Origin of the sequence: Janthinobacterium agaricidamnosum NBRC 102515 = DSM 9628 (assembly GCF_000723165.1) — a bacterium.
GTDB lineage: Bacteria > Pseudomonadota > Gammaproteobacteria > Burkholderiales > Burkholderiaceae_D > Janthinobacterium > Janthinobacterium agaricidamnosum.
On the sequence record NZ_HG322949.1, the window covers coordinates 1,859,732 to 1,914,884 of the forward strand.

Sequence of the window (55,153 nt, forward strand, 5' to 3'; positions counted from 1 at the left end):
GCGTATTTCGCCAGCCATCCGGGACAAACCGGCAGCGTCACGCAGCAGGCGCTGATCGCCGCCAAGGTACTGCCATCCTGGTCGCCGCTGGCCGGCGCCGCGGCGCCGCTGTGGAATAATTACCGCACGCCGGATGGCATCCTGTACATCTACGCCGGCGCTGCGCTGCCGCACAACATCACGGCGGAGCTGCTGGCGCTGTCGAACAACTCGGTGCTGGTAGGCGGCTTCGGCTCCGGCACGTCATCGTTTGCACCGGCGCTGGGAGGGATGACGACCATCGCACGACCGCCGGTGACGATCCCGCAAGGCAGCCCGGTGTGGCTGGCCATACTCAACTGAATGGAATCTCGCATGTTATCCAAGCAAGGCGGCATGAGCCTGATCGAAGTGCTGGGCGCGCTGGCCATCAGCGCGATACTGCTGTCCGGCCTGACGGCGCTGGTCGACAGCTCGCTGGCCGACACCAAGGCCGACCAGGCGGGCGCCTACCAGGCCGCGATCGGCGCGGCGGCGGCGCACTACCTGGCCGATAATTACGGCGTGCTGGCCATTTCCGCCAATATAGGCGTCACCAAGCCAGTGACGCTGACTGCGCTGAAGAACGCCGGCGAAATTTCACCGTTGCAGGCGGCCGCCAATGTCTATGGCCAGACGCCGTGCCTGCTGGTACGCGCCCGCAATGCGTCGCCCACCAATCCGGCCATCGTGCTCGATGCGCTGGTGGTGACCGAGGGCGGCCAGGCCATCGGCGACGCCAGCATCGCCTATGTCGCGGCGCAAGCGGGCAAAGGCGGCGGTTACATCAATAGCCTGAACTCCGCCGTGGCGCAGGGTTCCGGCGGCGCGTGGTCGTTGAGCGCCGCCACCACGCCGACGCTGAACCAGTTCAACAGCGTCAGTTGCAGCGGCCAGCCGGCCAACGCCGGCCACCTGGTCACCGCGCTGCTGTCCAACGGCGCCGGCCAAAGCTCGCAGGACTTTTTGTACCGTAACAAGGTGCCGGGCATGGATGTGCTGAACCAGATGCAGACGCCGATCGGCATGGCCAATGGCGCGGCGGTCGATCCGGGCACCGCCTGCGGCAGCGTGGCGGCGATCGCCACCGACAAGACCAACGGCAGCCTGCTGTATTGCAACAAGATCTCAGGCACCTGGCAAGGCTCCGGTTCTTCGTGGAAGGCGCCGGTCGATACCTATGCCAGCCTGCCCGCCGGCGATGCGGTCGGCGACGTGCGCATGGTCAAGAACATCAGCCGCGCGTTTACCGTCGACCCGTCGGGCAAATGGGTGGCGCTGGCGGTCGACCAGAACGGCGACATGAATGTGCCGGGCAAGCTTGCCGTCGGAGGGGATGCCAATATCCGTGGCGATGCCAATATTCATGGCAATGCCACTATCGATGCAAACGCCACTGTCGGCGGTGGCGCCACGGTAGGCGCTAGTGTCATCGCCGGTGGCGCTGGTACTTTCGGCGGCGCCGTCAGCGGCCAAAGCGTGGAGGCCAAGGACTGGATTGTCGGCCAGACCGTGCAGGTATGGAAAGAAGGCAAAGAGGGCGATGTGTGTCATATCTTCACTGCGGATCCGAAGATCATCCTCAATCGTATCGGCACCATCGTACTGGAGAGCCGTTCGCCCATGCCGGGACATACCCCGACCGCACTGATTTGCTCTGGCGTACCCGGTAACGCCCGTCTGGTACGGCTGGTGTCCTGACGATGAGGATGAATGTTTTCAAGCTTATGCCGAGGCTGGCGCGCCGCGTCAGCCCGGCCCGCATCGCGTGCCTGTTGCTGGCCATGCTGCCGATGACGCAGGCGCGCGCCTGCTGGGAAGACGCCGCCAGGCTGTACGGCGTCAACCCGGAGCTGCTGTACGCGGTCGCCAAGACCGAATCGCAGCTTAATCCGCGCGCGGTGCACCGCAATGCGAACGGCACGCGCGATATCGGCCTGATGCAGATTAACAGCACCTGGCTGCCGGTGCTGCATAAATACGGCATCGACGAACAGCAGTTGCTCGACGCCTGCACCAGCATCTATGTCGGCGCGTGGATCATGGCCGACAATATGCGGCGCATGGGCAATTCGTGGCAGGCGGTCGGCGCGTACAACGCCGCCAATCCGGTATTGCGCGCAAGTTATGCGTTGAAAGTCTATAAAAACCTGCCGTCCACCGCGCTGGGCACGCCCGCCGCCCAATAAATCTGATCGATGCCATTGCGCCGCCCGCTTCACCGCCGGGCGGCGTTGTCGTTGACCTTGTTGTAATGCGCGTGCATTTCAGGCATATCAAAACATGAAATAATTATGACAAAAAATCATACTTACTTATAAAAAATAATTACTTTTAACATAATCATCGGCAGCATAAGATGGCTTGTCATTTTGTCCAACGATCAATTATGTGAGGTAATGTATGAGCGTCACGCGTCGCCATTTCCTGATGAAGCTGGCCGCCACCAGCGGCTACACCGCCGCCTGTGCGGCGATGACCACGCTGGGCCTGGGCGCCGCCGGCGTCGCTGCCGGCGCCGAGGCCGCGCCGCTGCGGCTGGCGCCCGGTTCCGGCAAGGGCCAGCGGGTGCTGGTGCTGGGCGCCGGCATCGCCGGACTGGTGGCGGCCTGGGAATTGCGCAAGGCCGGCTACCAGGTGCAAGTGATCGAGGCGCGCCAGCGGGTCGGCGGGCGCAACTGGACCATCCGCGACGGCAGCCGCATCGAATACACCGACGGCACGGTGCAAACCGCCGATTTCGAGCCGGGCCAGTATTTCAACGCCGGTCCGGCGCGCCTGCCGAGCCATCATCGAACCATCCTTGGCTATTGCCGCGAATTCGGCGTGGCGCTGGAAGCCGAAGTCAATACCAGCCGCAGCGCCTATTTCTTGCCGGATGCGGCCAAGGGCAAACCGGCGATCCAGTTGCGGCGCGCCGTCAACGATGCGCGCGGGCGCCTGTCCGAATTGCTGGCCAAGGCTGCCGACGGCGGCGCGCTGGACCGTGAATTGAGCCTGGACGACCGCAAGCGGCTGCTGGAATTCCTCAAGGTATATGGCGACCTGACCCCGGAACTGGCCTTCAAGGGCACCGAGCGTTCCGGCTACACGGTGTTTCCCGGCGCCGCCGAACAAGTCGGGACGCGTCCCGATCCGCTGTCGCTGGACGACTTGCTGGACCCGGACTTGTGGACCGCGCTGGTGTTCGACGAATTGCTGATCTTCCAGCCGACCATGCTGCAGCCGGTCGGCGGCATGGACCGGATTCCGGCCGCCTTCCAGCAGCGCCTGAAGAAAGAGATACGCCTGAACACCGAGGTCAAGGCAATTCACAATGGCGAGCAGGGCGTCACGGTGACGGTGCAAGACCGGGCCACCGGCAAGCAGCAAAGCCTGTCCGCCGATTACGCCATCGCGACCTTTCCATTGCCGGTGCTGGCCAGGGTCGACGCCAATTTTTCGCCGGCGGTGCGCGACGCGATCGCCTCGGTCGAGTACGACACGGCCAGCAAGATCGCGTGGCAAGCGCCGCGCTTCTGGGAAACCGACAGCAATATCTATGGCGGCATTTCAGTGGTCAAGCATGTCACGGGACTGGTCTGGTACCCGAGCGGCGGTTTCCATCAGACTAACGGCACGCTGATCGGCTGCTACAACATCAGCCAGGCTGCGCGCGATTTCACGGCGCAGCCGCTGGCGGCGCAATTCGCGTCGTCGCGCGATGTCATCGACCGCTTGCATCCGGGGCGTGGGGCCAGCCTGCGGCGGCCGGTCAGCGTGGCCTGGCACAAGGTGCCGTACAGCCTCGGTTCGTGGGTGCACTGGGGCAGGCCGGACGCGCAGCAGTACGTGCTGCTGAACCAGCCCGACGGCCGGGTGCATTTCGCCGGCGAATACCTGAGCCAGATCGGCGCCTGGCAAGAGGGCGCCGCCTTGTCCGCGCATCACGCGGTGGCGGCCATCGCCGCCCGCGTCGCCGCCGCTTCCGCCAGCTGATCACTTAGAGCCTATCCCAGTAGATGAATACGCCCTCTTCTGGCGCCCCTCAGTAGCGGGGACTGCGTTGCTCGTCGTCGCGTGGCTCGCCACGCTTGCTCCTCACGCCTGGTCCGCGCTGCTGATGCGCTGCCAGCAGAAGACGCTCACTACTGGGATAGGCTCTTATCACCGATCACTTCATAAAGAGAGCACACCATGAACAAATTCGGCCATTTCATTCTCGGCGCCATCCTCATCACCTCCAGCCTCGTCACGTCCGGCGGCGCCATGGCGCAAGACATCAAGCGCACGCCTGTCCCGAATTCCAGCTTCCCGATTTCGGTGGCGGTCAGCGTGCCGGCCGCCGCCGAGACGGTGTATTTCAGCGGCGCGCTGCCCGACGTGGCCAATCCGGCCGCGCCCAAAGAGACCATCGAAGCCTATGGCGACACCCGGACCCAGACCCTGTCGGTGCTGCGCCGGCTGCAGGCGGCGCTGGCCGCCGAAGGCCTGGGTTTTGCCGACGTGGTGCAACTGCGGGTATTCCTGGTCGGTGAACCGAAACTGGACGGCAAGCTCGATTTCAATGGCTTGAACGCGGCGTATTCGCAATTCTTCGGCACGGCGGCGCAACCGGCCAAGCCGGCCCGCACCGCGCTGCAAGTGGTGGCGCTGCCGCTGCCGGGCGCGCTGGTTGAAATCGACCTGGTGGCGGCCCGTATCAAACGTTAAGAACTTTTCCCTTTCCCCTGTAGACGCGATGGAGCAAGCCAGCATGAATACAGTACCATTCGTACCATTCGTACCATTCGTACCATTCGTACCATTTTGTATCACACCGCGCGCCTTGCCGCTGGCCTTGTCGCTGGCCTGTGCTTCGAGTTCCGCCTGGGCCGCAGCTGCGCCCGCCGCCGAACCTGGCGCGGCCGGGCTGGAAGCGGGCGTGGTGGTGGTCACCGGCACGCGCGACACGCGCCGTTCCGCCGATGAAAGCCTGAGCCCGATCGACGTGTTGAGCGCCAAGGATTTGCAGCGCACCGGCCAGACCGACCTGCGCGACGCGCTGGTGCGCCTGCTGCCGTCGGTGAACCGGCTGGCGCAGGCGGGCGACGCGGCCAACCTGACCAGCGCATTGACCTTGCGCGGCCTGAGCCCGAACCATGTGCTGCTGCTGATTAACGGCAAGCGGCGCCACACCTCGGCCAACATCACCGCCGATCCCGGCGCGCAGCAGGGCGCCACGCCGGTCGACCTGGACTTGATCCCGGTCAGCGCGGTCGATCACGTGGAAGTGCTGCGCGACGGCGCGGCGGCCCAGTATGGTTCCGACGCGATCGCCGGCGTCATCAACGTGATCCTGAAATCGTCGAGCCAGGGCGGCAACCTGGCGCTCAACAGCGGCCGTTATTATTTGCGCGACGGCTTCACGCTGGGCGCCGCCGCCGACATCGGACTGGCGCTGGGCGAGGAGGGTTTTTTGCACCTGAGCGCGGAAAGCAAGCGCCATGAACACAGCATCCGCAGCGGCCCGGACAACCGCACCAACAGCTATGCCAATCCAGTCTTGGGCGACCCGCAAACCCAGCGCCAGTCGGTCGGCCTGAACGCCGCTTATCCGCTGGGCGGCAGCGTCGAACTGTACGCCTTCGGCAGCGCCGCGCACCGCAGCGGCGGCAGCTACCAGAATTACCGCTTGCCGGGCAAGCTGCCGCAAGTGCATCCGAACGGTTTCAGCCCGGTCGAGACCAGCAATGAAAACGACGCGTCGCTGACGGCCGGCGTGCGCGGCGAACAACTGGCCGGCTGGCGCTGGGATGCCAGCGCCACCCATGGCATCGACAACGTCAAGATCGGCATGACCGATTCCGCCAATACCGATTTATATGCGGCCACCGGCAGCACGCCGACCAGTTTCCACCTGGCGCAATACCAGAATACCCAGTCGGGCGCCAACCTGGACCTGGCGCGGCCGTTCGATACGGGTCTGCTGCCGGCGCCGTTGACGGTGGCGCTGGGCGCCGAATACCGGCGCGAAACCTATGCAGTCGGCGCCGGCGACGCCGCGTCGTCGTTCGGCAGCGGTTCGCAAGCGCTGCCGGGCTTGTCGGCGGTCAGCGCCGGCCGCCATGCGCGCAATATCTCGGCCGCCTATACCGACTTATCGACCAGGTTCAACCGCCAATGGGAAGCCGACCTGGCGGCGCGCTACGAGCGCTACAGCGACGCCGGCAACAGCGCCAACGCCAAATTGTCGGCGCGCTACCAGGCCAGTCCCGGCCTTGCGCTGCGGGCCACCGCCAGCAGCGGTTTCCGCGCGCCGTCGCTGGCGCAGGAATACTACACCAGCCTGGCCGTGTCGCCGACCACCGCCGGCGGCCAGCTGGCGGTCAATTCCGACGCCGCGCGCAGCCTCGGCGCGCTGCCGTTAAAACCGGAAAAATCGCGCAGTATCAATCTCGGCATCGTGGCCCAGCCGGCCGATAAGCTGAACCTGACCATCGACGCCTACCGCATCGATATCCGCGACCGCATCATCCAGGGCGGCACCTACAGCGGCGCGGCGGCGGTCAATGCGCTGAGCGCCGCCGGTATCAGCCTGCCAAGCGGCCTGGCGTCGGTCAGCGCCAGTTATTTCGCCAACGGCGTCGATACCCGCACCCAGGGCGTCGATCTGGTGGCTTCGTATCAAACCATCCTCGATCAAACCATCCTCGATCAAACCATCCTCGGCGCGTCCGGCCGCATCGACTGGGACCTGGCCGCCAATATCAACAATACGACCATCACGCATACCGCCAGCGACAGCAACGGCAGGCCGCTGCTGAACGCCCAGCAAGCCGGCTACCTGACCACGGCCACGCCGAAGAGCAAGCTGATCGCCGGCGGCGCGTGGACGCTGGGACCGTGGGGCGTCAGCCTGCACGCGACGCGCTACGGCAAGACCGCCACCGAGGCGACTTTTTATACCGGGCCGTTCATCTATTCGACATCGGTGTTCAACCATATCGAGAATGCGCCGCGCACCGTGACCGACCTGGAAGTGCGTTATGCGGCCAGCGACAAGCTGCAAATCGCGGCCGGCGCCAACAATCTGTTCAGCGTCTACCCGAGCACGGTGCCGGTCGAAAGCCGCTACCTGGGCGTGTATGTGTACGACACGGCCGCGTCGCAGGCCGGCATCAATGGCGGATATTATTATGTGCGCGCCAACTACAAGTTTTGAACATGAAGCGGGCGGCGGGGGTAAGATGACGTTTTTCGCGACATTCACATTGGCACTTCATGAAGATAGATGACATCAGCGCCTTCGTCGCCGTGGTGCGCAATCACTCGGTCAGCGCCGCCGCCGACGCGTTGCGGCTGACCCAGTCGGCCATCACGCGGCGGGTGCAGAACTTCGAGCAGGAGCTGGGCGTGGAGCTGCTCGACCGCAGCGTCAAGCCGCCGCGCCCGAATGCGATGGGCCGGCAAGTGTTCGAGCAATGCAGCAAGGTGCTGCTGGAAGTCGACCGTTTGCGCGACCTGGTGCAAAACGACCAGGCGCCGACCGGCGTGTTCCGCATCGGCGTGATCCAGACCGTCGGCGACATGGTGCTGCTCGATACCTTGCAACGGCTGAACGCCGCATTTCCCGGCCTGCATACGGAAGTGGCGTCCGGCTGGGGCGCGCAATTGCTGGAACGGGTCGAAAACGCCGAGATCGACGCGGCGGTGGCGCTGTTCCCTGCCACCAAGGTGCTGCCGGAAGGCTTGAGCGGGCGCGCGCTGGGCCGGCTGGAACTGGTGGTGGTGGCGAAGAAGGGCAGCATGCCGCGGCGCAGCTACAAATTGCGCGAGCTGTACGACATCGGCTGGGTGCTCAACCCCGACGGCTGCGGTTTCCGCGCCGGCCTGGCGCGCGTGCTGGTCCAGCAGGGCTTGTCGTTCAAGGTCAACCTGGAAACCTTCGGCACCGATCTGCAACTGGGGCTGGTGGCCAGCGGCACCGGCCTGGGCCTGATGCCGCGGCCGATCCTGGAACGCAGCCGCCACCTGGCGCAGCTCGATATCGTCCCTGTCAGCGACTTCAAGCCGCTGCTCGATATCTGGCTGATCCAGTCGCTGCTGCCCGGCCCGGTGCAGCACGCGATCGACTTTGTCGCCAGCGCGGTGCAGCAGGCGTTCGCCGCGCCCGCAGCCTCTGTCCGCGCCGCCTGAATCCTTCCTCCACCAGCCCGCAGCAGGCTGGTTTTGTATCTTCCCGCCTCGCAAGATTATTCTTAAAAATCATATATCAATAGAATAAACAATTAGTTTCGTCATAATCATTTGCTCCCTATACTGAATTCATCGTACTTCAGACAGGGAACCGCGGATGTCAGTCTCCTCGCTAGCCAATCAAATCAATCCTGCCGCCACAGCGGCCAGGAGCGTGCCCAACAAGCGGCAAGCGCTGCTGTCGGCGGTGCTCAGGCGCACCGTCAGTCCGCTGCTGCTGTTGCTGGCCTGGGAACTGGCGTCGCGCAGCGGCGTGCTGCCGGAACGGGTGCTGGCGGCGCCGTCGCAAATCCTGGCGACCATGGGCGAATTGATCTGGTCCGGCGAAATCGGCGGCAATGTGCTGGTGTCGCTGCGCCGGGTGGTGATCGGGCTGGCCGTGTCGCTGTCGCTCGGCACCGGACTGGCGCTGGTGGCCGGCCTGTCGCGGCGCGGCGAAGTGGCGGTCGATTCGCCGATGCAGATGGCGCGCACGCTGCCTTTCCTCGGCCTGGTGCCGCTGTTCATCCTGTGGTTCGGCATCGGCGAATTCACCAAGATCGCGCTAATCGCCTTCGCCACCACCTTCCCGATGTATCTGACGCTGTACAGCGGCATTCGCGGCATCGACGCCAAGCTGGTCGAGGCGGCGCGGCTGTTCGGCCTGAGCTACCCGCAACTGATCGTCCACGTGATTTTGCCCGGCGCGTTGCCGTCGTTCCTGGTCGGCCTGCGCTATTCGCTGGGCGTCAGCTGGCTGTCGCTGGTGGCGGTGGAGCAGATCAACGCCACCGCCGGTCTCGGCTACCTGATCAACAACGCCCGCGACTTCATGCGCACCGACGTCATCGTGGTGTGCCTGCTGGTGTACAGCGTGCTGGGCCTGGTGACCGACCTGCTGGTGCGCACCATCGAACATTATGCGCTGGCCTGGCGTCCATCTTTCATCAAGGATTGAGCATGCAAACCACCTCATTGAACTTGCCGGGCGCGCTGCAGCGCAGCGGGCATGCGGCGCCGCCGGCGCCCAGCCTGGTGCCGCCGGGCAGCGCGGTCAAGGGACGCCAGCTCAGCAAGCGCTTCGGCGACAACCTGATCCTCGACCAGTTGAACCTCGATATCCGCGCCGGCGAATTCGTCGCGCTGCTGGGCCGCAGCGGTTCCGGCAAGACCACCTTGCTGCGCGCCTTGGCCGGGCTGGACCAGATCAGTTCCGGCACGCTGGACGTGCCGCAGGCGCGCGCCGCCGTGTTTCAGGAGCCGCGCCTGATGCCGTGGAAGCGCGCCTGGCGCAACGTCACGCTGGGCCTGAAGATCGACCAGCCGCGCGAACGGGCCCGCCAGGCCTTGACCGAAGTCGGGCTGGCGCACCGCGAAAACGCCTGGCCGGCCACCTTGTCCGGCGGCGAGGCGCAGCGCGTGGCGCTGGCCCGCGCGCTGGTGCGGGAGCCGCAATTGCTGCTGCTCGACGAACCGTTCGCCGCGCTCGACGCCCTGACCCGCATCCGCATGCACCAGCTGATCCTGGCGCTGTGGCGCCAGCACCGGCCGTCGGTGCTGCTGGTGACCCACGACGTCGACGAGGCGATCCTGCTGGCCGACCGGGTGCTGGTGCTGGACCGGGGCCGCATCGCCGCCGACATCGCGATCACCCAGCCGCGTCCGCGCAGCGCCGAACGGCCGCAATTCCAGCAAGTGCGGGCCCGGCTGCTGGAATTGCTGGGGGTCGAACTGGAAGCGCCGGAAGCGCCGTCGATTGACACAGCCGCCGCGCCAGCGCCGTTGGCGACGCCCTTCAACTTCAGTAACTTTTCGATCTGAGCGCCATGTCCTCTTCCGTCTTGCGGCTAGCCACCGCCACCGCCGCCGCGCACCAGCTGGACAGCCCCGAATTCGCCGCCTTGCTGGACCAGTTGACGCTGGAATTCGCCGCCGGCGCCGCGCAGCACGACCGCGACGCCAGCTTCCCGCACCAGAATTTCGAGCGCCTGCATCAACTGGGTTTACTCGGGCTGACCGTGCCGCGCGCGCAGGGCGGGCTGGGCGCCAGCCTGGCGCAAACCGCCCGCGTGATCGCGGCGGTGGCGCGCGGCGAACCGTCGACCGCGCTGGTGCTGACGATGCAGTATCTGCACCATGCGTCGGCCAGACACGCGGCGCGCTGGCCGCGCCACTTGCGCGAACTGGTGGTGCAAGAGACGCTGCGCGACGGCGCGCTGATCAATGCGCTGCGGGTCGAACCGGACCTCGGCACGCCGGCCCGCGGCGGCTTGCCGGCCACCACCGCGCACCGTACGCCTGACGGCTGGCGCATCAGCGGCCGCAAGGTGTATTCGACCGGCATCCCGCGCCTGACCTGGCTGGCCGTGTGGGCGCGCAGCGACGATGCCGAACCGCTGGTCGGCAGCTGGCTGGTGCGGCGCGATACGCCCGGCATCAGCGTGGTCGAAAGCTGGGACCACCTGGGCATGCGCGCCACCGGCAGTCACGACGTGATCTTCGACGAGGTGCTGGTACCGCTGGAGCATGCGGTGGAAGTGGCGCCGGCCGGCGCGACGCAGGAACTGGACGCCGAATTGCTGTGCTGGATGTCGGTGCTGCTGGCGTCGATCTACGACGCGGTGGCGCGCGCCGGCCGCGACTGGCTGGCCAACTGGCTGCAGGAACGGGTGCCGGCCAACCTGGGCGCGCCGCTGGCCAGCCTGCCGCGTTTCCAGGAAGCGCTGGGCCTGATCGACACCTGGCTGTTCTCGAACCGTACGCTGATCGACGCCGCCGCCGCCGGCCGCATTGCCGCCGCCGACAGCTTCCGCATCAAATACCTGGTCACCAGCCAGGCTATCCAGGTAGTCGAAAAAGCCATCGAATTGAGCGGCAATCCCGGCCTGTCGAACGCCAATCCGCTGCAGCGCCATTACCGCGACGTGCTGTGCAGCCGCATCCATACGCCGCAAAACGACACCATCCTGATCAACAGCGGGCGCGCCGCGTTCGCCGCGCTGGCCGCCCAGAAAACCGCCGCATCATCCCGTGCCGGCGCGACCGGCCCTTTATCTGCCTCTACCTCCACCACCACTGACAAGGAAGCATCATGAGCATCGAATTCATCGGCTTTAGCGCCACCCAGGAAGTGTCCGAAACCGTACTGGCCAAGGGGCCGGTGGTCGACAAGAGTTATCTGGGCGCGGTCGCCCGCGCCCACGAATACGCCGGTTTCGACCGCGTGCTGGTGGCGCACGGCAGCGGCTCGGTCGACGGTTTCCAGGTCGCCTCGTATATCGCCTCGCAAACCGAGAAGCTCGGCATCCTGCTGGCGCACCGTCCCGGCTTTGTCGCGCCGACGCTGGCGGCGCGCCAGCTGGCGACGCTGGACCATTTCAGCGATGGCCGGCTGGCGGTGCACATCATCAGCGGCGGCGACGACACCGAACAGCAGCGCGACGGCGATTTCCTCGACCACGACCAGCGCTACAGCCGCAGCGACGAATTCCTCGATGTCGTGAAACAGACCTGGAGCAGCAGCGGCCCGTTCGATCATCAAGGGCGGCATTACCAGATCAAGGGCCAGAACGCCGGCGTGCGTCCGTTGCGCGGCCAGCATGTGCCGGTGTATTTCGGCGGTTCGTCGGACGCCGCCATCGAGGTGGCCGGCAAGCATGCCGACGTCTACGCGCTGTGGGGCGAGTCGCTGGCCCAGGTGGCGGAAATCATCGCCAAGGTGCGCGCGGCGGCCGCGAAATACGACCGGGCCGACAAGATCCGCTTCAGCCTGTCGCTGCGGCCGGTGCTGGCCGAGACCGAGGAACTGGCGTGGGCCAAGGCCGATGCGATCCTGGCCAAGGCCAGCGCCAGCGTCAAGCACAACGCGTATTTCAGCGGCCGCCCGCAACAGCCGCAAAACACCGGCTCGCAACGCTTGCTGGCCACCGCCGCCGAAGGCAAGGTGGTCGATGAACGGCTGTGGACCGGCATCGCCGCGCTGACCAGGGCGGCCGGCAATTCGACCGGCCTGGTCGGCACGCCGGAACAGGTGCGCGACGCGCTGCTGAAATACTGGGAACTGGGCGTGACCACCTTCCTGATCCGTGGCTTCGACCCGATCCAGGACGCGCTGCAATACGGCCGCGAACTGATCCCGCTGGTGCGCGCGGCGATTGCCGAACGCAGCGCCAATGTGCAAGCGCCGGACGCCACGCGTCTGGCCGCCTGAAGGGACGCCAGCCATGAGTAACAGTCATCAGGCGCCGACCATCGCCAGCCAGTTCGCACCGAACATCAATGCGCTGCTGGCGGCGCAGGCCGGCTTGCAGGTGCTGGACCTGGCCCCGGGGCCGCTGACCGCATTGCCCGACGCCGACGTGCTGTTCGTGCTGCCGGCGCCGAAAGGGCAAACCTTGCTGCAAACGCCGGCGCCGTTGCAGTGGCCGTCGCGGGTGCGCTGGGTGCAACTGGCGTCGGTCGGCATCGATTATTACCCGCCATGGCTGTTCCAGGGGCCGGTGGTGACGTCGGCGCGCGGCACCGCCTCCGATGCGATCGCCGAATACGTGCTGGCGGCGATTTTCAGCGCCGCCAAGAAGATCCCGCAAATCTGGCTGGACCAGAACAGCCAGTGGCAGCGCCCCTTGCTCGGCCTGTTGAAGGGCAGCACGCTGGGCCTGTACGGTTTCGGCTCGATCGGCCAGGCGCTGGCGCAGCGCGCGCTGGCGCTGGGCATCAAGGTCATCGCGCTGCGCCGTTCCGATACGCCGTTCGAGGTTGCCGGCGTCGAGGCGGTGGCCGACCTGGCCGAATTGCTGTCGCGCTCCGACCACCTGGTGCTGGCCGCGCCGTCCACCAGCGCCACCCGCCATGTGATCAACCGCGCGGCGCTGGCCCACGCCAAGCCTGGCCTGCACCTGATCAATGTCGCGCGCGGCAACCTGATCGACCATGCTGCGCTGCACGAGGCGCTCGACGCCTGGCAAGTGTCGCTGGCCACGCTGGACGTCACCGATCCCGAGCCGCTGCCGGCCGGCCATGCCTTTTACAGCCATCCGCAAGTGCGTTTGTCGCCGCATATTTCGCCGTCCACCGAGCATATCGTACCGGCGCTGATCGACAAATTCCTGCACAACCTGATCCGCTTCCGCAGCGGCGCGCCGCTGATCGACGTGGTCGACACGGCGCGCGGCTATTGACCTGCCACTCTTCGACAAGGACTCACCATGAGCAGCACCGCTCCCCTGTATTCCGCACCGCTGTCGCGTCCGCACCTGCGCGCAGGCGGCGCGGCCGCGCCGCGCCCGGCGATCTATAACGCGCCGCGCGACGCCAACGGCAACCTCATCTTCGCCGAACCGCCGCCGCCGGCGACGCTGGAAGCGCAGCGCCGCCACCGCAAGGAGCGCCTGGCGGTGTCGTTTCGCCTGTTCGCCCGCTACGGCTACGACATGGGCGGCGCCGGCCACATCACCGCGCGCGACCCGGAATTCCCGGATCACTTCTGGGTCAATCCGGCCGGCGTGTATTTCGGCCATATCCGCGTGTCGGACCTGATCCTGGTCAGCCACGACGGCAAGGTGGTCGAGGGCGACGGCTTGCTGAACCGGGCCGCGTTCGCGATCCACTCGGAATTGCACAAGGCGCGTCCGGACGTGATCGCGGCCGCCCATTCGCACGGCTTGTACGGCAAGGCGTTCGCCGCGCAAGGCCGCCTGCTCGACCCGCTGACCCAGGATTCCTGCGCATTCTATGAAGACCATGCGATCTTCCGGGACTTCAGCGGCGTGGTGCTCGATACCAGCGAAGGCCAGCGCATCGCCGCCGCGCTGGGGCCGCGCAAGGCGGTGATCCTGCAAAACCACGGCCTGCTGACGGTGGGCGCGTCGGTCGAATCGGCGGTGTGGCGCTACATCGCGTTTGAAAACGCCGCGCAAACCCAGTTGCTGTCGGAAGCGGCCGGACCGACCAGGCCGATTCCGCATGACGTGGCGCGGCACACGGCCGGCCAGATCGGTTCCGACGTCGGCGGCTGGTACAGCTTCCAGCCGCTGTGGGACGTGATCACGCGCGAAGAGCCGGACTTGTTTGAATAATTCAGGAGAATCAGATGAACAGCGCCACTTTGCCTTTCCGGCCGCATCTGCGGGAGCCGCAGCAAGTCATGCCGGCCGTGGCCGAGCCGCCGCCGGTTGCGGCCCAAGGCACCGCCGCTCGACAGGACGGGCGCCGTTATCGCGGGGTGCAATTATCGGCGTTGCTGCATGGCCTGGCCGTGCTGCTGTTGTGGAATGTGTCGGGCGGCGGCAGCGGCCCGGCACTGGCAACGCATGCGGTGGAATTGATACGCGTGGCGCCGCCACGTCCGTTGCAACCGTCGCCGAAGCCGCCACAACCGCAAGCCAGACCGGTGGCGCTGGCCGCGCCGCGTCCGGTCAGCGCCGCCACGCCGCAGCCGAAAACCGTCGCTGCCCCGGCGACCAGCGCCGAGACCTATGCCAGCCCGGCCATGCCGGCGCCGGCGATGCCGATCGGCCCGGTGACGCCGCTGGCGCCTGTTCCAACGCCGTCCGCGCCGGTGGCCGTCAAAGCGCCGCCGCCGGCGGCCAGGGTGGTCGGCACCGACGGCATCCCGACCGATTATGTGAACCAGGTGTATGCCCGCATCAACCGCAATACCGATTATCCGGGCCAGGCCAGGCTGCGCCGCCAGCAGGGCAAGGTCGGCTACCAGCTGACGCTGGACCCGCAAGGCAATTTGCTCGATATCGACTTGCAGGGTTGCGGTATCGAAGCGCTGGACGACGCGGCCCGGCAAGCGATCATGCGCGCCGCGCCGTTCCCGAAATTGCCGGACCTGGGCGGCAGCACGTATCTGCTGGCCGGGAATATCGTCTTCAAATTGAACTAAGAGCCTATCCCAGTAGATGAATACGCCCTGTTCTGGCGCTCCTCAGGAACGGGGACTGCGTTGATCGTCGTCGCGTGGCTCGCCACGCTTCCTCCTCACGCCTGGTCCGCGCTCCAGATGCGCGGCCAGAACAAGACGCTCACTACTGGGATAGGCTCTAAGAGCGCCTAAAAAAACATCCATGGCGGCGTTGCATTGCCTTGTCGTACATCTGTACTGTCTACGGCAATGCGCCTTGCCCTGAACGTTTTGTCAGGCGCTCCAGACGCTGAACTGAATCTACCTTACCGATCCGTGGAGAACCGCATGAACCCGACTCATATCGCCGCCCATCTGTCGCCGCTGGACTTGTTCCAGCAAGCCGACATCATCGTCAAATCCATCCTGGTCGTACTGGCGCTGGCGTCGCTGGCCAGCTGGGGCGTCATCATCGACAAGCTGCTGCGCTTGCGCCGCCTGCAGCGCAGCGCCGCGGGGTTCATCGCCGCGCTGGCGGGCCAGCCGACGCTGCACCGGCTGGTCGAGCAATTGCGCCAGCATGGGCAAGATCCATTCGCCCGCATTTATCAAGCCATCGCCGACGAGTGGCAGCACAGCCACCGGCTGCACCTGCATGCCGATGCGAACGGCCGCGACAGTTTGAAGGAACGCCTCAACCGGGTCGGCCAGATCGCGTCCCATACCGAAGCCGAGCAATTGCAAAAGGGCTTGTCGATCCTGGCGACGGTCGGTTCGGTAGCGCCGTTCGTCGGCTTGTTCGGCACCGTCTGGGGCATCATGAACGCCTTCCAGGGCATCGCCGCCAGCAACAGCACCAGCCTGGCCGTGGTGGCGCCGGGCATCGCCGAGGCGCTGTTCGCCACCGCGCTGGGACTGGTCGCGGCGATCCCCGCCGTGGTGGCCTACAACCGCGTGGCCGGCGACTTGAATAGCTACACCGGCCGGCTGGCCACGCTGACCGGACTGGTCGAAGTGCAGTTGTCGCGCCAGCTGGAAGCGGGCGAGACCCGGATCGACAGCGGCGACGCCGCGCCGCTCAAGGCGGAACACGGCCATGGCGTGGCGGCGCTGACGCCGCAGGGAGCCTGACATGGGAGCAAGATTTTCAAACGGCGTTTCAAACGGCGGCGCGCAGCGGGTCGGCCCGGTCAGCGACATCAACGTGACGCCGCTGGTCGACGTGATGCTGGTGCTGCTGATCGTGTTCATGGTGGCGGCGCCGATGATGGCGAGCGGCGTCAAGGTCGACCTGCCGACCGCCAATACCAGGCCGCTGCAGGAACCGAAGCCGCCTATCGTCATCAGCATGGACCAGGCCGGCACGGTCTACGTCAACCAGGACGCCGCCGGCCCCGGTCAACTGCTGGCGCTGGTGGCGAAAGAGGCGGGCGGCGACCTGGAGCGGCGCATCCATCTGCGCGCCGACCAGACGCTGGCTTACGGCCGTGTCGTATCGACCATGGGTTTGCTGAACGACGCCGGTTATGCGCGCATCGCGCTGGTGTCCGAAGCGCCGCAACACTAATCACACCACAGGAGACATCATGGACTTCCCTGCGAACCATCAAGCGCGGCGCCGCTTCCTGCGCAACGGCGGCGGCGTGGCCCTGGCCGCGCTGGCCGGCGGCTGGGGCGGTACCGCAACTGTAACAGCCGCCGCGGCCGATCCCGGATTGGCCAATACCGTGCTGCGGGTCGGCACCTATAAAGGCGGCGACTCCTATTATTTCGGCGAGGCGGGCGTCGCCGCGCTGCCGTATAAAAGCGCGATCGCCGAATTCGCGGCCGGCAACCTGATCGTCGAAGCGCTGGCGGCCGGTTCGCTCGATTGCGGCGGCATGAGTGAAATTCCGCCGATCTTCGCCGCCGTTTCCGGCGCGCCGATGAAGGTGATCGCGGTGCTGCGCGGCGACGTCAACAACCAGGTGGTGCTGGTGCCGAAACAGTCCACCATCACCGACGCGGCCCAGTTCAAGGGCAAGCGCATCGGTTATGCGCGCTCGACCACGTCGCATTACTTCCTGCTGCAATTGTTGAAAGAGCGGGGACTCACTTTCAAGGATATCGAGCCGGTGGCGCTGGCGCCGCAAGACGGCCTGGCGGCGTTCCAGAGCGGCCAGCTGGATGCGTGGGTGATTTACGGCCTGGTGGTGGAGCTGGCCAAGAGCCAGGGCGCGCGCGTGCTGCGCAGCGCCGACGGTTATTTGTCCGGCAATTATGTGATCAGCGCATCGACCAGGGCGATCGCCGATCCCTTGAAACACGCGGCGATCGGCGATTACCTGCAGCGTGTCGCCAAGGTTTACCAATGGATCAACGGTCACCCGCAAGAGTGGGCGGCCAAGAGCGGGCGCATCGCCGGGGTGCCGGCGCAACTGTTCCTGAACCAGGTCAAGGCGCGCAGCCAGCCCTACCAACTGGTGGCGGTGGATGACGCGGCGGTGCGCTCGCAGCAGCAGGTGGCCGACGTGTTTTCCCAGGCCGGCCTGCTGGTCCGCCGGGTCGACGTGACGCCGCTGTGGGACCGCAGTTTTGCGTCTTATTTAGCTTAATTAAATCAATAAAATAAAAGGATAGCCGATGCATCAGTCTTACCAGCAGCCAGCCGCGCCCCGGCTGAATCAACTGTGCTTGAATCAACTTCCTCTCGCGCTACTGGCCTGCGGCCTGGCGGGCGGCGCCGCGACGGCGCAGACCCAGAACAGCATCGGACAAGTGCAGGACGTGGTGGTCACCACCGGCGTGCGCGGCGAACAGCGCACCGTCGCCGACAGCCCGGCGCCGATCGACGTCATCAACGGCGAACAGCTGGCGCATACCGGCCGCGCCGAATTGAGCGAAGCGCTGGCGCGCCTGCTGCCGTCGTTTAACTTCGGCACCAACCAGGCCGGCGTCAATTCGGTGGTGCGCCCGGTCAGCAACCGGGGCATGGGACCGGCCTACACGCTGGTGCTGGTCAACGGCAAGCGGCGCCATAACGCGGCCTTGCTGACCAATGGCGGCGGCGACACCAGCGGCGTCAACCCGGTCGACCTCGACACGATACCGCTCGGCGCGATCGACCATATCGAAGTGCTCAAGGATAGCGCCGCCGCCCAGTACGGCTCGGATGCGGTGGCCGGCGTGGTCAACGTGATCCTGAAAAACGGCGACCATGGCGGCTCGGCGGCGGTCGGCAGCGGCCGCCTGAAGGAAGGCGACGGCAACCTGAACAATAGCAAGATCGAAGCCGACGCCGGCTTCAAGCTGGGCCAGGACGGCTTTGTGCACATCGCCGCCAATGCGCGCCAGCGCGGCCAGTCGTGGAATAACTTCAAGTCGACCAATCCGGTTAACTATTCGCCGGCCGGCAATCCGAAAAACGCCAGCTGGAACCGCGACGGCGCGCGCAACGGCGATCCCGGCATCGAAGCGTACAACGTCGCGTTCAACGCCGAACTGCCCTATTCGGGCGACGTGACGCTGTACGCGTTCGGCACGGCCGGCACGCGCAATAGCATCGCCGGCAATAACTTCCGCCGCGCGAATGGCCTGGCGACGCTGGGGCAGTTGTTCCCGGACGGTTATTTCGCCGAAAATAATATGAGCGCCTACGACTTCCAGCTCAATGCCGGCGCGCGCGGCAAGAGCGCCGGCTGGCACTGGGATGTTAGCACCGGCTACGGCAAGAACCGGGCGCGCCAGTACAGCAACCTGACCAGCAATCCCTCGCTGGGGCCAAGCTCGCCGACCCGTTTCGACAATCTCGCCACCTACCAGTTCGAACAGTGGACCACCAACCAGGATGTCACGCGGGCCTTCGACATCGGCTTGAACAAGCCGCTGCAATGGTCGTTCGGCGCCGAACAGCGGCTGGAACGCTTCACCACTTATACCGGCCAGGCGCTGGGCTACATCAATGGCGGCTACATCTTCCAGCCGGGCGACCAGGAAGGCAATCCGAACCTCGGCAAGCCGGCCGCGGTCGGCGCGCAGGCGGGTGTGGCGCTGTCGCCGGCCGACGCCACGCGCGTGCCGCGCACCGTGCTGGCGCTGTATAACGACATCGGTTTTTATCCGACGGAAAACTGGTTTGCCGATGTCGCGGTGCGCGCCGAACATTACAACGACAGCGCCGGCAACACCGTCAGCGGCAAGTTCAATTCGCGCTACGACATCACGCCGCGCTTCGCGCTGCGCGGCACCGTCGGCAGCGGTTTCCGGGCGCCGTCGCTGACCCAGCTCGGTTACGCCCAGACCGACAACCGCACCAATATCAACCCGGTCACCGGCGAAGTCGCGCCCAGTTTATCGAAGTTGCTGCGCAACGATTCCACGCTGGCCCGGCAATTCGGCGCGCAAGACCTGACGCCGGAAAAATCGACCAACTTCGGCCTCGGCCTGGTGTTCAAGGCCAGCGACGCCACCAATATCACGCTGGACGCTTACCAGGTGGCCGTCAAGGACCGCATCGTGCGCACCGGTTATATGTTCGGCCCGGCCTTCGCGCCGCTGCTGAAAGCGGCCGGCCTGACCGGCACCGAGTGGGTGCAATACTTCGCCAACGGCGTCGACACGCGCACCCGCGGCGCCGACCTGGTGGCCGACACCAGCAGCGATTACGGCACGGCCGGTCTGGTGCGCTGGGGCGCGGCGCTGAACTGGAACCGCACCGCGCTGACCAGCGTCAAGGCCACCCCGGCCGGGATCACTGCGCTGGGACCGAACCCGGGCGGCACCCAGGTCTGGTTCGGTTATGCCGCCAGCGGCGGCATCGGCGACTTGACGGCCGCGCCGCGCACCAAGCTGATCCTGTCGGCGCGCTGGTTCATCGGCGATTTTGACGTTAACCTGCAAACCACGCGCTACGATAAATCGACCTGGCAAACCACGGCCAACCGCGCCCAGGATTACCATTTCGGCGCCAAATGGCTGACCGACCTGGACCTCACCTACGCGCTCGGCAAGCACACCAGGCTGGTAGTGGGCGCGGCCAATCTGTTCAATGTCTTCCCCGACAAGAACGGCCCCGGCGATCCCAACACCGGTTCGTCCGGCTTCGTCTACGGCCCGTCGCCGTTCGCGCCGACCGGCGCCTTTTATTATGCGAAGGCCAGTTATGACTTTTAATCCGCAACGCCGGCGCCTGCTGGGCGCGCTGCCGGCCGCCGCCTTGCTGGCCGCCTGCGGCGACCAGCTGGCCGGCTCCCCATCGGCCTCGGCTGCGGTCGATCTGTCAACAGTAAAACTGGTGCTGGGCGACCAGGTCAATTTGCTGCGCTCGAAGGCGGAAGCGGCCGGCGTGCTGGAAGGCGTGCCGTACCAGATCGAATGGGCCAGCTTCCAGGGCGCCGCGCCGCTGTTCGAGGCGGTCGTGTCGGGCGACGTCGATACCGCGATGGCGGCCGATACGCCAGCCTTGGCGGCGGCAGCCGGCGGCGCGCGCATCAAGGTGGTGGCGGCCAGCGTGACGTCGCCGGCCGGGGTGGCGATCCTGGTGCCGCCCGGTTCGAGCATCAAGACGGTGGCCGACTTGAAGGGCCGCTCGGTGATCGTCTCGTCGGCGCGCGGCAGCGTGGCCCATTATTTGCTGTTCGGCGCCCTGCGCGAAGCGGGCTTGCGGATCGACGACGTGACATCCGGCTTCATGCTGCCGGGCGATGCGGCGGTGGCGTTTTCCAGCGGCCGGATCGAAGCGTGGGCCACCTTCGGCACTTACCAGGCCAGCGCCGAACTGCGCGGCGCGCGCGTGCTGCGCGACGGCATCGGCATCAATTCCGGCATCGGCGTCATCACCGCATCGGACGCGGCGCTGGCCGATCCCGGCAAACGGGCCGCGCTGGCCGACGTGCTGCAGCGGCTGTCGCGCTCGAATACCTGGGCCAATGCCCATCCGGCGGAGTACGGCAAGGTATTCGAACGCATCACCAAATTGCCGCCGCAAGTCGTCAAGCTGGTGGTCGGCCGCGACCGGCCGCAATTGCGCGCGCCGGACCAGCACATCGTCACCCAATTGCAGCAAGTGGCCGACGCTTTTTATGACGCCAGATTATTCCCGCGCAGGGTCGATGCGCGCACGCTGGTCGATGCCAGCCTGTTCCACACCACCTAGGAGGTTTTCATGAGCACAGCGAAAAAACAATTAAAACTCGGCTTCATCCTGCATGGCGTCGGCCCCGGCTGGGGCGATTGGCGCCATCCGGACGCGCATCCGGGCGCCAGCACCGACATCGATTTTTATGTGCGCCAGGCCAGGCTGGCCGAAGCCGGCAAGTTCGATTTTGTGTTTGTCGCCGACAGCGTGCACATCACCGAAAAATCCAGTCCGCATTATTTGAACCGCTTCGAGCCGCTGACGATCTTGTCGGCGCTGGCGGCGGTCACCAGCCGCATCGGCCTGGTCGGCACGCTGACCGTCAGCTACAGCGAACCGTACACGGTGGCGCGCCAGTTCGCGTCGCTCGACCATATCAGCCGTGGCCGCGCCGGCTGGAACGTGGTCACGTCGTGGCTGTCGGGCAGCGCCGAAAATTACGGCAAGCCGCAGCATCCGCCGCACGAGGTGCGCTACCGCATCGCCGCCGAACATGTGCAAACCGTGCAAGGCTTGTGGGATTCATGGGAAGACGATGCGCTGACCCACGACAAGGCCGGCGGCCAATTCTTCGACCCGGCCAAGCTGCATGCCTTGCACCACCAGGGCGAATTCTTTTCGGTGCGCGGGCCGCTCAACATCAGCCGTTCGGGGCAGGGCCAGCCGGTGATCTTCCAGGCCGGCGCGTCGGAAGAGGGCCGCAATTTTTCGGCCCGTCATGCCGAGGCGTTTTTCACCGAAGGGTCGACGTTCGAATCGTCGCTGGCCTATTACACCGACATCAAGGCGCGCGCCGCCGCCTTTGGCCGCGCATCATCGCAACTGAGCGTGCTGCCGGCGCTGCGCGCGATTGTCGGCCGTACCGAGGAAGACGCGCAGCGGCTGTATCGCGAAGCGGTGGCGCTGGTGCGCATCGAAGACGCGCTGGTGGCGCTGGCCCGCTCGTTCAATGAACACGACCTGAGCCAGTATCCGCTCGACGCCCCGTTCCCCGATATCGCCGAATTCGGCGCGCAAAGCAACCGCAGCGCATCGGAACGCATCGTGCGCACCGCGCGCGATGAAAACCTGACGCTGCGCCAGACCGCGTTGCGCTACGCCAGCCCGCGCCAGGAATTCGTCGGCACCGGCGCGCAGGTGGCCGACGCGATCCAGCGCTGGTTCGACGGCGGCGCGGCCGACGGTTTTATCCTGTTCGAAGCGCTGCCTTACCAGCTCGACGCGTTTATCGGGCAGGTGGTGCCGGTGTTGCAGGAGCGTGGATTGTTCCGCCGCGACTATGACCATACTACGCTGCGCGGCCACCTCGGTTTGCCGGTGCCGGAAAACCGCAACACGGCGGCGCGCCGCCAGGCCGCCCAGGAGACGCGACATGGCTGACATCGATCGGCATGAGGAATTGCCGGCGCCGCTGCGCCGGCTGGTGGAGGGCTTTGACGACTTGCTGGGGCAGGGCGGCGGCGAGGCGCTGCTGGTCGAGCGCGGCGGCGCGCTGCTGCGCGAGCTGGTGGCGCGCGACGACTGGCTGCCGCCCGAGGCGGCGCTGCCCGATCCGCGGTTTTACCGCCAGTATTTGCTGTACCGCGATCCGCAGGCGCGTTTTTCGGTGGTCAGCTTCGTGTGGGGGCCGGGCCAGTCGACGCCGATCCATAACCACACGGTATGGGGCTTGATCGGCTTGCTGCGCGGCGCGGAAATTTCGCAAGACTACCGCTACGGAGCCGACGGCGTGCTGGAACGCAGCGGCTTGCCGCAATTGCTGCACACCGGCAGCGTGGCGGCCGTCTCGCCAGCGCTGGGCGATATCCATCAAGTGTCCAACGCCTACGACGACCGCGTGTCGATCGGCGTGCATGTCTACGGCGCCGACATCGGCGCGCTGGACCGCTCGGTATTCACGCCGGACGGCGCGGTCAAGCCGTTCCGTTCCGGTTATGCCAATCTGGCCAATGCCGCTAACCTTTAGAACCGGAGCACACCCTATGACCAGGAACCAGACCCACGCCGGCTTGCCGGTTTTTCCGCGCCGTTCTTACCAGCAAGTGCGCACCGCATTGCTGGCCGGGCGCGAAATCGCGCTGCTCGACGTGCGCGAAGAAGATCCGCATGCCCAGGCTCATCCGCTGTTCGCCGCCAATCTGCCGCTGGGGCGGATTGAAATCGACGCCTACACCAGGCTGCCGCGGCGCGACGTGCCGATCGTCGTGCTGGACGGCGGCGAAGGCCTGGCGCTAACGGCCGCCGAGCGGCTGCGCCAGCTGGGTTATGCCGACGTATCGCTGCTGGACGGCGGTATCGACGGCTGGGCGGCGGCCGGCGGCGAATTGTTCCGCGACGTGAACGTACCCAGCAAGGCGTTCGGCGAACTGGTCGAGGAACAGCGCCACACGCCGTCGCTGTCGGCGCAGGAAGTGCAGGCGCTGATCGACGATCGGGCCGATATCGTCATCCTCGATGCGCGCCGTTATGACGAATACCAGACCATGAGCATCCCCGGCAGCATCAGCGTGCCGGGCGCCGAGCTGGTGCTGCGCGCGCGCGAGCTGGCGCCGGATCCGGCCACCCGCGTGATCGTCAATTGCGCCGGCCGCACGCGCAGCATCATCGGCGCCCAGTCGCTGCTCAATGCCGGCTTGCCGAACCCGGTCGCGGCGCTGCGCAACGGCACCATCGGCTGGACGCTGGCCGGGCAAACGCTGCAGCACGGCCAGTCGCGCAGCTATCCGCCGGTATCCGACCAGCACCGGCAAACCTCGGCGGTTGCGGCGCGCCGGCTGGCCGAGCGGGCCGGCGTGCAGCATACCGGCTGGGCCGGGCTGGACGTCTTCAAGAACGACGCCGCGCGCACCACTTATTACCTGGACGTGCGCAGCCCGGCCGAATTCGCCCGGGGCCGCTTGCCGGGTTTCCGTTCGGCGCCCGGCGGCCAGCTGGTGCAGGAAACCGAGCAGTTCGGGCCGGTGCGCGGCGCGCGGTTTGTGCTGGCCGACGACGATGGCGTGCGCGCCAACATGAGCGCGTCGTGGCTGCGCCAGATGAACCATGAGGTGGTGGTGGTCGATGGCTTGACGGCCGCCGATTTTACGGTGACGCAGCCGTGGAGCGCGCCGCTGCCGCCGTTGCCGCAGGTCGAGCAAATCGGCGTGGCCCAGTTGTCGCAATGGCTGGCGGACGATGCCGAGGGCACGGCGCTGCTGGACTTCACCAGCGGTATTAATTACACCAAGCGCCACGTCGCCGGCGCCTGGTTCGCGCTGCGCTCCGACTTGAAGGCGGCGCTGGCCAGGCTGCCGCCGGACACCACGCGCTATGTGCTCACTTGCGGCAGCGGCTTGCTGGCGCGTTTCGCGGCGCTCGACTTGCGCGCGCTGACCGCATTGCCGGTGGTGGTGCTGAGCGGCGGCACGGCGGCCTGGGCCGACGCCGGACTGGCGCTGGAATCCGGCCCGACCCGGCTGGCGTCGCCGCTGATCGACCGCTACCGCCGGCCGTACGAAGGCACCGACAACCGCCAGGAAGCGATGCAGGCTTACCTGGATTGGGAATTCGGCCTAGTCGCGCAACTGGGGCGGGATGGTACCCATGGCTTCAAGGTCTTGCTTGAGGATGGAATCCGGGCGCCAAAATAAGTTGGCAAAACCCGGGGCCGAATGCTACACTGCGCGCCTCCGCGGGAGTAGCTCAGTTGGTAGAGCGCAACCTTGCCAAGGTTGAGGTCGAGAGTTCGAGACTCTTCTCCCGCTCCAGTTTTAATCGGAAAGACTCATCAGTTTTTCCGGTCGTGACGAACGGCTGCCGCCGTTCGCTCACCGACATACCTCAGGCGAGGTAGCAAAGAGGTTATGCAGCGGCCTGCAAAGCCGTTTAGATGGGTTCGATTCCCGTCCTCGCCTCCAGACAATCTGAACTCCAGGCCCGAGTAGCGCAGTTGGTAGAGCAAAACCTTACCAGGATTGAGGCCGAGAGTTCGGGATTTTCCTACTACATACACTGATGATGTGGCATTCCGTGGCAAGAACGAGTTTGAGGCGTGTTTACTCTATTTGCGCGACTTCATAGTCGCACCTAGAAACGGCGCATCTCCCCGTAACGTAGTGGGGGAGCCGAACCGATCAGCAGAGCCGCGCGTTTTGAGCTTCATGAAATTTCTCCTGCCGAGATGGATTTTTTATAGACCAAAGCCGGTAGAAGTCCTCTTGCGTGATAACGGTCTTGTTGCAGTTTGATTCATATGGAAGGCGAACAAGTGTGGAGAAACTCCAACTCATTGATTTATAGGAAAGATTATTGCAAAATAGTGCGGATTTCGATGGATGGTTTTGCCTTTTGGTTCGGAAGACGTAGTGACAGCCGATCAAATCTTTTGTTCGGTCGGCGGCATCGCCTGCCTGGATTCACCGCTCAGGCCGCGGCGCGGCTGGTGTCGGCGCTGGCGGCGAACTGGTATTTCAGCCCGCGCAACAGGGTTTGCAATACCGCGTCTTCCTGCTCGCGGATGAAAAAATGGCCGCCGTTGAACCAGTGTAGCGCAAAGGCGCTGCCAGCCTCGCGCTGCCAGGCCAGCACGCGCTCGCCGCCGATGTCGTCGTGGCGGCCGGCCAGCACCTCCAGCGGCATCGGCAGCGCGGTGCCCTCGCGATAGATAAAACTGCGGCACAGGCGGTAGTCGGCGCGCAGGATGTCGAGCGTCATGCGCATCAGTTCGGGACTGTCGAATACCTCGTCGGGCGTGCCGCCGTGGCGCCGCATGGCGGCGACCAGGCTGGCATCGTCGCTGCCGGCGTAGCGGTCGGCGTCGCGCCGCGACGGGCCGGCCGTGCCGGAGGCGAACAGCATCAGCGGCAGCGGCGCGCCGGCGGCCAGCTGGCGCCGCGCCATGCCGTAGGCCAGCAAGGCGCCCATGCTGTGGCCGAACAGCGCGTAGGGCTGCTCCATGGTTTCCGCATGTTCGCGGCACAGCTGGTCCACCAGCGCGTCGAAATCCTCGGCGCCGGCGCAGCCCAGGCGGCGGCCGCGCCCCGGCAGCTCCACCGGCACCAGCTTGATCCAGGCCGGCAGCCTGGGCCGCCAGCGCAGGTACATGGTGGCGCTGGCGCCCGCGTTGGGCAGGCACAGCAGATTGAGCGCGCGCATCGCGGTGTCAGGCCCGGCCGTCGGCGCCGGCCGGTGCTTCCAGGCCCTGGCCGGCCATCCACTCGCGCAGCGAGCGGGGCCGCATGTCGGTCCAGTGGCTCTCGATGTACTCGAGTACGCTTTTCTTGTCGCCCTTGATACCGTCGACGGCGCTCCAGCCGCCGGGAACGGCCTTCCAGTGCGGCCAGATGGAGTATTGGTCTTCGTGGTTTTTCAGGACGATAAACGTTTCGTCTTCGCGGTCAAAGCAGCTGGTGGACATGGGATACTCCGGTAGTGGTTGAATAAATTATGCCGCCCGGCCCGGGCCGGACGGCGTGCTGGATCGGCATCCTTACCAGCGGTAGCTGGCGCTCAGCGCCACAGTGCGCGGCTGGCCGTAAGTGCAGCCGCGGCCGTAGCAAGGCGATGGGACATAACGCTTGTCGGCCAGGTTATTGACGTTCAGCGCGTATTTCCAGTGGCCCAGGTCGTAGCTCAGCACCGTATCGAGCAGCGTGTAGGCCGGCTCCGGCGGCACGCCGAAGATATTGCCCGGGCGCTCGCCGACATAACGCAGGCCGGCGCCGGCCTGCAGCGGCGCGGCGCCCAGTCCGGCCAGCCGGTAATGCAGCCACAGCGACGCGGTATTGCGCGGCACGCTGATCTGGCGCGCGCCCAGCTCGTCCGGATTGTTGGTCTTGGTGGTCTTGGCGTCGATATACGAATAGGCCGCCACCAGCTCCAGGTCGCGCAGCGGCGAACCCTTCGCTTCCAGCTCCAGTCCGCGCGAGCGGACTTCGCCGGTCTGCACCGAGTAGTCGTCGGGGGCGACCGGGTCGGGCGTCTGGACGTTGGTCTGGGTCAGCTGGTACAGCGCCGCCGACAGCAGCAGCGTGCCGCCGGCCGGCTGGTAGCGCACGCCGGCTTCGTATTGTTCGCCGCGGGTCGGCTTGAACTGGGCGCCGGTGCGGCTGTTGCCCTGTTCCGGCGCGAACGACTGGCTGAAGCTGACATACGGCGACACGCCGTTCGGGCCCAGGTAGACCAGGCCGGCGCGGCCGGTGTTGGCGCTGTCGCGCTGGATCACCTTGTCGGGGCCGGTCAGCAGGTCGGACTGGTCCTGACGGGTACTGTCGTGACGGCCGCCCAGCAGCAGCACCCATTGGCCGCCGAACTTGAGCTGGTCTTGCAGGTACAGGCCGGTGGCGTACTGCCGCAGGCGCCACATGTCGGTTGGCGTGACGCCCTGCGGCGCGGTGCCGTACACCGGCGCATACGCGTCGATCGGCGCGAACGCGGTGTTGGCGCGGTCGCTGTCGTGGTGCTGGCTGAGGTAGTCGACGCCGGCCAGGATGGTGTGCGCGACGGCGCCGGTGGTCACTTTCCAGGCCAGGTTGGTGTCCGTGGTCAGCGCGTTGGTATTGTCGCGGAAGGCCCTGCCGCGGCGGCGCACGGTGCGCTGGTCGTCCTCGACGCCGAGAATCTGGTAATACTTGTAGTCGAGGTCGGAGCGGAAATAGCGCAGGCCGTGGGTCAGCGTCAGCGCATCGCTGAAGGCGTGGGTGTACACGTAGCCGATGTTCTTCTGGGTGTTGTCGAAATAATTGAAGCCCGGCTCGCCCAGGTAGCGCCCGACCGGCAGCTGGCCGTTCGGGTTGAACTGCAGCGTGCCCTTGATCGGCAGGTTGCCGTTGTCCGTGACCTTGCTGTGCTGGTAGCTCGACAGCAGCGTCAGCGAGGTGGCGGCGGACGGCCGCCAGGTCAGCGCGGGCGCAAAATAGCTGCGCTCGTTGTAGCCGAAATCGACCACGCTGTCGCCTTCGCGGGCCAGGCCGGTCAGGCGGTAGGTCCACACGCCGGCGGCGTCGAGCGCGCCGCCGTAGTCGGCTGCCAATTGACGGCTCCGCTTGCTGCCCAGCGTCAGATTCAGTTCCTTGAGCATGTCGGCCGACGGCCGCTTCGATACGGTGTTGATGACGCCGCCGGGCGCGCCGGTGCCGTACAGCAGCGACGATGCTCCCTTCAATACCTCGATCCGCTCCAGGCCGTACGGTTCCTGCGCCCCGTTATAGACGTTGGGCTGGTATTTCATGCCGTCGCGCAGGATGCCGCCGGAGAAGGGCTGCACCTCGAAGCCCCGTATCATGAACGATTCGGTGCTCAGCGCGCCATACGAGCCCTGTTCGGCCGACACGCCGGGGGTGTAGCCCAGCGCATCCTGCAAGGTGCGCGCGCCGGTGTCCTGGATCTGGTCGGCGGTGACCACCGAGATCGATTGCGCCACTTCGTTGAGCGGGGTGTCGGTCTTGGTGCCGACCGCGCTGCGCGAAGCGTGGTAGCCGATTACCGGGCCGGTGGCGCTCTGCTTGTCGCGCGCGCCTTGCACCTTGATCTCGCCGAGCACCTTGTCGGCCGGCGCCGCGGTTTGCGCCAGGACCGGCGCCGCGATGCCGAGCAGGGCCCAGTGCAGCGCCAGCGCCAGGCGCCTGCGCGGGAACGGCGGCGGAAGATGGTTTGTCGTCGTCTTCATTATTATATTGATCGCTAATGGAAGGGAAATCAGGCCGCTTGCGCCGCCCGGGTGGCGGCCTGCCGCAGCCGGCTGTGGGCGGCCGCCAGCGCCGCCGAGAAAATCTCGAAGACGTGGTCGAGCTGGGCCTCGGTGATGACCAGCGGCGGCAGCATGCGCACCACGCTGCCGTTGCGCCCGCCCAGTTCGACGATCAGGCCGCGGCGCAGGCATTCGGCCTGGATCGCGGCGGCCAGCGGCCCGGCGCTGGCCGGATGGCCCATGCCGCTGCGCGGCTGGTCCGGGTCGATGATCTCGACGCCGATCATCAGGCCGCGTCCGCGCACGTCGCCGATGGCCGGATCATCGCGCTGCAACTGGCGCAACTGGCCCATGAAGCGCAGGCCGGCGCGGGCCGCGTGGGCCGCCAGCTCTTCCGAGCGGATATGGCTGATGGTGGCGGAACCGGCGGCCATCGCCAGCTGGTTGCCGCGGAACGTGCCGGCATGGGCGCCCGGCTGCCATTGATCGAGCTCGCCGCGGTAGACCACCACCGACAGCGGCAGGCTGCCGCCGATGGCCTTGGACAGCACCAGCACGTCCGGCACGATGCCGGAGTGTTCGAAGGCGAACATCGCGCCGGTGCGGCCGAAACCGGTCTGCACTTCGTCGACGATCAGCGGCACGCCGGCGCGCGCGGTCAGCTCGCGCACGCCGCGCAGCCAGGAATCGGGCGCCGGAATCACGCCGCCTTCGCCTTGCACCGCCTCGAACAGCATGCCGGCCGCGGCCGGCACGCCGCCCTCGGGATCGGTCATCACCGTCTCGATATAGCGCAGGCCGGCCTGCTGGCCCGCCTCGCCGCCCAGCCCGAACGGGCAGCGGTAGTCGTACGGATACGGCAGGAATTGCACGCCCTGCAGCGCGCCCAGCGGTTTTTTCGGTCCCAGGCTGCCCATCAGCGTCAGCGCGCCCTGGGTCATGCCGTGGTAGGCGCCGTGGAACGCCAGCATGGTGCTGCGGCCGGTGGCGATCTTGACCAGCTTGAGCGCGGCCTCGACGGCGTCGCTGCCGGTCGGTCCGCAAAACTGCACCTTGGCGCCGCGCGCGAACTCGGCCGGCAGGGTCTGGAACAGGTCTTGCACGAAGCGGTCCTTGACCGGCGTGGTCAGGTCCAGCGTGTGCAGCGGCAAGCCGGCGTCGAGCACGGCGCGGATCGCGTCGACCACCACCCGGTGGTTATGGCCCAGCGCCAGCGTGCCGGCGCCGGCCAGGCAATCGATGAAGACCCGGCCCTCGGTATCCTCGACATAGATGCCGTGGGCGCGCTTGAGCGCCAGCGGGATGCGCCGCGGATAGCTGCGCGCGTTCGATTCGGTGCGTTGCTGGCGTTCCAGCAGCGCATTGCCGGACAGGGTATAGGGATATTGCAGCGCCTGGTGGCGCAGCGCCAGCTCGCGCTCGGCGGCGCCGTCGGCTGACACGGTAGGCAAGAGGTTGGACGTCATGGTGGCTCCGATTGGTTGCGGTGGGTTCGCTGCGGCCGTTCAGACAAGGCCGTATGCTGGTATGACGAGCCGGGGGGCGCTTTGTTTAGTGCGCATATTGAAGGCGCCTGAAATAACATGCAGGGGCTGCCGGTAAATATATTGTAAATATCTGGCGGACTCATGCGTCTACCGTTGTGGCGCCATCCGGCGTGATCACGGGAGCGGGTATGCAGAAAAGATTGGTAGTAAAAAACGCGGTGCAGGAAAACGCCTGGCGGCGCGCCGCGTGCCGCGCCCTCGCGGCGCTGGCGGCGCTGATGTCGATCCAGGGCGCGCAGGCGGCGCCTGTCTTTCCGGGCGGGGTGGAGATACGCCGCACCACGGACGGCGTGCCGCACGTGCTGGCCAGCGACTGGCGCGGACTGGGTTACGGTTATGGCTATGTGCAGGCGCAGGATGCGCTGTGCACGATGGCCGAAGCATTCATCACCTTCGAGGGGCGGCGCGCGGCGTTTTTCGGCGCCGATGGGCGGCCGGCCATCAACTCGACCTTCGGCCGGCCCGCCAATAGCGAACTGGATTTCTTTTTCCGGGCCCATGCCGGCCCGGCCATGGTGAATGCCGCGCGCGCCGCGCAACCGGAGCCGTTGAGCCAGATGGTCGCCGGCTTTGCCGACGGCTATAACCGCTACCTGGCCGAGGCCCGCGCCGGTGCTGCCGACGCCGACGCCGCTGCTCCCGCCGCGGCCTGCCTGAAGCAGCCGTGGGTGCGCGCGATCAGTGCCGACGATATCTACCGGCGCATGTACGCCGCCAGCATCGCCGGCGGCTACGCCCGCTTTATTGCCGAAATTGCCAATGCGCAGCCGGCCCAGGCCGTCGCGGGCGCTGCGGGGCGGGGCGCCGAAGGCGGGCTGGCCGCGCTGCTGGCGCCGCGCGTCGGCGGCGAAGTCGGGCTGGGCAGCAATGTCATCGCGCTGGGCCAGCGCGCCAGCGGCGGCGATGGGGCCGTCCTGTTCGGCAATCCGCACTGGTACTGGGGCGGTCCGGACCGGTTTTACCAGGCGCAGCTGACCATCCCGGGCAAGGTCAACGTGGCCGGCGTGTCGTTTCTCGGCATTCCGGTGATCATGCTGGGCTTTAACGACCATATCGCGTGGAGCCACACGGTGTCCGACGCGCGCCGCTTCGGCCTGTTCGAGCTGTCGCTGACGCCGGGGCTGCCGACCAGCTACCGCTACGAGGGCCGCGACGAGCCGATGGAACAGACCAGCGTCGCGATCGAAGTGCTGGGCGCCGACGGCGTATTGCGCGAACAGCGCCGCACGCTGTACCGCAGCCGCTTCGGACCGCTGATCGACCTGGGGCAGCAAAACGCGGCGTTCGGCTGGAGCGCGCAGCGGGCGCTGGCGGTGCGCGATGTCAACGCCGACAATTTCCGCATCTTCCGCAATTTCTTTTACTGGGCCGAGGCGCGTTCGCTGGATGACTTCATCGCCATCCAGCGGCGCGAGGCGGCGTTGCCGTGGATTAACACGGTGGCGATCGGCCGCGACGACGGCCGGGTCTGGTTCAGCGATATCGGCAATGTGCCGAACGTGCCGGACCAGCTGCGCGCCGCCTGCACCACCGAACTGGGCCAAGCCTTCGCCGGCTTCGACGCCGCCGTGCCCTTCCTCGACGGCAGCCGCGCCGCCTGCGGCTGGCGCGTCGATCCGCGCGCCGCGCAGCCGGGCGCGATGGCGACGGCCGACATGCCGGGCTTGCTGCGCGACGATTACGTGGCCAATATGAACGACAGTTACTGGCTCAGCAACCCGGCCCAGCCGCTGGAAGGCTATCCGCGCACCATGGGCGGCGAACGGCGCGCGCTGTCGCTGCGCGGCCGCTACGGCCACCTGCTGGCGCAGTCGCTGCTGCAGGCCGGCGCGCGTTCCAGCCTGGCGCTGAGCCGGCGCGCGATGGACGCCGTGCTGGAGCCGCGTTCGCACGCCGCCGAGCTGTTCAAGAATGGCTTGCTGGACGGCGCTTGCAACGAGGCCGGCGCGGCGCCGGTGGACGGCCTGACGGATGCCTGCGCCGTGCTGCGCAACTGGGATAACCGGGCCGCGACGGATGCGCCGGGACCGCTGCTGTGGGGCGCGTTCTGGCGCCGGGTCGACAAGATCCCCGATGCGGCGCTGTACCGCACGCCGTTCGACGCGGCCGCGCCGTTGACCACGCCAAGCGCCGTCAACGGCGCCGATCCGCGCGTGCGGCAAGCGCTGGTCGATGCGCTGGGCGACCTGCGCGGCAAGGGCTGGGCGATCGATGCGCCGCTGGGCGATGTGCAATTCGTGCGCGCCGGCGGCCGCCACGCCGGGGTGTTCGGCGGCTGCTCGGCGGCCGGCTATTTCACCATCGCCTGCGCCCGCGGTCCGGACGGCTCGCTCGACGCCTTGGCGGAAGGTAATAGCTATCTGCAAATGGTGCGTTTCGGTCCCGACGGCGTCGATGCGCGCACCATGCTGGCGCACGGCGAGGATGAGCGCGCGCTGGCCGGCGGCCCCGGCGCGGCGCCGCTGCTGCGCTACGCCCGCAAGGAGTGGCTGGCATTCCCGTTCAGCGAAGCGGCCATCGCCAGCGATCCGCAACTCACGCGCCGGGTGCTGCTGCCTTGAGGCCCCGGTATTGCGGATCGAGCGGGCAGCGCCCGCAATAGCCCTCGCCGGGCAGCAGGTAGTACAGGCAGCACTGGCGGTGCAGCGTGACGCACTGCTGGCCGCCCGGCCGCGCCAGCAGCACGCGGCGCGGCCGGGTGTACAGCGGATTGCGGCTGCCGTCGGGCCGCTGCGGTTCGTCCAGCAGCGCCGCGCTGTCGCTTGCCGCCATTGCACCGGCCGCGCCGGGCAGCGCGGCGGCTTCGCGCAACAGATTGTCGAGCAAGCGCGCGACATTCCCCCATAAAATCTTTTCCGGCACGCCCGAGCGGCGCCGCAACTGTGCGAACAGTGGCGCCAGGTGGCCGTCCAGCAGTGCGTGGTAGCGTCGATGGGCGCCGGCGCCGGCCTGGCGTGCGCCCAGCGTGGCGATATGAAAGGCGGCGGGCGCGCCGTGCTGGTCCAGCGTCAGCGCCATGTCGGCCGCCGTGGCTGGAAACAGGTGGTGCAGCAGCGTGGCGGCGGCCGCGACCGGCGGCAGCAGCGCTTCCAGGTAGGCGTTGCTCCATGACGAGGCGGCCGGACGCAGGTCGTCCGTCCCCAGCCGTCGCGCATGGCCGCGCAGCAGCCGGTCCAGCAAGCCGGGCTCGTCCAGCAGCCGGCTGACGGCCAGCCCATGCGGCGCGGGCGGGCCGCACGACAGCGTGCTGCCATACGGCCGCCACGGGCCCTGGAACAGCGGTTCGAGCAGCGCGATCATGGCGCGCCCGGAGAAGCGAGGAAATAAGCGAAGGTCATGCAGCAGATGACGAACCGGGGCCGCAAAAGTTTTCAGGTCTCTGTTAAACAAAGCCGTGGGCGGTTCGTCTTTGACAGGGTGAACCAACGCTACGGGAGTGCCGTGCTTTCTTATTTGATACAACAATCGCGCCGCCTGCTGGCGGCCGCCACCCTGGCCAGCATCGTCTCGGGCGCTTGCAGCGTGCTGATGCTGGTGCAAATCAACCGTGCGCTGACCGCCGCCGACGGCGACGCGCGCGCCGCGCTGGCGTGGGGCTTTGCCGGGATCGCCGTGCTGTCGGCGCTGAGCCACGCGGTGGCCTCGGTGCTGTTCGAGCGCCTGACCCAGCGCGCCCATGCGCAATTGCGGCGTTTCATTTCGGGGCGCGTGATCAGCGCCGACTTCCGCAAGCTGGAGCAGATCGGCGCGCCCCGCGTGCAATCGGCGCTGTCCGAGCACAGCGCCAAGGTGGCTGAATTCTTTGTCTGCTTCCCGGCCATCCTGACCAATGCGGTGGTGGTCGGCGGCTGCATGGTGTACCTGGCGCTGCTGTCCTGGCGCATCTTCGGCGCCGCCGTGGTGGTGATCGGCCTGGGCAGCTATTGCTATCAGCTGGCGCAACGGCGCGCCGTGGTCCACCTGGATGCGGCGGCCAGGGAGCAGGATGCGCTGTTCGGCCACTTCCGTTCGCTGGTCGACGGCGCCAAGGAATTGCGCCTGCACCGGCGCAAGCGCAGCCGGTTCGCCGAGCAGGTGCTGGGCCGCACCATCGACAGCCTGCGCGCGCGGCGCGAAAAGGGCATGTCGCTGTTCGCGCTGGCGGCCAGCTGGGGCAGCTTCCTGATCTACGCCTTCATCGGCCTGGTGCTGTTCCTGCTGGTCGGCGACGCGCCCGACCAGGCCCGCGTGATGACCGGTTTCGCGCTGGTGTTCCTGTACATGGTGACGCCGCTCGAATCGCTGCTGCTGAACCTGCCGCGCGCCAACCTGGCGCGGGTGTCGGCCAGGCGCATCGACGACATCACCCGCGACATGCCGGGCCAGGAAAGCCAGGAAAGCCAGGAAGGCGAGGCCGAGGCGGCCGGCGACACCGCCACGCCGCTGCACAGCCTGGTGCTGCAGGGCGTCTGCCACCGTTATTACCGCGAGTCGAACGACGACATCTTCACGCTGGGGCCGATCGACCTGTCGTTCGAGCCGGGCCAGATCACCTTCCTGGTCGGCGGCAACGGCAGCGGCAAGACTTCGCTGGCCAAGCTGCTGGTGGGCTTGTACCGGCCGGAACAGGGGCTGATCCTGCGCAACGGCGAGCCGGTGACGGATGCCAGCCGCGACCGCTACCGGCAAGGTTTTTCGGCGGTGTTTTCCGACTTCCACCTGTTCGACAGCCTGCTCGATACGGCCTCGCAGCAGCTCGACGAGCGCGGCAACCGCATGCTGGAGCGGCTGCACCTGCATCACAAGGTGCAGGTGCGCGACGGCGCTTTCACCACCCGCGAATTGTCGCAGGGCCAGCGCAAGCGCCTGGCGCTGACGGTGGCGTGCCTGGAAGACCGGCCGTTCCTGGTGTTCGACGAATGGGCGGCCGACCAGGATCCGCTGTTCAAGGACGTGTTTTACCGCGAAGTGCTGCCGGAACTGCGCGCGCTGGGCAAGACCATTCTGGTGATTTCGCACGACGACCGTTATTTCAGCCTGGCCGACCGCCTGGTGCGGATGGAAAATGGCCAGCTCAGCGTGGTCGCCGTGCCACAGCCGCCGCAGTCGCAGCAGGTGTCACGGCAGCCGGCGCCCGGACTGGAAACCGAGGCCGGCCATGCCGCCTGAGCCGCCGCCATACCAGGGCGCAAGGGCCGCATGAAATCGTCGACCTTGCGCGCCTTCGGCGCGCTGCACACCTGGGTCGGCCTGGTGGCCGGCCTGTTCCTGTTTATCGCCTTTTACGCCGGTGCGCTGTCGGTCTTCAACGACCCGCTGCATGTGTGGGAAACCCGCAGCGGGCGGGCCGCCGCGATGACGCCGGCGGCGCAGGCGCAGCCGCTGCTCGATGCGCTGCTGCGCGCCCATCCCGAGGCGGCGCAGCGCTTCACGCTGCGCTTCCCGACGCCGCACGAGCCGGCGCTGACGGCCGAATGGGACCAGCGCCACGCCGACGGCAGCGAGACCGAGCATGTGTTCGCGCTGTCGCCGCAAGGACAGCTGGTGGACCTGACCGCGCGGCCGGCGCTGGCCGACCTGGTCTACCACCTGCATTACACGGCCGGCTTGCCGGAAAGCTGGGGCCTGTATGTGCTGGGCGTGGTGTGCGTGCTGTACGGCCTGGCGCTGGTCAGCGGCGTGATCCTCTACACGCCGGCTTTTTTCAAGGACTTGTTCGCGCTGCGCATCGGCAAGAACCTCAAGCGCATGTGGCAGGATGCGCACAATGCGATCGGCATCCTGTCGCTGCCGTTCCACGTGATGTATGCGTGGAGCAGCGCGGTGCTGGCGCTGGGCGCCTTGCTGCTGGCGCCGTTCCAGTACATGGTGTTCGACGGCCGCCTGCAACCGCTGATACAGGCCGACGTGTCGGCCGGCGCGCCGCGTCCGCCGGCCGGTGTCGGCGCGTCGCTGGCGCCGCTGTCGCAACTGTACGCCACCATCGAACGCGAAGTGCCCGGCATGACGCTGGGCGCCTTGCGTTACCGTAATGCCGGCGATCTCGACGGCCAGGTCGAGGCGTACGGCGAAGTCAGCCAGCGCAGCGTCAGCGCGGTCGCGGCGGTGGTGCTGAACGCCGCCAGCGGGGCGGTCGAGCGGGTGGTCGCGCCGCAAGCCTATACGCCGGGCACGGCGATGCTGCGCGGCCTGTATGCGCTGCATTTCGCCAGCTTCGGCGGCGTCGCGGTGCAATGGATGTACTTCGTGCTCGGTCTGGCGGGCGCCTTCCTTTTTTACAGCGGCAACCTGTTGTGGATCGAGGCGCGCCGCAAGCGCCGCCCGCAGCAGGCCCGCAGCGCGCGGCTGATGGCGCAAGCCACGCTGGGCGTGTGCCTGGGCTGCATCGCCGGCATCGGCGCGCTGTTCCTGGCCAACAAATTGGCGCCGTGGCACAGCCTGGCCGCATGGGAAGCCGGCAGTTATTACAGCGTGTTCTGCGCCTGCCTGCTGTGGGCTTTCATACGTCCGCCGGCGCGCGCGGCGCATGAATTGCTGATGCTGTGCGCCGTGCTGTGCCTGCTGCTGCCGCTGGCGCAATGGTGGCGCGCCGGTGTCGATCCGCTGTCGGCCATCCGGCACGGCGCGTGGGTGGTCGCCGGCGTCGATGGCGTGGCGCTGCTGGCGGGCTGGCTGTACTGGTCGATGGCGCGCGCGGTGCTGCGGCGCGGCCTGCATGGCGATCCGCAAAGCGTCTGGTCGCTGCGTTAAATTTCGCCGCGCCCCGCTCGTCATTCGAGGATACGACGAAGAGCCGGGCCGGCCCGATTTTCGCGGCGCTTCCTGCGCGCCGGCTCCCGTCTTCATCGAGGAGCAATCATGCCGAACCTGTCCATTGAACACTTGTCCACTGAGTACCTGTCCGCGGGCGCCTTGCCGGCCCGCCTGGACCCGATTTCCACCGATAGCGACCTGGCCGGCCTGTGGCGGCGGCAGCGCGAGCATATCGACCAATTGCTGCTGCGCACCGGCGGGGTGCTGCTGCGCGGCTTCGACGTGCCGTCGGTCGCGGCCTTCCAGGAGTTCGCCAGGGGCTACGGCCACGCGCTGCTGAACTACGAGTTTGCGTCGACGCCGCGCAGCGCCGTGTCGTCCGGGGTCTACACATCGACCGAATACCCGGCGCACCAGCATATCCCGCTGCATAACGAACAGGCCTACACGCGCGAATGGCCGATGAAGATCTGGTTCCATTGCGTGACGGCGCCGGCCAGCGGCGGCGAAACGCCGATCGCCGACAGCCGCGCGATTTATCGCGACATGCCCGACGAGGTGCGGCGCCGCTTTGCCGACGGCCTGTGCTATGTGCGTAATTACAGCGAGGATTTCGACCTGACCTGGCAGCAGGTATTCCAGACCGACAGCCGCGACGAGGTCGAGGCGTATTGCCGGCGTTCCGCCATCGAATGCCAGTGGAAGGATGACGGCGAGCTGCGCACGCTGCAGCGCTGCCAGGGCGTCGAGCGGCACCCGGTCACCGGCGAAATGGTGTGGTTCAACCAGGCGCATTTGTTCCATGCATCGAACCTGCAGGCGGAAGTGCGCGAATCGCTGGAAGACATGCTGGGCGCCGACAACTTGCCGCGCAATGTGTGCTTTGCCGACGGCTCGGCGATTCCCGACGCCATGCTGGAGCAGGTCAGGGCGGTGCTGCAATCGAATACCGTGATGTTCCCGTGGCAGGCAGGCGACATCCTGATGCTCGACAACATGCTGGTGGCGCATGCGCGCACGCCGTTTTCCGGCCCGCGCAAGGTGGTGGTGGCGATGGCGCAGCCGCACGGCAACCTGGTCAAGGCGTAATTGCCGGCTTGCGTACTCCCCGTCATTTTTCGCGGCGCCGGCGCATTTCCCCGGCGCCGATAAATTTCCCGCCTTCGCTAAATTTCCACCTTCCGCGCTCGTCATTCCATACAGGGATATCGCTTTTGAACAGGCGCCGCGACGGTAACGCCGTCCGGTTCGCCCGGTAACAACATAGGACGCAAGATGAATCAGGCAACCGCAGTTCGTAACTTTCCGCGCAATATGGTCGAGCACCTGCAAACCCTGGCCCGCACGCGGCCGCGCGACACCGCGCTGATCGCGCTGGGCGCCGGCGGCGAGAGCCGCTTCGACTACGGACAACTGGACCAGCTGGCGCGCGCGATGGCGGTGCAATTGCAGGCGCGTTTCGGCCCCGGCGAGCGTGCCTTGCTGCTGCTCGACAATGACCAGCATTACCTGGTCGCCTTCTTCGGCTGCCTGTACGCCGGCCTGGTCGCGGTGCCGGTGTTTCCGCCCGAATCGGCGCGCGAACAGCACCTGGAACGCTTGCTGGCGATCGCCGCCGACGCCGGCGCCTGCTGCATCCTCGGCACCGGCGCGATCCTGGCGCTGCTGGGCGAGGATGGCGGCGCGGCCCGTTTCGGCGCCGCCGCCGCGCTTGCCGTCGATGCGCTGGATCCGGCAAGCGCCGGCGCATGGCGCGCCCACGTGCCGCAAGAGACCGACATCGCCTTCCTGCAATACACCTCCGGCTCGACCGCCGTGCCGAAGGGGGTCATGGTCAGCCACGCCAACCTGATGGCCAACGAGCGCGCGATCGAGTCCAGCATGGCGGTGACGGCCGACGACGTGTTCGTCACATGGCTGCCGCTGTACCACGACATGGGCCTGATCGGCGGCGCGCTGCAGCCGCTGCACCGCGGCATTCCGGTGGTGCTGATGAGTCCATCGTACTTCCTGCAGCGTCCGCTGCGCTGGCTGGAAGCGGTGTCGCGTTATCGCGGCACCGTCAGCGGCGGACCGGACTTCGCCTTCCGCCTGTGCCTGGAGCGCATCAAGCCGGAGCAGGCCGCGGCGCTCGACCTGTCCAGCTGGCGGGTCGCGTTTTCCGGCGCCGAGCCGGTGCGGCACGATACGCTGAGCGACTTCATGGCCCGCTTCGCGCCGGCCGGCTTGCGGCCGTCGGCGATCTATCCGTGCTACGGCCTGGCCGAGGCGACGCTGCTGGTCAGCGGCGGCGTGGCCGGCTCCGGCATGACGTCGACGCGCTTTGCCGAGACCAGCGTGGCCGCCGGGCTGCCGCTGGCCGCCACCGGCGATCAGCCGCAGAGCGAGCTGGTCGGCTGCGGCCCGGTCACCGCCGGCCATCGGGTCGACATCGTCGCGCCGGACACGCTGCGCACGCTGGCCGACGGCCAGGTCGGCGAAATCCTGGCCAGCGGCCCCAGCGTGGCGGCCGGCTACTGGCGCCGGACCGACGCCAGCGCGGAGACCTTTATCGAACGCGACGGCCGGCGCTGCCTGCGCACCGGCGACCTGGGATTCATGCACCAGGGGCAGCTGTACATCACCGGCCGGCTGAAGGATGTGATCATCCTGCGCGGCCAGAATTTCTATCCGCAAGACATCGAGCGCGCCATTGAAATGGAAGTCGAGGCGGTGCGCAAGGGCCGGGTGGCGGCCTTCGCGGTGTCCGCAGCCGATGGCGGCGAGGGCGTCGGCGTGTGCGCCGAAGTGTCGCGCGGCCTGCAAAAACTGGTGCCGCCGGCCGCGCTGGCCGAGGCGCTGAGCCAGGCCGCCAGCCTGGTGTGCCGCAATGCGCTGACGCTGGTGGTGCTGCTCAATCCGGGCGGACTGCCGAAGACATCGAGCGGCAAGCTGCGCCGCGGCGCCTGCCGCCAGGGCTGGCTGGACGGCACGCTGGACGCCTACGCGGTCTGGTCGGAAGGCCGCATCGTGCAGGGCGCCGCCGCCTCTGCCAATCCTGCCGATGCCGGCCAGGCGCCCCGGCCGGGCACCGAAAGCGAACTGGCCCAATTGTGGCGCGAGGTGCTGAAGCTGGACCCGGCCGCGCCGCTGCGGCGCGACGCGCATTTCTTTGGCAAGGGCGGTAATTCGCTGGCCGCCGTGCAACTGGCGGCGCGCGCCGGCGCGCGCTGGAATATCGACATCGCGCCGCAATTGCTGTTCGAGCATCCGCAGCTGGCCGATTGCGCGCTGCGCATCGACGGCTTGCGCAGCGCCGGCGCGGCGCGCGGCAGCGGCATCGCCGTGCTGCCCGAGGCGCTGCGCGGCGCCGGCGTGCCGCTGTCGCACGCGCAGCAGCGGCTGTGGTTCCTGTGGCGCCTCGACCCGGCTGGCACCGCCTACCATATCGGCGGCAGACTGACGCTGGACGGCGCGCTGGATGTGGCCAGCCTGGACGCGGCGCTGCTGCATCTGCTGCAACGCCACGAATCGCTGCGCACCAGCTTCCGCGCCGGCGCCGACGGCAGCGCCGAACAACTGATCGGCGCCGCGCCGGCGCAATCGGGCCTGCTCCGGCTGGCGCAGGACGACGACGGCGCGCGGCTGCTGGAGCAGCCGTTCGACCTGACGCAGGGCCCGCTGCTGCGCGCCGGCCTGCGCCGCGACGCCGGACAGCGCCACACGCTGGTGCTGGTGCTGCACCATATCATCGCCGACGCGTGGTCGATGCAGCGCCTGATCGAAGAGCTGGCGGCCTGCTACCAGGCGTACCGCGGCGGCGCCGAACCGGCCTTGCCGGCGCTGCCGGTGCAATACGCCGATTACGCCGCCTGGCAGCGGCAGCGGCTGGACGGCGGCGAACGGGTGCGCCAGCTGGACTATTGGCGCGGCGCGCTGGGCAGCCATCATCCGGTGCTCGACTTGCGCACCGACCGGCCGCGCGGCGCGGCGCGCCGCTACACGGCGGCGCAGCACGGCTTCACGCTGCCGCCGGGCCTGGCGGCGGACTTGCGGGCCCGGGCCGGGCAAGCCGGCGCCACGCTGTTCAGCGTGCTGCTGGCGGCGTTCCAGGCGCTGCTGTTCCGCCACAGCGGCCAGCAAGACTTGCGGATCGGCGTGCCGGTGGCCAACCGCGGCCGTCCCGAAGTCGAGGGCGTGGTCGGCTTTTTCGTCAACACCCAGGTGCTGCGCAGCCAGCTCGGGCCGCGCATGACGCTGGCCGCGCTGCTGCAGCAGGCGCGCGTCGCGGCGCTGGGCGCGCAGGCGCACCAGGAATTGCCGTTCGATGAACTGGTCGAGGCCTTGCAGCCGCAGCGCAGCCTGAGCCACAACCCGCTGTTCCAGGTCTTGTTCAACCACCTGGTGGAAGATTACCGCGCGCTGTCCGCGCTGCCGGGCCTGGCGCTCGAGGTGCGGGCGCTGGAGCAGCCGGAGGTGCAGTTCGACCTGGCGCTGGACACCGTCGAAACGCCGGACGGCCAGTTGCGGGTTGCCTTCAGTTACGCGGCCGAACTGTTCGACGCGACCACCATCGCCGGCTATGGCCGGCATTACCTGGCGCTGCTGCGCCAGCTTGCCGCCGCGCCCGAATGCGCGCTGGCCGAGGTCGACCTGGACGGCGCGGCCGGCCGCGCGCAGTTGCTGGCCTGGGGCCGCAACGACGGCGCGGCGCTGGCCACGCTGCCGGCCCACCTGCGCTTCGAGCGCCAGGCAGCCGCCCAGCCGCACGCCGAGGCGCTGGTGTGCGGCGCCGAAGCGCTGACCTACGACGCCCTGAACCGCCGCGCCAACCGGCTGGCGCGGCGCCTGATGGCCGATGGCGCCGGGCCGGGCACGCTGGTCGGCGTGGCGCTGGAACGCTCGCCGGACATGGTGGTGGGCTTGCTGGCGATCCTGAAGGCCGGCGCCGCCTACGTGCCGCTCGACCCGGATTATCCGGCCGGCCGGCTGCTGCACATGGCGCGCGACAGCGGCCTGGCCATGCTGCTGACGCACAGCCGGCTGGACGCGCGCCTGCCGGCGCTGGACGGCGTCGCGCGGCTGCGGCTGGACGGCCTGGCGCTGGACGGGCTGTCCGACGCCAATCCCGGCGTGGCCGTGCACGGCGACAGCCTGGCCTATGTGATCTACACCTCCGGCTCGACCGGCACGCCGAAGGGCGTCGGCATCGGCCACGCGGCGCTGGCGCGCCATATCGACGTGTCGGCGCAATTCTTCGGCCTGCGCGCCGACGACCGCATGCTGCAATTCGCCACGCTCAATTTCGACGGCTTCATCGAACAGCTGTTCCCGCCGCTGGCGCTGGGCGCGGCGGTGGTGCTGCGCGGTCCCGACCTGTGGGATAGCGCGGCCTTTTATGAGCAACTGATCGCGCAGCGCATCAGCGTGGCCGACCTGACCACCGCCTACTGGGCCGTGCTGGCCCAGGATTTTGCCGGGCACGGCCGGCGCGATTACGGCGCGCTGCGCCAGGTGCACGCCGGCGGCGAGGCGCTGCCGCCGGAAGCGCTGCATGCGTGGCGCGACGCCGGGCTGCAGCACGTCAAGCTGCTCAATACCTATGGCCCGACCGAGGCCACCGTCACCGCCAGCGCGCTCGATTGCGCGCCTTACCTGGCGCCGGGCGCGCGCTTGCCGGCGCAGATGCCGATCGGCGCGCCGCTGGCCGGACGCCGTTTATACGTGCTCGATTCCGAGCTGGGCCTGGCCCCGCCGGGCGTGGCCGGCGAGCTGTACATCGGCGGCGCGCTGCTGGCGCGCGGCTACCTGAACCGGCCTGGCCTGAGCGCCGAGCGCTTCGTCGCGGACCCGTTCGGCGCCGATGGCGGGCGGCTGTACCGCAGCGGCGACCTGGTGCGCTGGCTGGCCGATGGCCAGCTCGAATACCTGGGGCGCATCGACCACCAGGTCAAGCTGCGCGGCCTGCGCGTCGAGCTGGGCGAGATCGAGGCCCGCCTGCTGGCCCAGCCGGGCGTGCGCGCGGCCGTCGTCAGCACCCAGCAGGCCGGGTCCGGCGCGCTGCTGGTGGCGCACGTGGCCGCCGATCCCGGCGTCGAGCTGCAGGGCGCTGCGCTGCGCAGCGCGCTGCGCGGGGAACTGCCCGACTACATGGTGCCGTCGGCCGTGATGGTGCTGGCCGCCTTGCCGCTGAACCCGAACGGCAAGGTCGACCGGCATGCGCTGCCGCTGGCGACGCCGTCGGCCGATGCCGAACATGTGGCGCCGCTGGGCCAGGCCGAACAGGCGCTGGCGCTGTTGTGGCAAGAGGTGCTGGGGCTGCCGCGGGTGGGCCGGCACGACAATTTTTTTGAGCTGGGCGGCCATTCGCTGGCGGCGATCCGGGTCACCGCCTTGCTGGCGCAGCGCCACGCCTGCGAACTGCCGGTGCGGCGCTTCTTCGACGCGCCGACGCTGGCGGGCATGGCGCAGGGCCTGTCCGAGGCCGGCTTCGACGCCGGCGGCGCAGCCAGGGCGCGCCGGCTGGACGACATGGCCAATCTTTTAAGCGAATTCGAGGAACAGGAATGAAACGGGACGATCAACAAGGTCAACAGATAGCGCGGCGCTTTGCCGCGCTGGCGCCGGAAGCGCGCCGCGCCTTCCTGGCCAGGCTCGCGGCGATGGGGCTCAATTTCGCCGAGCTGCCGATCGTCGCAGCCGATCCGCAGCAGCGCACCGACGCGCCGCTGTCGCCGGCGCAGCACGGCATGTGGCTGACCTGGCAACTGGATCCGGACAGCGCCGCCTACAGCATGCCCGGCCTGCTGCGCCTGCGCGGCCGGCTCGACCGCGCCGCGCTGCAAGCCGGCCTGGACCACCTGGTGCTGCGCCACGAAGCGCTGCGCACGCAGTACCGCGCGCTGCCGGGCCAGCCGCCGCTGCAAGTGGTGCTGGACGCCGCGCCCTTGCCGCTGGCGCTGCACGACCTGCGCGACTTGCCGCCGGCCGAGGCGCAGGGCGCGGCCAGCCGCCTGGCGACGCGGTTCGCCGCCGCGCCGTTCCAGCTCGACCGCGAGGCGCCGTTCCGCGCCGCGCTGATACAACTGGCCGAAGACGAGCATGCGCTGGCGCTGGCGGTGCACCATATCGCCGCCGACGGCTGGTCGCTGCAAATCCTGGTCGGCGAGCTGCTGCAGCTGTACCAGGGCTACGCCGCCGGCGCCGCGCCGGCATTGGCGCCGCTGCCGATCCAGTTCGCCGACTATGCGCGCTGGCAGCGCAACTGGCTGGACGCGGGCGAACGCGAGCGCCAGCTGGCGTATTGGCGCACGCAGCTGGACCACAGTGGCGACGACGGCGACGCGGTGCTGGCCCTGCCGTTCGACCGGCCGCGCGGCGCGCTGGCCGGCGGCGAAGGGCGCCACCGCTTCAGCTTCGCGCCGGCCGCCGCGACCGGCCTGCGGCAACTGGCGCGCGAGCACGGCGCCACGCTGTACATGGTGATGCTGGCGCTGTTCAAGCTGACGCTGTACCGCATGACAGGGCAGCACGACTTGCGGGTCGCCGCGCCGGTGGCCAACCGCCAGCGCGCCGAAACCCACGGCCTGGTCGGCTACCTGACCAACCTGCAGGTGCTGCGCAGCCGGCTCGACAGCGGCGCCGGTTTCACGGCCCTGCTGGCCCAGGTGCGCGAGGCGGTGCTGGGCGGCCAGGCGCACCAGGACTTGCCGTTCGACTCGCTGGTCGAGGCGCTGGCGCCGCAACGCCAGCCCGGCGTGCATCCGCTGGTGCAAGTCAAGTGCACCGAACAAAGCGCCTTGCCGCTGGCCCGGGTGGTGGCCGGCCTGGCGCTGGAACTGGAAGAATTGTCCGGCGGCGCCGCCCACTTCGACCTCGGCTTCGATTTCATCGACGACGGCGAGACCATCGAAGGCGTGCTGGCCTATCCGGATGCGCTGTTCGATCTGCTCACCATGCAGCGCTGGGCCGGGCAGTTGCAGGCCTGCGCCGTGCAGGTCGCGCTGCAGCCGCGCCGCGCGCTGCGCGAACTGGCGCCGCCGGACGCCGAACCGCTGGCGCTGCTCGACGGCGCTGCCACGTCGTTCGAGCATGCCGACGTGCTGGCCTTGTGGGCCAGCCAGGTGCGGGCCGCGCCGCACGCCGGCGCCGTGCGTTTCGAAGACGCCGAATACAGTTACGCCGAACTCGACGCCGAATCCGACCGCTTGGCCGGCTTGCTGGCCGCCGCCGGCGCCGGCCCGGAAAGCCGGGTCGCGCTGCACGCGCCGCGCGGCTGCGAATTCGTGCTCGGCTTGCTGGCCGTGCTCAAGAGCGGCGCCGCCTATGTGCCGCTGGATCCGCAATTGCCGGCCGAGCGGCTGGCCTTCCAGCTGGCCGACAGCGGCGCGCGCCTGTTGCTGAGCGCCGCCGCGCCGGCCTGGAGCGGTACGCTGCCGTGTCTGCCGCTCGGCTTCGGCGGCGCCCCTGCTGCCGCAGATCTCACGGCGCCAAGGATCGCCCCGCATCCGCAGCAGGCGGCGTACCTGATCTACACGTCCGGCTCGACCGGCCAGCCGAAGGGCGTGGTGGTGACCCACGGCGCGCTGGCCAACTATGTGCAGGCGGTGCTGGCGCGGCTGCAACTGCCGCCGCAGGCGAGCAGCATGGCGATGGTGTCCACCGTGGCGGCCGACCTGGGCCACACCACGCTGTTCGGCGCGCTGTGCTCGGGCCGGCTGCTGCACCTGATCTCGGCCGAACGCGCCTTCGACCCGGACCGCTTCGCCGACTACATGCGGCGCCACGCGGTCGACGTGCTGAAGATCGTGCCTGGCCACATGCAGGCGCTGCTACAGGCGGCGCAGGCCGCCGACGCATTGCCGCGCCACACGCTGGTGATCGGCGGCGAGAGCGCCAGCCAGGCGCTGCTGGACCGGATCCGGGCGCTGCGGCCGGCGTGCCGGGTGGTCAACCATTACGGCCCGACCGAAACCACGGTCGGCCTGCTGACCCATGCCGCCACGGCGCACCAGGCGGCGCCGCTGCCGGCCGGCCGGCCGCTGGCCAACGCCGGCGCCTGCATCATGGATGCCGACCTGAACCTGGCGCCGGTCGGCGTGTCCGGCGAGCTGTACCTGGGCGGCGCCGGTCTGGCGCGCGGCTACCAGGGCCGCGCCGGCATGACCGCCGAACGCTTCGTGCCGCACCCGCTGCTGGCCGGCCAGCGGCTGTACCGCAGCGGCGACCGCGCGCGCCTGCTGGCGGACGGCGCGATTGAATTCCTCGGCCGCGCCGACGACCAGGTCAAGATACGCGGCTACCGCGTCGAGCCGCGCGAAGTCGCGGCGGCGCTGCTGGCGCTGGACGGCGTGGCGGCGGCCGAGGTGCTCGCCGCGCCGGATAGCGAACAGCGCTTGCGGCTGCTGGCCTATGTGGTGTGCGCGGACCGCGACGGCGCGGCGCTGGCGCGCCAGCTGGCGGCGACGCTGCCGGATTACATGGTGCCGGCCGCCATCGTCGTCATGCAGCAATTGCCGCTGACCGCGAATGGCAAGGTCGACCGCAAACGGTTGCCGGCGCCGGAGCAGCCGCAGGGCGGATCGGCCGGCGGCGCGGCGCCGCAGGGCGAGGTAGAGCAAAAACTGGCGGCCATCTGGGCCGAGGTGCTGAAAGTCGGGCAAGTCGGCCGCGACGACAATTTCTTTGCGCTGGGCGGCGATTCGATCCTGACGCTGCAGATCGTGGCGCGCGCGCGCAAGGCCGGCATCCGCTTTTCGCCGCGCCACCTGATGGAAAAACAGACGGTGGCGGCGCTGGCGGCGCTGGCCCAGCCGGCCGCGCCGGCCGCTGTTGCCGCGCCAGCGCCATCCGACACTTCCTCCGCGACGGCGGCCTTCGCGTTGACGCCGGTGCAGCGCTGGTTCTTCGAGCAGCCGATGGCGGCGCGCCATCACTGGAATCAATCGGTGCTGCTGGAACTCGATGCGCCGCCCGACGGCAGGCTGATGCAGCAAGCGCTGTGGCGCCTGGCCGAACGGCATGGCGCGCTGCGGCTGCGCTTCGGACAGCACGACGGCGCATGGATGCAGCGCGAGGACACTGCCGCGCCGCTGCCCAATTACACGCATATCAATCTGGGCCACGAAGCCGATGCCGGCGCCGCCATCGCACGCGAATCGGGCGTGCTGCACGCGGCGCTGGACCTGCAGCACGGTCCGCTGCTGCGCGCCGCCTGGCTCGACATCGGCGCCGCGGGCGCCGCCGCGGGCCGGCTGCTGCTGGTCTGCCATCACCTGGTGGTGGACGCGGTATCGTGGCGTTTGCTGCTGGAAGACTTGCAGGCTATTTACCACGACCTGCTGGCCGGCAGGCCGCCGCAGGCGGCGCCGGACGGCGCCAGTTTCGCCGACTGGTCGCGCGCGCTGCAACAGCACGCGGCCACGCCCGGCGTGCAGGCGCAACTGGCGTATTGGCAAGCCCAAAGCGCGCCGCCGCTGCCGGCCGACCACGCGCTTGGGACCGACACCGAGGGGGCGGCACGCACCATCCATCTGGCGCTGGACCGCGCGTCCAGCGCACAGCTGCTGGGCGGCGCGTGCGGCGCTTACCGCAACCGGCCGGAAGAATTGATGCTGGCCGCGCTGGCCCATACCCTGTGCCGGTGGTCCGGCAATGGCAGCGTGCTGGTCGAGCTGGAAGGCCACGGCCGCGAGGATTTCGACGGCGCGCCGGACCCCAGCCGCACCGCGGGCTGGTTCACCAGCCTGTATCCGGTACGGCTGGTCCCGGCCGCCGGCGACGACATCGCCGGCGACATTGTCGGCATCAAGGAACAGCTGCGCCAGGTGCCGGGCAAGGGACTCGGCTACGGCCTGCTGCGCTATCTGGGCGGGCACGGCGCCGAACTGGCGCGGCTGCCGGCGCCGCAACTGACCTTCAATTACCTGGGCAAGGTCGAGCGCCAGGCCGGCGCCGGCTGGACGCTGGCCGATGACGCCGGCGGCCAGTCGCGCGCGCCGGACAGCCCGCGCCGCTGCTGCTTCGACCTGACGCTGATGGTGCGCGACGGCTGCCTGCTGCTGGACTGGACCTACAGCGCCAACCGGCACGCGGCGGCCACCGTCGAGGCGCTGGCGCATGCCTTTGTCGAGCGGCTGCGGCAGGTGCTCGCGCATGGCGCCGATCCGCTGCAAGGCCGGCTGACGCCGTCCGACGTGCCGCTGTGCGGCCTGGACCAGGCCGCGCTGGATGCGCTGGCATTGCCGGCGCGCCGCATCGAAGACATGTATCCGCTGTCGCCGATGCAGGCCGGCATGCTGTTCCACAGCCAGTACCAGCCGGAGCCGGGCGGCGCGGCCTATGTCAACCAGTTGAGCGTCGATATCGGCGGCCTGCGGGTGGCGCCGTTCGCCGCCGCGTGGCGCGCGGCGATCGCCCGCCACGCGGTGTTGCGCAGCGCTTTTGTGAGCAGCGCCGCAGCGCCGCTGCAGTGGGTGGCGCGCGACGTCGATCTGCCGCTGCGGGAAATCGATCTGCGCGGCCAGGCCGGCGCTGCCGCCGAGGCGGACCGGCTGGCGCGGGCCGAACTGGAGCGCGGCTTCGATCTGGCCAGCGCGCCGCTGATGCGGCTGCTGTTGCTGCGCCTGGACGGCGCAGCGGATGGAATCTCGGCCGCCGCCCCGCTGTATCGGCTGGTCTGGACTTGCCACCATCTGCTGCTGGACGGCTGGAGCAGCAGCAGCTTGCTGGCCGAGGTGCTGCGCGAGTATGCCGGGGAAACGGTCAGCGCGCCGGCCGGCCGCTACCGCGACCATATCGCGTGGCTGCAGGCGCAGGACCGGCCGGCGGCCGAAACCTGGTGGCGCGGCCAGCTGGCCCGCATCGAACAGCCGACCCGGCTGGCCGACGTGCTGGCGGCCCCCGCGTTGCAGTCACCCGCCTTGCCGGCGACCGCCGGCGCGCAGCTGTTCGGCGGCCATCAGCAGGTGCTGGACGGCGCCGTCACCGCGCGCCTGCTGGCCACCGCGCGGCGCGAACGCATCACCTTGAATACGCTGGTGCAGGGCGCCTGGATCCTGCTGCTGCAGCGCTACACCGGGCAAGCGGCGGTGACCGTCGGCGTGACGACGGCGGGCCGGCCGGCCGAACTGGCCGGCGCCGAACAAGTGCTGGGCCTGTTCATCAATACGCTGCCGCTGACGGCGGCGCCGTCGCCCGGCGCCGCCGCCGGCGACTGGCTGCGCGCGCTGCAAGCCGATAACCTGGCCATGCGCGAACATGAACACACGCCGCTGGTGGAGCTGCAGCGCTGGGCCGGCCATGGCGGCCAGGCGCTGTTCGACACGCTGATCGTGTTCGAGAATTTCCCGATGGACCAGGCGCTGCTGGCGGCCGCGCCCGGCGGGCTGCGCTTCGGCGCCATCGGCGGCCGTGACGACACCCATTATCCGCTGACCATCACCGCCGTGCTGGCCGGCGGCGTGGACCCGGCGCTGCGCCTGCATTACAGCTACGACGCGGCACGTTTTTCGGCGCCGCAAGTGGCGGCCATCGCGGCCCAGGCCGAACGCTTGCTGGCCGCATTGGCCGATACGCCGCAACTGCCGTGCGGCGCGCTGCCGCTGCTGGCGTCCGACGCCGAGACGGCATTGCTGGCCGCGGGCGACAATCCGCGGCGCTATCCGGCCGATCAGGCGGTGCACCGGCTGATCGAACGCCAGGCCGCATTGCGGCCGGACGCGCCGGCGCTGGCGCACGACGGCGTCACGCTCAGCCACGCCGAGTTGAACCGGCGCGCCAACCGCCTGGCGCGGCAGTTGTCCGCGCTCGGCGTCGGCCCGGAGCGGCGCGTCGGCGTGGCGCTGGAACGCTCGATCGAGATGGTGGTGGCGGTGCTGGCGATCCTGAAGGCCGGCGGCGCCTACGTGCCGCTCGATCCCGCTTATCCGGCCGAGCGGCTGGCCGCGATGATGGACGACAGCGGCGTCATGCTGATGCTGGCCCAGTCCGGCATCGCCGCCACGCTGCCGCGCCGGCCGGGACTGGCGCTGCTGGAGGTCGTTGCCGAAACCGGTACGGACGCGGCGCCGCCCGAACTGCAGTCGAACCTGGATTTGAACCTGGACCTGCCGGTGCATCCCGACTCGCTGGTCTACCTGATCTATACCTCCGGCTCGACCGGCAAGCCGAAGGGCATCGGCGTCGCGCACCGCGCGCTGGCCGAGCATGCCCAGGTCGCGGTCGGCTATTTCGGCCTGACGCCGGCCGACCGCATGCTGCTGTTCTCGACCATCAATTTCGACGGCTTCGTCGAACAGCTGTTCCCGCCGCTGGTCGCCGGCGCCGCCGTGGTGCTGCGCGGGCCGGCGTTGTGGGACAGCGACACGTTTTACCGGACCACGCTGGAGCAAGGCATCACCATCGCCGACCTGAGCACCGCCTACTGGAATATGCTGGTGCAGGACTTTGCGCGGCATGGCGTGCGCGACTATGGCGCGCTGCGCCAGGTGCAAGCGACCGGCGAGGCGATGCCGCCGGAAGCGCTGCAGGCATGGCGGGCGGCCGGACTGGGCCATGTCAAGCTGCTGAACACCTATGGGCCGACCGAGGCGATCGTTACCGCCACCGCCTACGATTGCGCGCCGTATGTGTCGGGCGGCTTGCCGCTGCCGGCGCAGATGCCGATCGGCCAGCCGCTGGCGGGCCGCCGCGCCTATGTGCTGGACGCCGAATTGCGGCTGGCGCCGCCCGGCGTGCCCGGCGAATTGTGCCTCGGCGGCGAACTGCTGGCGCGCGCCTATGCCGGCCGAGCGGGACTGTCGGCCGAGCGCTTTATCGCCGATCCGTACGGCCCGGCCGGCGCGCGGCTGTACCGCACCGGCGACCTGGTGCGCTGGTCCGCCGACGGCCGGCTGGAATACCTGGGGCGCTTCGACCACCAGGTCAAGATCCGCGGCTTCCGCATCGAGCTGGGCGAGATCGAGGCGCAGCTGATGGCGCGCCCCGGCGTGCGCGAAGCCGTGGCGCTGGCGCTGTCCGGCGGCCGGCTGGCCGCCTACGTGACCGGCGAGAACCTCGACGGCGCCGCGCTGCGCCAGGGCTTGGCCGGCCTGCTGCCCGACTACATGGTGCCGGCCGTGGTGGTGGTGCTGGCGGCGCTGCCGCTGACGCCGGGCGGCAAGATCGACCGCAAGGCGCTGCCGGCGCCGGATTTCGGCGCCGCCGTCGAGCAGCCGCTGGACGGCGCGGCCGAACAGGCGCTGGGCGGACTGTGGCGCGAGCTGCTGGGGCTGGAGCGGGTCGGCCGCGACAGCCACTTTTTCGAGTCCGGCGGCCATTCGCTGCTGGCGATACAACTGTGTTCCCGGGTCCGTTCGGCGCTGCGCGCCGAGTTGCCGCTGCGCGCGGTATTCGCCCATCCGCGCCTGGCCGACATGGCGGCGCACATCGTGACCGCCGTCAGTCACGAAGCCGCTGCGCTGCTGCCGGTGGCCCGGCGCGCGGCGATGCCGCTGTCGCCGGTGCAGCACCGCCTGTGGCTGGTCGACCGGCTGGCGTCGCCGGCGCAGCGCAGCGCGTACAACATCGCCGCCGCGCTGCGCCTGAGCGGCGCGCTCGACCCGCAGCGGCTGCAGTGCGCGTTGAACGCGCTGGTGCGACGCCACGAAGTGCTGCGCACCAGCTACCCGCACAGCGAGGACGGCGATCCGTATGCCGCCATCGCCGCCGTGCTGGAATTGCCGCTGCCGCTGCTGGACCTGTCGGCGCAGCCGCCAGCGCAAGCCCGGCGCAGCGTCGCCGGGCTGCTGGCCGAGCAGCGCCGCCAGCCGTTCGAACTGGAGCATGGCCCGCTGCTGCGCATGGCCTTGCTGCGTCTGGATCCGCGGCAGCATGTGCTGCTGCTGTGCGTGCACCACATGGTGTTCGACGGCTGGTCGGAGGCGGTGTTCCTGCGCGAACTGGCGGCCTGCTACCAGGGCGCCGAAGCCGGCCTGCCGGCCTTGCCGGTGCAATACGCCGATTATGCGGCCTGGCACGCGGCCAAGTTCGAGGGGCCGGCCGGTGCCGCCTCGGCCGCGTTCTGGCGTGATTACCTGGCCGGCGCGCCGGCCTTGTCGACCCTGCCTGGCGACGGTCGGCCGTCCGCATCCGGACCGGTCGCGGCGGTACGCAGCGCGCTGGCGCCGCTGACGCTGACGGCCGACGCCGCGCTGCGCCTGGAACAGCTGGGCCGGTCTCACGGCGCCACCTTGTTCATGGTGCTGCTGGCCGCGTTCCTGCAAGTGCTGCACCGCGAGTCGGGACAGGACGACCTGGTGGTCGGCACCGATACCGCCGGCCGCGACCGCACCGAGCTGGAAGGCTTGATCGGCTTCTTCGTCAACGTGGTGCCGCTGCGCTCGCGCCGGGATGCCGCGCAGCAGGACGATTTCGGCGCCTGGCTGGAGCGCGTGCGCGACAGCGTGCTGCGGGCCTTCGAGCACGGCGACCTGCCGTTCGACCAGATCGTCGATGCGGCCGGCGCCGGCGCGGCCAGGGAACGCGGCCGCCATCCGCTGCTGCAAACGCTGTTCGTGCTGCAAAACGTGCCGGCCGGCCGGGCCGATATCGATGGCCTGGCGATCGAATTGCTGCCGGACCAGGGCGCGCCGTCTAAATTCGAGCTGGCCGTATTCGTCTCACAAGAGCAGGGCAAAGAACAGGACAAAGAGCGGGGCAGCTTGCGCGCCGAATGGATTTATCACGCGGACCGCCACCAGCACGCCACGGTTGCGCGCGCCGCGCAAGCCTGGCAACGGACATTGGACCAATTGGCCGGCGTGCCGGGCTATGCCCCGGCCGGCCCGGCCGCCATTGAAACAGAGGAGAACACCATCATGACAAAACCCGCACCAGCGGCCGGAAAACTGGACCGCCTGAATAAACTGTCCGCGCCGCGCGGCGCCGCCAGGCCGGCGGTGTCGATGTCGTTCCTGCGGCCCGGCCAGGAATTCCCGGCCGTGATCGAGGCCAGGGACGCCGGCCTGGACGCGGTGGCCTGGGCCCGCGAGCAGCGCGACCTGGTCGAGAGCATGCTGCTGCGCCACGGCGGCATCCTGTTCCGCGGTTTCGGCCTGCGCACGGCGCAGGAATTCGAAAGCTTCGCCGAAGCCATCGAGCCGCAGCTGCACGGCGATTACGGCGACTTGCCGAAGAAGGAAGGCGGCCGCAACATCTACCGCTCGACGCCGTATCCGGAACGCCAGATGATCCTGTTCCACAACGAAAGCGCGCACCTGGACCAGTGGCCGCGCAAGCAGTGGTTCTTTTGCGAGCTGCCGTCGCCGGTCGGCGGCGCCACGCCGATCGTCGATTGCCGCGAAATGCTGCGCCGCCTGCCGGCCGAACTGGTGGCGGAATTCGAGCGCAAGCAGCTGCTTTACATTCGCACCTTCAACAACCGCCTCGACGTCAGCTGGCAAGACTTTTTCAAGACGACCCAGCGCGCCGAGGTCGAAACCCGGCTGCGCCTGGCCGGCATCGACTTCGAGTGGCTGGACAACGACGAGCTGCAGACGCGCACCCGCTGTCCTGCCGTGATCGCCCATCCGGTCAGCGGCGAGCGCGCCTTCTTCAACCAGGTGCAGCTGCACCACGTCAGTTGCCTGGAGCCGGAACTGCGGGCCGACCTGCTGACCATGGTCGGTGCGCACCGTTTGCCGCGCCAGGTCTGCTTCGGCGACGGCTCGCCGATTCCCGATGCGACCATGGAACTGATCGGCCGCACCTACGAAGAGTGCGCGGTGCGTTTCGATTGGCGCCAGGGCGATGTCATCATGCTCGACAACATGCTGGCCGCGCATGCCCGCGATCCGTTTGAAGGGCCGCGCAAGATCGTCGTCGCAATGGGCGAGATGGTGCGCCGCGCCGACCTGGAACAGCAGGCCGCGCAGCCGCCGCAACAAGATACGAACCCGGCCGCCAGCAGCGCGCCGCAACAGACACAGGAAAATTAAACATGGACACCACCCAGCACGCCGCCCCCCATTGGCCGCTCGGCCCCGAGCAAGCCATGCTGGCCGATCCCGGCGCCAGCCATTTCGTCACCGCGCATAGCGACCAGCGCATCGATCCGCAACGCCTGCAGCAGGCGCTGGCTAGCGTCGTCGAACGCCATCAATCGCTGCGTTGCGCCTACCTGGCGCTGCCCGGCTATCGCGGCCTGCGCCAGCAGGAGCGGCAGGCGACCCAGCCGGCCGTGGCGCTGGCCGAGACGCTGGACGCCGCGCGACTGGCCGTGCCGGACATCGCAGCCGGCCAGGCCATCGCCGCCAGCGTGATCCATCACGGCGTATCGGCCTCGACCGTCGCGCTGAACGTGGCGGCGCTGGCGGCCGATCAGGCCAGCCTGCCGCTGCTGTGGCGCGAACTGCAGTCGGCCTATGCCGGCCAGCCGGCGCTCGATGAGGTGTTTCAGTACGCGCAATATGTCGAGTGGCGCCAGGACCTGGACGACGACGAGGAAGCGGCGCAAGGCCGGGCCTATTGGGACGATTACCTGAAGCGCCATGCCGGCGCGGTGCGGCCGCAACTGTGCTACCGCGGCGCGGCAGCGGCCGGCGCGTCCCCGGTACCTGCCCATGGCGCGGTGCGCGCAGAGCTGGACGCCGGCATGCTGTTGCGCCTGGAGCAAGCGGCCGCGGAGCACGGCGCCGACCTGGAAACGGCGCTGCAACTGGCCTGGTGGCTGCTGCTGGCGCGCTTGTCGGGCAACGGTCATGTGCTGGGCGGCTGGCAGCACGATTGCCGCCGCGATTACGAAGTGATGCGCGGTGCCGTCGGCGTGTTCGACAAGGTGATGCCGGTCGCGGTCGAGCTGACGCCAGGCAGCGGTTTCGGCGCCTTGCTGGCCGCCTTGGCCGAAACGCTGGAAGCCCATCGCGGCGCGCAAGAGTATTCTGCGGCGATGGCAGCGTCGGCCGCGCCGTCGGCCTGTTTTGTCTTTATCGAGGACACGGACGGCGCCGCCGGCTGGCGCGCCGATCCGCTGCCGGGCCCGGCGCGCCGTTACGAACCTGGCGCTGCACGAT

At 68.4% G+C, this 55,153-nt stretch carries 34 protein-coding genes and 2 tRNA genes (2 of these 36 cut by a window edge); 31 read left to right on the forward strand and 5 right to left on the reverse strand.

Annotated elements, in window-relative coordinates:
- The 24 genes from pilM to GJA_RS08085 form a co-directional block, all read left to right on the forward strand.
- Window positions 1-342, forward strand: partial view of a type IV pilus biogenesis protein PilM gene (gene pilM, locus GJA_RS07970; RefSeq protein WP_038490769.1) — the 3' portion only. It extends 150 nt beyond the left edge of the window; the window shows 342 of its 492 coding nt (coding positions 151-492); its start codon lies beyond the left edge, outside the window; the stop codon is at window positions 340-342.
- Between the two features lie 12 nt (window positions 343-354).
- The gene (gene pilV, locus GJA_RS07975) at window positions 355-1,719 is read left to right on the forward strand and encodes a shufflon system plasmid conjugative transfer pilus tip adhesin PilV (protein ID WP_051780448.1); all 1,365 of its coding nucleotides are present in this window, start codon (window positions 355-357) and stop codon (window positions 1,717-1,719) included.
- 2 nt (window positions 1,720-1,721) lie between these two features.
- The gene (locus GJA_RS07980; RefSeq protein WP_339325651.1) at window positions 1,722-2,207 is read left to right on the forward strand and encodes a lytic transglycosylase domain-containing protein; all 486 of its coding nucleotides are present in this window, start codon (window positions 1,722-1,724) and stop codon (window positions 2,205-2,207) included.
- Between the two features lie 214 nt (window positions 2,208-2,421).
- Complete coding sequence (locus GJA_RS07985; protein ID WP_038490773.1) at window positions 2,422-3,996, forward strand: flavin monoamine oxidase family protein; 1,575 nt, start codon at window positions 2,422-2,424, stop codon at window positions 3,994-3,996.
- A 198-nt stretch (window positions 3,997-4,194) separates the two neighbouring features.
- Window positions 4,195-4,710, forward strand: a complete 516-nt coding sequence (locus tag GJA_RS07990) for a RidA family protein (protein ID WP_038490776.1) — start codon at window positions 4,195-4,197, stop codon at window positions 4,708-4,710.
- A gap of 43 nt (window positions 4,711-4,753) precedes the next feature.
- Window positions 4,754-7,201, forward strand: coding sequence for a TonB-dependent receptor plug domain-containing protein (locus GJA_RS07995; protein ID WP_081905279.1), 2,448 nt, complete (start codon window positions 4,754-4,756; stop codon window positions 7,199-7,201).
- 59 nt (window positions 7,202-7,260) lie between these two features.
- A complete protein-coding gene (locus tag GJA_RS08000; protein WP_038490783.1) occupies window positions 7,261-8,175 on the forward strand; it encodes a LysR family transcriptional regulator in 915 nt (304 codons plus the stop codon).
- 157 nt (window positions 8,176-8,332) lie between these two features.
- Window positions 8,333-9,172 carry an ABC transporter permease gene (locus GJA_RS08005; protein WP_038490786.1) on the forward strand — a complete coding sequence of 280 codons (840 nt, stop codon included), beginning with the start codon at window positions 8,333-8,335 and terminating at the stop codon, window positions 9,170-9,172.
- Between the two features lie 2 nt (window positions 9,173-9,174).
- Window positions 9,175-10,035 (forward strand): ABC transporter ATP-binding protein, encoded by an 861-nt coding sequence (locus GJA_RS08010; RefSeq protein ID WP_081905280.1) that lies wholly within the window; start codon window positions 9,175-9,177, stop codon window positions 10,033-10,035.
- 5 nt (window positions 10,036-10,040) lie between these two features.
- Complete coding sequence (locus tag GJA_RS08015) at window positions 10,041-11,309, forward strand: acyl-CoA dehydrogenase family protein (RefSeq protein WP_051780456.1); 1,269 nt, start codon at window positions 10,041-10,043, stop codon at window positions 11,307-11,309.
- Complete coding sequence (locus GJA_RS08020) at window positions 11,306-12,424, forward strand: LLM class flavin-dependent oxidoreductase (protein WP_038490789.1); 1,119 nt, start codon at window positions 11,306-11,308, stop codon at window positions 12,422-12,424. Before GJA_RS08015 ends, GJA_RS08020 begins: the two co-directional genes overlap by 4 nt.
- Before the next feature lie 13 nt (window positions 12,425-12,437).
- On the forward strand, window positions 12,438-13,394 hold the full coding sequence (locus GJA_RS08025) for a D-isomer specific 2-hydroxyacid dehydrogenase family protein (RefSeq protein ID WP_038490792.1): 957 nt from the start codon (window positions 12,438-12,440) through the stop codon (window positions 13,392-13,394).
- Between the two features lie 27 nt (window positions 13,395-13,421).
- Window positions 13,422-14,291 carry a class II aldolase/adducin family protein gene (locus GJA_RS08030; protein ID WP_081905281.1) on the forward strand — a complete coding sequence of 290 codons (870 nt, stop codon included), beginning with the start codon at window positions 13,422-13,424 and terminating at the stop codon, window positions 14,289-14,291.
- 14 nt (window positions 14,292-14,305) lie between these two features.
- Window positions 14,306-15,106: a TonB family protein gene (locus GJA_RS26065; RefSeq protein WP_051780459.1), complete on the forward strand. Its 801-nt coding sequence runs from the start codon at window positions 14,306-14,308 to the stop codon at window positions 15,104-15,106.
- A gap of 306 nt (window positions 15,107-15,412) precedes the next feature.
- Window positions 15,413-16,195, forward strand: coding sequence for a tonB-system energizer ExbB (gene exbB / locus GJA_RS08040; protein WP_081905282.1), 783 nt, complete (start codon window positions 15,413-15,415; stop codon window positions 16,193-16,195).
- A 1-nt stretch (window position 16,196) separates the two neighbouring features.
- Window positions 16,197-16,631: an ExbD/TolR family protein gene (locus GJA_RS08045; protein WP_038490795.1), complete on the forward strand. Its 435-nt coding sequence runs from the start codon at window positions 16,197-16,199 to the stop codon at window positions 16,629-16,631.
- A 19-nt stretch (window positions 16,632-16,650) separates the two neighbouring features.
- On the forward strand, window positions 16,651-17,658 hold the full coding sequence (locus GJA_RS08050; protein ID WP_038490797.1) for an ABC transporter substrate-binding protein: 1,008 nt from the start codon (window positions 16,651-16,653) through the stop codon (window positions 17,656-17,658).
- A 28-nt stretch (window positions 17,659-17,686) separates the two neighbouring features.
- Window positions 17,687-20,215: a TonB-dependent receptor plug domain-containing protein gene (locus GJA_RS08055; RefSeq protein ID WP_081905283.1), complete on the forward strand. Its 2,529-nt coding sequence runs from the start codon at window positions 17,687-17,689 to the stop codon at window positions 20,213-20,215.
- Entirely contained in the window at window positions 20,205-21,197 is a 993-nt protein-coding gene (locus tag GJA_RS08060) for an ABC transporter substrate-binding protein (RefSeq protein WP_051780460.1), read from the forward strand. The genes GJA_RS08055 and GJA_RS08060 overlap by 11 nt, the downstream gene beginning before the upstream one ends.
- Before the next feature lie 9 nt (window positions 21,198-21,206).
- Window positions 21,207-22,559, forward strand: a complete 1,353-nt coding sequence (locus GJA_RS08065; RefSeq protein WP_038490800.1) for an LLM class flavin-dependent oxidoreductase — start codon at window positions 21,207-21,209, stop codon at window positions 22,557-22,559.
- Window positions 22,552-23,145, forward strand: coding sequence for a cysteine dioxygenase family protein (locus GJA_RS08070; protein WP_038490803.1), 594 nt, complete (start codon window positions 22,552-22,554; stop codon window positions 23,143-23,145). The genes GJA_RS08065 and GJA_RS08070 overlap by 8 nt, the downstream gene beginning before the upstream one ends.
- Before the next feature lie 16 nt (window positions 23,146-23,161).
- Window positions 23,162-24,808: a rhodanese-related sulfurtransferase gene (locus GJA_RS08075; protein WP_051780462.1), complete on the forward strand. Its 1,647-nt coding sequence runs from the start codon at window positions 23,162-23,164 to the stop codon at window positions 24,806-24,808.
- Between the two features lie 41 nt (window positions 24,809-24,849).
- Window positions 24,850-24,925, forward strand: a tRNA-Gly gene (locus GJA_RS08080).
- Between the two features lie 76 nt (window positions 24,926-25,001).
- Window positions 25,002-25,075 (forward strand) — tRNA-Cys (locus GJA_RS08085).
- Window positions 25,076-25,580: 505 nt separating this feature from the next.
- Here the strand turns inward: GJA_RS08085 and GJA_RS08090 are convergent.
- The 4 genes from GJA_RS08090 to GJA_RS08105 form a co-directional block, all read right to left on the reverse strand.
- Window positions 25,581-26,312: a thioesterase II family protein gene (locus tag GJA_RS08090; RefSeq protein ID WP_038490807.1), complete on the reverse strand. Its 732-nt coding sequence runs from the start codon at window positions 26,310-26,312 to the stop codon at window positions 25,581-25,583.
- Between the two features lie 7 nt (window positions 26,313-26,319).
- Window positions 26,320-26,574: an MbtH family protein gene (locus GJA_RS08095; RefSeq protein WP_038490809.1), complete on the reverse strand. Its 255-nt coding sequence runs from the start codon at window positions 26,572-26,574 to the stop codon at window positions 26,320-26,322.
- A gap of 72 nt (window positions 26,575-26,646) precedes the next feature.
- Window positions 26,647-28,824: a TonB-dependent siderophore receptor gene (locus tag GJA_RS08100; RefSeq protein WP_051780465.1), complete on the reverse strand. Its 2,178-nt coding sequence runs from the start codon at window positions 28,822-28,824 to the stop codon at window positions 26,647-26,649.
- A gap of 29 nt (window positions 28,825-28,853) precedes the next feature.
- Window positions 28,854-30,311: a diaminobutyrate--2-oxoglutarate transaminase gene (locus GJA_RS08105; RefSeq protein WP_081905284.1), complete on the reverse strand. Its 1,458-nt coding sequence runs from the start codon at window positions 30,309-30,311 to the stop codon at window positions 28,854-28,856.
- Between the two features lie 209 nt (window positions 30,312-30,520).
- Here GJA_RS08105 and GJA_RS08110 point away from each other — a divergent pair, with 209 nt between their 5' ends.
- The gene (locus GJA_RS08110; RefSeq protein ID WP_081905285.1) at window positions 30,521-32,953 is read left to right on the forward strand and encodes a penicillin acylase family protein; all 2,433 of its coding nucleotides are present in this window, start codon (window positions 30,521-30,523) and stop codon (window positions 32,951-32,953) included.
- Here the strand turns inward: GJA_RS08110 and fhuF are convergent.
- The gene (gene fhuF, locus GJA_RS08115; RefSeq protein ID WP_038490812.1) at window positions 32,928-33,692 is read right to left on the reverse strand and encodes a siderophore-iron reductase FhuF; all 765 of its coding nucleotides are present in this window, start codon (window positions 33,690-33,692) and stop codon (window positions 32,928-32,930) included. The two genes, GJA_RS08110 and fhuF, sit on opposite strands and share 26 nt — an antisense overlap.
- A gap of 141 nt (window positions 33,693-33,833) precedes the next feature.
- Here fhuF and GJA_RS08120 point away from each other — a divergent pair, with 141 nt between their 5' ends.
- The 6 genes from GJA_RS08120 to GJA_RS08145 form a co-directional block, all read left to right on the forward strand.
- Window positions 33,834-35,540, forward strand: coding sequence for a cyclic peptide export ABC transporter (locus GJA_RS08120; RefSeq protein WP_081905286.1), 1,707 nt, complete (start codon window positions 33,834-33,836; stop codon window positions 35,538-35,540).
- Between the two features lie 30 nt (window positions 35,541-35,570).
- Entirely contained in the window at window positions 35,571-37,121 is a 1,551-nt protein-coding gene (locus tag GJA_RS08125; RefSeq protein WP_038490815.1) for a PepSY-associated TM helix domain-containing protein, read from the forward strand.
- Window positions 37,122-37,229: 108 nt separating this feature from the next.
- Window positions 37,230-38,213, forward strand: a complete 984-nt coding sequence (locus GJA_RS08130; RefSeq protein ID WP_051780466.1) for a TauD/TfdA family dioxygenase — start codon at window positions 37,230-37,232, stop codon at window positions 38,211-38,213.
- 186 nt (window positions 38,214-38,399) lie between these two features.
- Window positions 38,400-43,673 carry a non-ribosomal peptide synthetase gene (locus GJA_RS08135; protein WP_081905287.1) on the forward strand — a complete coding sequence of 1,758 codons (5,274 nt, stop codon included), beginning with the start codon at window positions 38,400-38,402 and terminating at the stop codon, window positions 43,671-43,673.
- On the forward strand, window positions 43,670-54,079 hold the full coding sequence (locus GJA_RS08140) for a non-ribosomal peptide synthetase (RefSeq protein ID WP_081905288.1): 10,410 nt from the start codon (window positions 43,670-43,672) through the stop codon (window positions 54,077-54,079). The genes GJA_RS08135 and GJA_RS08140 overlap by 4 nt, the downstream gene beginning before the upstream one ends.
- A gap of 56 nt (window positions 54,080-54,135) precedes the next feature.
- Window positions 54,136-55,153, forward strand: partial view of a condensation domain-containing protein gene (locus GJA_RS08145; RefSeq protein WP_479686742.1) — the 5' portion only. The gene runs 20 nt beyond the window's last position; the window shows 1,018 of its 1,038 coding nt (coding positions 1-1,018); it begins with the start codon at window positions 54,136-54,138; the stop codon falls past the right edge of the window.

What these genes read in the sequence shown, in the direction of transcription:
- pilV (WP_051780448.1), top strand. Translation starts at nt 355, where the DNA reads ATGTTATCCAAGCAAGGCGGCATGAGCCTGATCGAAGTGCTGGGCGCG.
- GJA_RS07980 (WP_339325651.1), top strand. Translation starts at nt 1,722, where the DNA reads ATGAGGATGAATGTTTTCAAGCTTATGCCGAGGCTGGCGCGCCGCGTC.
- GJA_RS07985 (WP_038490773.1), top strand. Translation starts at nt 2,422, where the DNA reads ATGAGCGTCACGCGTCGCCATTTCCTGATGAAGCTGGCCGCCACCAGC.
- GJA_RS07990 (WP_038490776.1), top strand. Translation starts at nt 4,195, where the DNA reads ATGAACAAATTCGGCCATTTCATTCTCGGCGCCATCCTCATCACCTCC.
- GJA_RS07995 (WP_081905279.1), top strand. Translation starts at nt 4,754, where the DNA reads ATGAATACAGTACCATTCGTACCATTCGTACCATTCGTACCATTCGTA.
- GJA_RS08000 (WP_038490783.1), top strand. Translation starts at nt 7,261, where the DNA reads ATGAAGATAGATGACATCAGCGCCTTCGTCGCCGTGGTGCGCAATCAC.
- GJA_RS08005 (WP_038490786.1), top strand. Translation starts at nt 8,333, where the DNA reads ATGTCAGTCTCCTCGCTAGCCAATCAAATCAATCCTGCCGCCACAGCG.
- GJA_RS08010 (WP_081905280.1), top strand. Translation starts at nt 9,175, where the DNA reads ATGCAAACCACCTCATTGAACTTGCCGGGCGCGCTGCAGCGCAGCGGG.
- GJA_RS08015 (WP_051780456.1), top strand. Translation starts at nt 10,041, where the DNA reads ATGTCCTCTTCCGTCTTGCGGCTAGCCACCGCCACCGCCGCCGCGCAC.
- GJA_RS08020 (WP_038490789.1), top strand. Translation starts at nt 11,306, where the DNA reads ATGAGCATCGAATTCATCGGCTTTAGCGCCACCCAGGAAGTGTCCGAA.
- GJA_RS08025 (WP_038490792.1), top strand. Translation starts at nt 12,438, where the DNA reads ATGAGTAACAGTCATCAGGCGCCGACCATCGCCAGCCAGTTCGCACCG.
- GJA_RS08030 (WP_081905281.1), top strand. Translation starts at nt 13,422, where the DNA reads ATGAGCAGCACCGCTCCCCTGTATTCCGCACCGCTGTCGCGTCCGCAC.
- GJA_RS26065 (WP_051780459.1), top strand. Translation starts at nt 14,306, where the DNA reads ATGAACAGCGCCACTTTGCCTTTCCGGCCGCATCTGCGGGAGCCGCAG.
- exbB (WP_081905282.1), top strand. Translation starts at nt 15,413, where the DNA reads ATGAACCCGACTCATATCGCCGCCCATCTGTCGCCGCTGGACTTGTTC.
- GJA_RS08045 (WP_038490795.1), top strand. Translation starts at nt 16,197, where the DNA reads ATGGGAGCAAGATTTTCAAACGGCGTTTCAAACGGCGGCGCGCAGCGG.
- GJA_RS08050 (WP_038490797.1), top strand. Translation starts at nt 16,651, where the DNA reads ATGGACTTCCCTGCGAACCATCAAGCGCGGCGCCGCTTCCTGCGCAAC.
- GJA_RS08055 (WP_081905283.1), top strand. Translation starts at nt 17,687, where the DNA reads ATGCATCAGTCTTACCAGCAGCCAGCCGCGCCCCGGCTGAATCAACTG.
- GJA_RS08060 (WP_051780460.1), top strand. Translation starts at nt 20,205, where the DNA reads ATGACTTTTAATCCGCAACGCCGGCGCCTGCTGGGCGCGCTGCCGGCC.
- GJA_RS08065 (WP_038490800.1), top strand. Translation starts at nt 21,207, where the DNA reads ATGAGCACAGCGAAAAAACAATTAAAACTCGGCTTCATCCTGCATGGC.
- GJA_RS08070 (WP_038490803.1), top strand. Translation starts at nt 22,552, where the DNA reads ATGGCTGACATCGATCGGCATGAGGAATTGCCGGCGCCGCTGCGCCGG.
- GJA_RS08075 (WP_051780462.1), top strand. Translation starts at nt 23,162, where the DNA reads ATGACCAGGAACCAGACCCACGCCGGCTTGCCGGTTTTTCCGCGCCGT.
- GJA_RS08090 (WP_038490807.1), bottom strand. Translation starts at nt 26,312, where the DNA reads ATGCGCGCGCTCAATCTGCTGTGCCTGCCCAACGCGGGCGCCAGCGCC.
- GJA_RS08095 (WP_038490809.1), bottom strand. Translation starts at nt 26,574, where the DNA reads ATGTCCACCAGCTGCTTTGACCGCGAAGACGAAACGTTTATCGTCCTG.
- GJA_RS08100 (WP_051780465.1), bottom strand. Translation starts at nt 28,824, where the DNA reads ATGAAGACGACGACAAACCATCTTCCGCCGCCGTTCCCGCGCAGGCGC.
- GJA_RS08105 (WP_081905284.1), bottom strand. Translation starts at nt 30,311, where the DNA reads ATGACGTCCAACCTCTTGCCTACCGTGTCAGCCGACGGCGCCGCCGAG.
- GJA_RS08110 (WP_081905285.1), top strand. Translation starts at nt 30,521, where the DNA reads ATGCAGAAAAGATTGGTAGTAAAAAACGCGGTGCAGGAAAACGCCTGG.
- fhuF (WP_038490812.1), bottom strand. Translation starts at nt 33,692, where the DNA reads ATGATCGCGCTGCTCGAACCGCTGTTCCAGGGCCCGTGGCGGCCGTAT.
- GJA_RS08125 (WP_038490815.1), top strand. Translation starts at nt 35,571, where the DNA reads ATGAAATCGTCGACCTTGCGCGCCTTCGGCGCGCTGCACACCTGGGTC.
- GJA_RS08130 (WP_051780466.1), top strand. Translation starts at nt 37,230, where the DNA reads ATGCCGAACCTGTCCATTGAACACTTGTCCACTGAGTACCTGTCCGCG.
- GJA_RS08135 (WP_081905287.1), top strand. Translation starts at nt 38,400, where the DNA reads ATGAATCAGGCAACCGCAGTTCGTAACTTTCCGCGCAATATGGTCGAG.
- GJA_RS08140 (WP_081905288.1), top strand. Translation starts at nt 43,670, where the DNA reads ATGAAACGGGACGATCAACAAGGTCAACAGATAGCGCGGCGCTTTGCC.